The following is a 50,582-nucleotide window of genomic DNA, read 5'->3' on the forward strand; positions in this document are numbered from 1 at the left end:
CGATTGGGGTGGAGGAGTCGGCGGGGTGCTGTTCACGATCCGCTCCGGCCAGCGCTCCTACAATGCCTACAATTCCCGCGGCGATGTGGTTTCGACCTCCGGCGACAGCGGCACCGCCACGTGGCAGACGACCTACGAGGCATTCGGCACCCGCACGGCGGAGGACGGCAGCAATGCCGGGCGCCAGCGGGCCAACACCAAGGACGAGGATCCCACCGGCCTGCTCAACGAAGGCCACCGCTACCGCGACCTCGAGGCCGGGGTGTTCATCTCGCGCGATCCGGCGGGCTTCGTGGACGGCCCGAATGTTTACGCCTATGTGAGGCAGAACCCGTGGAGCGCGTTCGATCCAGAAGGCTTGTTCATGCAGTCCTTCGGTGATTGGGCCGCGGAAAAGTTCGGAGCCCCACCCGCGCCAGTAGCCTTCATGGCCAAGCACTCGGGCAAGGTGACCGGAACTGTCCACGCGATCAATGGAGCCGCAAGCTTCGTGCCAGTTCTCGGTAAGGTGGCGGACGGGCTCGACGCCGCGGTATTGGCTGCGGAAGGCGACTACACCGGGGCCGCGGTAACTGCGGGCGGCGGCAAGGCCGGTCAGCTTGCAGCCAAGGGCTTTAAGGCGGCAAGCACCGCGGTGAAGATAGCGTCCCACGCTGAGGATACCGCGAAGGCCCTCAAAGTTGCCGCAACCTCAGCGGATGCCGCCAAAACGGCCCGAAACGTCACCGAGGAATCCGCAAATCTGGCGGAGACACTGAGTTCCGGCGGTCAGGGGCTGGGGTTCAGCTACAAGCAGGCCGCAAATAATACAGTAAGGCAGTTTGGCGGACTAAAATTCAGAGCTGTCCGCGATCTTGGGCATGTGGATGATGCTACTCTAAAGGCGATGCAGAAGCACGGCTTTGCAGCGAAAACGAAAAATGGTGATCCAATCGTCTTACATCACCATCAGCAGAATCCGGCTGGTCCGATCATTGAGATGCCCGCGCCAAACCATTCCATCGGAAACACGAAGCAGCATCCTTTCGGAAATCAGAAGGGTATGGGCCTCACGCCTGAACAACGCGATGCCTTTAACAAGACTCGCGTCGAATATTGGAAGCAACGCGCTACAGATGAATTGAACCGTCGAGGAAACTAATGAACCAGACAACTTGGCAAAAACTAGATGAAATGTTCGCTGAAGCATCCTTTATGAGGGCTGAGCCTGTGGAGGAATCTGAGGTAGTCGAAGCCGCTCGGGTCTTCGGATTCCAACTTCCAGAGGACTATCAGCAGTTCGTCTGCCGCTATGGCGGCGCGACTGTCGGCCCTTTCAGTATCTATGGGCTGAGGGCTGCGGATACTATGGGGCCTAGCGAGGCTTCGGCGTTTGAGGTTACCAAGCGATTCCGCTCCGAAGGCTGGCAGGGTGTTGCGGATGCCTTGGTAATTTCCGCTGATCACTCTGGAAATCCTGTTTATCTGAAGCCGAACGGAGAGATTTGGATTACGGACCATGATTTCGGAGGCACCTCCAAGATCGCGGATCACTTCGAGGACTACCTGTTGAACAAGTGCTTGGGCTAACGCCGCGTATAGTGGAGCCAAGGCTACTCCCAATCCTAATACTGCTGCTGGAGTTGGTTTTGGGGGCTCGCGCCGGGGACTCTCATAGCAGACGGTACAATTCCCGGGGAGCGCGCCAGTCCAAAAGAGCCGGTGTGGCGGACCGCTTCAGCCGATATCCCAAACCTCGGAAGATCCGGAGGTGGAGCCGGCGGCAGAGCGGTCGCGGGATTCCTCGATGTGCTTCTCGATGCAACTGAGGATGGTGCCGAATTCGGAAGTCTTGCTGACGAAGGGCAGGCCGCCGGTCTGGGTTTCGCCATCCGGAGTGTCCGGATTCTCTTCGACCAGAGCGGTCAGCATGACGACGGCGAGGTCCTTGAGCTCGGGATCGGCGCGGAACTGGGCGACGACATCGCCCCCGTCGAGACCGGGCATGACCACGTCGATGACGCAGAGCTCCGGCTGGAATTCCTTCGCGGCCTTCAGGGCGCGGGAGGAATCGTTGACCTCCATCACTTCGAAATTACCCACCTCTTCGAGATTCGCTTTGAGGAGGGCGGTGAAGTCCGGTTCGTCGTCGATGATGAGAATCCGGGTGGTATCCATAATCTCACTTCTAACCTAGCAGCGAGAGAGAAGCAAGAAGCGTGAAGCTCGGGAGCGTGATTTACGCCTTGAGAGTGACGGACGCGCGGACGCCGCCTTCGGGCCGGTTCTCGAGTTCGAGGGTGCCGCTGTGGAGATCGACGATCTTGCGGCAGACGGCGAGGCCGAGACCCGTGCCGGTGCCCGTGGGCTTGGTGGTGAAGAAGGGATCGAAGAGTTTCGACATGTTTCCTTCCTCGATGCCGGTGCCCGTGTCGTCGATCTCGATGCGGACGACGCGATCGCCCTCGCGCAGGTGGCCGGCGGTGCGGACGCCTTCATCGCGGCGGACGCCGCTGAGGATGTTGCTGTAGGCACGCACCACCAGGGTCCCGCCCTCCGGCATGGCGTGCATGGCATTGATCATGAGATTGACCAGCACTTGTTCCATCTTGGTGGCATCCACCGCCACCGAGGGTAATTCGGAATCGAGTTCCTTGATCAGTTTCACATGAGCCTGGCGGAGCGGGTATTCAACCAGCGCAAGTGCATCCCCGATCACTTCGGTGATGTCCTTGGGCTCGACCGAGAGCTGGCGGGCGGAGGAGTAATCCACGAGGCCCTTCACGATCTTCTTCGCACGGTCGATGCCGCGCTTCATGCGCTCGATCGTTTCAGTGCCTTGCACGTCTTCCTCCGGGACACGGCGCGCGAGGAGTTCGATCCCCATGCCAATCATGGCGAGCGGGTTCTTCACTTCGTGAGCGACACCGGCCGCCAGACGGCCGACGGATTCCATCTTCTCCGCTTGGATGAGTTGCTCTTGGGCGCGGCGCAGATCGTCGTTCGCATGGATGAGGTCGTCGTTCAACCGGTGCATCGATTGCTCGGCAGCCTTGCGATCGGTGATGTCGGTGGAGATTGAACCGATCGCCTTCAACTCCCCGCGGAGATCGCGCAGGGGGAACTTCATCGAGACGTAAGTACGGGGCTCGTTGTCGACATAGAGTTCCTCATCCATTTGGAGCGCTTCGCCTCGCTCCGCAACGAGGATGTCGTGCTTGCGGAACTTGTCCGCGGCCGCCTTGTCCGCCATCAGCTGGTGATCGGTGAAGCCGAGGACATCCTTTCGCTCGAGGCCGAAGAGAGCCTCGAAGCCGCGGTTCACCATGAGATAGCGGCCCTTGAGATCCTTCATCGCGATGACTGCGGGACTATTGTCGATCATCTCCTGCATGCGCTGCTCGGCTTGGATCGCCTTCTCCTGCGCGCGACGTTGCTCGGTGACATCTCGGTCCATCCCGACGATGCCCCATGGCTTGCCGTCGGCATCATGCAGCAGCACCTTGGTGGTGACGAAGTAATGGAGGTCACCCTTGCGGAGTTCGAGATGCCATTCGCGGTTGAGCACGGGATCGCCGGTTTCGACCATGCGAAGGTCTTCTTCCTTGCCGGTGCGGACGACGACCTCCGGAAAGTAATCCGCAGGTGTCTTCCCGATCATGTCTTCCGGCGATTTGGCACCGACCCAGTCCGCCATGGCCTTGTTCACTACGAGATAGCGGCGCTGGAGATCGCGGGCGAAGATCTTGTCCGGGAAGCCATCGATGAGGGAGCGTAGCATGTTCCGTTCGCGCTCAAGGATGTGCTGGGTCTCGACCAGCTCGCTCACGTCGCTGGACATGCCGAAGGTGCCGATGATGTGACCGGCTCGATCACGGAAGGGCATCTTGTTGGTAAGCACCCAGCCGACCTTGCCATCCGGGAAGATCTCGCGTTCCACCAGTCCGGTGATGGAGGCTCCGGTCTTCACGATCTGCATCTCCACCGACCGGGCTTCATCCGCATGCTCGGGTCCGAAGAGGTCGTGGTCGGTCTTGCCCACGAGATCCTCCGGATGCCCGCGGCCGACCCAGGCGGCCATGCTCTGGTTCACTCGCAGGAAGCGAGACTTGGTATCCTTGAAATAGATGTTGGCCGGAACATTCGCCATGAGCATCTCGAAGTAGTGCTCCAGCTCGTCGCGGGACTGTCGGCCTTGCTCCAATTTCCCTTCGAGCTCGCGGTTGATCTCGGCCAAGCGGACGACGGCGGATTCATCTCCTCCCCCTGAGATGCCGCCCCGGCCCCGGCTGCCGGTGAGGTAACCTGCGGCAAGCAAGACCACGGCACCCGCACTGATCCTGCCCGCGGTGAGGGCCGGCCCCGTCATCAGCCAGACAGTGCCGCCGAAGATCGCGGCAGCGGCGACGAGACCACCTGCTGGAGGATGGATTTTCACCATCTCTATCAGAACACGGGAAAGGTCCGGTGTAAATGCGCGAATGAAATGCTGCCGGCGACCCCGCAGCTTCAGCAGAGGCGCACCATGTCCTTCACGAACTGACCCCACAGGAAGAGGAGGCCGCGGAAGGAATACTCGAAGTGACCATCCCCGGTTTCGCGGATGATTCCCGCCTTCAGGTTATGGCGGATCTGGGTCTTCATCTCCGCTTCGATCGACTCCTCGATCTCATCGGGGTCCGGCATGCGCAGGGCATCCGCCTCGATGTTCATGCGGCGGAGGAAGCGCTGGTGATCCTGGAGGATCTCATGGAAGCAGGCCCGCTCGCAGGGCACGTGATTCCAGCGCATATTCCCGGGGCACTTGAGGGTGGGGGAGAAGGGGAAGTTGGTGGTGCGGAGGATGCGCCCGGCGCTATCACGGGAGGTCACCGAGATGAAGGCGAAGGCGACATCGCCTTGCTCGCAGAGGCAGACCGCACTCACGGCCCGCTCCTCCGGATGCCAGAAAAGGCGGAAGTGCTGCTTCATGCCACCCCATTCCCAGCCGCAGTCATCCACGTGCTCGAAGCCCGCCTCCTCCATGGCGGAAGCCGCCTCCACCGCATTCGGGAAGAAGGAGGGATCCGGCACCTCGCGCTGGCGGAGCCGATTCTCCATCGGCAGGCGCATGCGGCGGATGCGGGTGAGCAGCTCGACCCAAGGAAGGAAGAACCAGACCGCAACACCCGCGATACCCCACCACATGCAGTCGGTGAGGAAGAAGACCGCCATGAAACTGGCGCCTAAGAAGACCACCGCCCCCACCTTCCGGACCATCGCCTTCCGCGCCGAGCGCAGGGCGAGCGCAAGGATGAAGAGGCCGATGACGATGAGGCAGGATTGCATGGAGCTGCGGGAGGGCGGAAACCAAGCGCCCCTTGACCCTTCGTCAAGGCAGACCTGGAGGAGAGCGTGTGATTGCCGTCGCAGCACTTCTCCGCGCGATTCCGGGCCCTGTCCAGTGAATCGTCACATTCGCGGAGCGCACGAACGGGGGGCGATTTCGGACGGGTGCGGGAAGGGTGGATTCGCGGGTGACAGGGCCGGATCGGTGGGACAGCTTCCGCCATGGCCATCGAGCGCTACGAATCCTACAGCCCCCAGATCGATCCCAGCGCCTTCATCGCCGCGAGCGGAGACGTGATCGGGCGCGTGAAGCTGGGGGCAGAAAGCAGCGTCTGGTACAACGCCACGGTCCGCGGCGACATCAACGAGATCGTGATCGGGCCCCGCTCGAACGTGCAAGACAGCGCGGTGATCCATGTCTCCGACGACCTGCCGACCATCATCGGCGAGCTGGTGACCGTCGGCCACTCCGCCATCCTCCATGCCTGCACGATCAAGGACGAGGTGCTGGTGGGCATGGGCGCCATCGTGCTGGACGGCGCGGTGATCGGCGAGCGTTCGATCATCGGGGCCGGAGCCCTGGTGACGGGCGGAACGGTGGTCCCGCCTGGATCGCTGGTGCTCGGTTCCCCGGCGAAGGTAGTGCGCACACTCTCCCCCGAGGAGCAGGAGAAGGTGAAGGTCTGGGCGGAAAAATACGTGACCCAATCGAAGAAGTATCTGGCAAGGGATTGAGCTCCAGCGAGGGCTGGAAGCATCGAATCTACGAACTATTTAATTATTAACAAAAGCGAACTGTTAGACGGAACGTTGACATTTGTTAGTATTTTAGGGTGAGAATGTAGGGTCGCCATGCACACCCACACCCTACATGAACACACCCCTGACTCGTCCCCTGCGGCTGAAGGCCCTCCTTCTGGCCGCCGGTTCTTGCCTCCCGCTGCATGCGGCGGAATTGGCATTCACCCTCCTCCCGGAGGCCGATAATCAGCAGCTCGGTTCGAACTTCGCCGCCGTCGGAGACATCAACGGCGACGGCACGGTCGATCTGGCAATCTCCGATCCCGGCTACCGCTCTAGTGGCCAGTTCGCATCGGGCGTCGTATTCATCGTAAGCGGGGCCGACGGCTCCCATCTGCGGACCTACCTGCCCCCGGCCGCGGTCTCCTCCCAGTACTTCGGTATCTCCTTGGCGGCACTGGATGCGGATGGAGATGGCGTGACGGACTTGGCGGTGGGAGCACCTGGCTATTCAGTCGGAGCGGGCATGATTCGCATTCACTCCGGCCTTGATGGTTCCCTGATCACCATGGCCACCGGAGCAGCGAGCTCACAACTCGGTGGCGCGATCTCCAACGCCGGTGACCAGAACGGTGACGGGAAGGACGACCTCTATGCCGGTGCTTCCGGGGCGTCTTTCGGCCGCGGTGCCGTATATGTGATCTCCGGATCGGATGGCTCGGTGATCCGCACCATCGATTCGGACATTGGCTTCAGCCTTTTCGCCACGGCCGTGGCGACCATCGGCGACATCGATGCCGACGGTAAGGCGGACGTCGCCGTGGGAGCTTACAACTACCGCACCAGTGCGGGCGCCGTGGGTCGCGTCACGACGTACCGGAGTTCGGACGGAGCTGTGGGTTCCCAGCTCATCGGTAGCGGCGCGGCCTTCCGGCTGGGCTACACGCTTGCTCCTACGGAAGATGCCAACGGGGACGGGATTGCCGACCTGATGGTGGGCAGCTTTTCCAGCGTCGCCTCCGTGGTTTCGGGCACGGACCTGAGCCTGATCAAGGATCTATCGGTGCCGGGTCTCACTCAGGCTCTGAACGTCGGCGGCAGCCTCGACTTCGACGGCGACGCGATCCCGGACTACCTGATCGGCTCGCCCGGTCTGAGTCCGACCACGCCCTCGGCTTCGGGCGGCGTGCGGATCATCTCGGGGGCCGATTCCAGCGTGCTCTTCGAGCAACTGGCGGCGGCACCCTTCACGGGCTTGGGTACCGGCATGAAGCCGCTCGCGGACTTCGGTTTCGCGCTCGGCGAGAACATGGTGACCGATGCGACCACCGGCGGGAAGGGTCTCGCGAACTTCTGGTACATCGAGCAGGAGATCCCCGTGCCGGATACCGACGGCGACGGCATTCTCGACGACGTGGATGCCGTGGTGAACTCGATCATGGACGCCACCGTCCTGATGCTGGGAGTCGACAGCCAGGTACCGAACCGCCTCAACGCGACCGGTACGACGCTGGCCGACCGCTATGCCACGCTGCCTGCTCTCGATACCAAGAAGCCCGGCCGCTACCTGGCCGCGGTAACCTTGCTCACGGCCGACTTGGCCAGGACCAAGGTCATCACCTCGAAGGAAGGAGGAAAGATCGTCGCCGCCTCCGCCGTGGGCGTGGTGCAGGCCATCCTGTGCCGCCGCTGATTTAGAAGGTCCGCAAGGCCCTAGTGGTTACTCGGCTTCCGGCTCTTCCACCGCTTCGGCCTTCGGCACCTCTTCTTCCTTCTTCTCCTCTGCCGGTGCAGCTTCATCCCCGGCATCTGCCTCCGTCAGCGCAGCGACTAACAGCTCCGCCGTCTTGGTCGCGGATGCCGGGTTCTGCCCGGTCACCAGGCGACCGTCCGCCACCGCGTTCGCTTGGAAATTCTCTGCCGCCACATGGGAGGCACCGGCCTCTTCCAGCTTGCTTTGCAGCAGGAAGGGCACGACTCCCGCGAGTCCCACGGCCTCTTCTTCCTCATTGGTGAATGCGGCCACCTTCTTGCCCTTCACCAGCGGGGTGCCGTCGCTGAGCTTCACATCCACCAGCGCCGCGGGGCCGTGGCACACCGCGCCCACCGCGCCGCCGTCCTCATAGATCGTCGCTGCCACCCGGTTCACATCCTTGTTTCCGCGGAAGTCCCACATCGTCCCGTGACCACCGGCGAAGAAGACCGCCGAGTAGTCCGCCGGATTCACCCCGCTCAGGGAGATCGTCTGCTTCACGCCCAGCGTGGCATTCTTCTCCGCGCCGGACCCGTATTCTTTCCAGAAAGCCGCGTTCGCCCCGTCCTTCTCGTCGAAGCTCTTCGGGTCCAGCGGCGCGAATCCGCCCAGCGGGCTCGCCAGCGTCACCTTGTAGCCCGCCTTCTTGAAGACCTCGTAGGGATGCGCCGCCTCGGAGAGGTAGAATCCCGTCCGCCCCTGCGTCTTCCCGAGCTTTGCCTCGTTGGTCAGTACCAGCAGGATCGGCTTCTTCACCTGCGCCACCGCGGATGACGCTGCAGCAGTGAAAACGAGGGCGGCGGTGGCGAGGAGGCGTGTAATCATGCCGCATCCCTAGCCCCGATTCCGCCCCCCGCAAGGGCCGGATTCTGCTTAATGCACGATCGAAACCGAGGTCCCGACGCTAACTGCATCGAAGAGGATCGGCGCCAGTTCCTTCGGCAGGCGGATGCAGCCGTGGGATGCGGTCTCGCCCGGCTGCGGGATCACCCCCGCATGCATGCCGATGCCGTAGCTCGTCAGCCGCATCCAGTAGGGCATCGGCGCGGGCACGTAGCGCTCGCCCGGCTCCTTCTTGCTGCCCGGCGTCGCGTCGCCGTTGGTGATTTCACCCCACTCGTTCTCGATCCAGCCATAGCGGTTCGAGTGCTTGTCCACGATCTTTTCCGTGATCCGGTAAGTCCCTGAGGGTGTGCCATGGCCTTCCTTGCCCGTAGCCACGTAGGACCAGCCGATATCCCGCCCGCCGCGCGTGTAGGTTGCCCGCTGCTCGGAAAGGTTGATCCGGATCTTCACCGTCCCGGGGCCTTGGTCGTCATGCCACTCGTACATCACGAACTCCGCCCGCTGGGCCGGCTTCGTCTTATCGATGATTCGTGGCGGCGCGGCGCAGGAGATCAGGGCCAGGCAGAGACCGGCAGAGAGGGCGCCAAGGGGACGGGACAGTAGGATCGGTGCCATGCGATGAGGAAACTCGGGGCCGATTTCTAGCACGGATCGGGCCGCGCGCAAAGCTCTTCGGTAAACCAAAATATCCGCAATCCATTCCGGCATAAGCTTTCCGGGCATTCCTGCCGCCCCTAACAGGGACAAAAAAGGGCGGCCGGAATCTCTTCCGGCCGCCCTCATGCGTTAGATTTACAGGTGCTGCCTAGGCGCTTCATGCACCCGGCTTGGCCTCCAGGTCGAGGCGGATCACGACCTCGTCGCGGATCAGGTTGTCGGCCTGTCCGGCGTAGACGATGCCGAAGTCCTTACGGTTGATGTCGAACTCGGCCTTGATCGAGACCGCATCGCCGTTCTGGCTCACGGTAGCGGGGAAGCTGATGTTCTTCTCCACGCCGTGCAGCTTGAAGTTTCCGGACACCGTGTAGGCGGTATCGGAGTTCTTCTTCAGCTCCGTCACGTCGAAGGTGGTCTCGGGGAACTTCTCCACGTCGAAGAAGTCGCCGCTCTTCAGGTGACCCGTCAGCTTCTCGTCGTCGGAGAAGGTCGAGTTCATGTCGATCGTGACCTTGTGGTCGTTGCCTACCGCCACGCCGTCTTTCACGGTGAAGTAGCCGGTGAAGGTCTTGAAACCGCCGTCGTGCTTGCCGGTCACCTTGGAGCCGGTGAACTCGATCTTGGAGGCGGGCGTGAAGACGTACTTCGTGCCGGCGGCGTTATCGGCGGTCTTCTCGACCGCGCCTTTCACGTCGGCGTTGGCAGTCTTTTCCGCCGGGTTCTCGCAGGAGGCGAGGCTCAGCACGGCGAATGCGGCAGGGAGGGCGAGGTATGCTTTCATGGTCTTGTTGTTTCTATCTAGGTTGATCGTTTCGGTTCGTGACTTGGGAATGGTGGGAAACTCCGCACTTTGGAGAGCTTTCAGCCGAGGTCAAACAGCAGGGCTTCCACCGCTTCTTCCCCGGCGGTGAGGGTGTATTCCCCCGCGCGTTCGCTGGAGACCGCATCCCCTGGGGATATTCCCGCGCCGTTGAAGTCGGCTCGCCCCCGGATCAGGTGCAGCCAGAGCCCGCGGCCCGGGGCCAGCGTGTGCGCGCTGCTTTCACCCGGCTGGAGCTTCAGCCGCCAGATCTCGGCATCTTGGGAAATGGTGGCGGAGTGGTCGCGCCCGTCGCGGGAGATCACCAGCACCTTGGAGGCGGCTTCCTGCTCCGGAGCGGGGGCCCACTCCGTGTAGCGCGGCTGCAGACCCCGGCGGTCCGGCGTGATCCAGATCTGCAGCAGGTGCGTCTTCTCCGTGGCGGAGGGGTTGAATTCCGAGTGCGTCACCCCGGATCCGGCGCTCATCACCTGGATCTGGCCGGGGGAGATCACCCGCGAGTTCCCCATGCTGTCCTGGTGGGCCAGCTGCCCTTCCAGCAGGTAGGAGAAGATCTCCATGTCCCGGTGCGGATGCATCGGGAAGCCACCGCCCGGGGCCACGATGTCGTCGTTGATCACCCGCAGCGAGCGGAAGCCCATGTGCGCGGGGTCGTAGTAGTCGGCGAAGGAAAAGGTGAAGCGGCTGTCGAGCCAGCCGTGATCCACGTGGCCCCGCTCCCCGGAGCGGCGGATGGTCAGGTCGGTGTTCGTTTTCACGTCCCCATCCTGCCATGAATCCCGCAGGCGGCTAATGCCGTCTGGACAGGCTCAGCATGCAGTAACGCGCCAGCCCCCGGGAGCGCGGAGCCTCCGGCCCGACTCACCTCCGACTCACCTCCGACGCCCCTCAAAAGCCCCAAAGGGGCGACAAGGAGATAGCCCAGGGTAAGGAGCATCGCGACGCAACCCTGGGTCACCCCGCAAGAACATCGGTGCCCTGTAGGGGCACGAGGAGCTCCCGGATCGAAACACCGCCTGGAACCTTCGCCTGCTCCAAAGCCCCAGGGCAATCGGAACTCAACCGGTGCATAAGCATAGCGCACCCTCAGGAGTATTACCTACGTAGCGAACCCAAAGTGTTACCCATGTTCTGACTCGACCCTGGACCGCTCCTTGCCTTTCCACTGCTCACTCGGCACTTCTTCCTTACTACAGCCTTTACTCCGCTTGATGATCCGCGAATAGCCGGATAGTCCTTCCCTCCTCGCCCATGGAATTACGGCAGCTCCAGCTCTTCCTCGCCGCAGCCGAAGAAGGCAGCATCACCGCGGCGGCCAAACGCATGCATCTCACCCAGCCCGCCCTCAGCCGCCAGATCAAGGCGCTCGAGGAAGAGCTCGGCGTCGAGCTCTTCACCCGCGGTGCCCATTCCGTCAATCTCACCCCCGCCGGCAAGACCCTGCTGGAGGAAGGCGGCAAGCTCCTCGACCGCGCGGAACGCGTCGTGAAACAAGTCCGCGCCACCGCAGAGGGCGGCGAACCCCTTCGCATCGGCTATGCCCCCTCGCTCGCCGGCTCCCTCCTCGGCCACGCGCTTGAGCGCTTCTCGCAGATCCACCCCCGCGTCCGGGTGCTGCTTTCGGACCTTTCCAGCGCGGAGATGCGGGACGGCTTGGCGCAGGGGAATCTGGATGTGGTCGTCACCGTCCCGTGGGAGGGCGATACCCAGTCCGTCGGCTGGACCACCATCCGCCGCCACCGCATGGGCCTGGCCGTCCCGGAGGCCCACCCGCTCGCGAAAAAGAAGAAAATCTCCCTCGCGGATCTGGATGGCCAGAAGCTCCTGCTCTACTCCCGCGCCGACTATCCCGAGTACTGGCAGGCCGTCACCCGCCTCTTCCGCGAGCACGGCCTGCAGGCAAAGGTGGCGGGGGAATTCGATGGCGTCACCAGCCTCGGCGCGGCCCTCGCCGCCGGCTTGGGAGTCGCCATTGTCACGGCGGAAAGCCGCTTCGACCGGGTGCTCACCCGCCCCATCGAGCCGGAGCCGGAACCGGTCTGCGTGGCCGCCGGAGTGCCCCTTGGGCGTGACATATCTCCGGTTGTTCAGGTTTTTGTTGAAGAGATGCGGGCTGTTGCGGCGGAAGAGGAGAAGGAGTCCGGCTGAGCCGGTCTTCCCGGGCTACCCCGCTTTGCGGCACATCCCTTGCTGCATAAGGCCCCGGGTTCAAAAGTCCGGGTCGATTTGTCACCACTTCGACCAATTTCCCGCTCGCGCAATCTGGAAACACCATGTAAATACGTTCCTGTGACTGGATCGCTCCAGCCTATGCGGTACCGTCGTGACTCCGCCCCCGGGTTCGCGCTGGTGGCCTGCATCATCATGCTGGTCCTGATCCTTACCCTGACCTTGGGTCTGATGGGGCTGACTTCCATCGAACTGAAGAAGTCTGTCAGCCAGGATTACAGTGCCGTCGCCAGGGCAAATGCCCGCATGGCACTGGTGGAAGCGATCGGCCAGCTTCAGAAGGCCGCGGGACCGGATCAACGTGTTACCGCCACCGCCGAATTGCTGGGCGAGGAGATCGCGAACCCGCACTGGACCGGAGTCTGGCGCAGCACTCGTCCGGATGGGACACCCTTTACCACCCGGGATGACCTCGGTGGCGGCCTGAAAGATAGCCGCTTCCTTGATCCCGCGACTCCTCGCCCAAGCGCTTTCGAGTGGCTGGTCAGCGGCCGAGACCTCGATCCCGCGAAGGACTACCTCAAGGACTCCGTCATCCTGATGCGCAGCCTCGATCCGGATGCTTCAAAAGATCCGGAGTTGGTGGTTCCCCGCGTCGAGGTGGCGGATGCTTCGGGCAACACCTCCGGCCACCTCGCATGGTGGACCGGCGATCTCGGTGTCCGCGCGAATGTCGGCACCCGTGATCCGCGCTCGCAGGTCCAAGCCTCCCGCACGAATCCCACGGATGGAGGCATCTTCCGCGTGATGAGCTCGCAGTCCGCCGACCTGGCGATGATGTCGGGCATGGCCGACCTGGAAGAAGAATCGGAAGCTCGCTTGGCTACCGCCGGCACCGCGCAACTTGCCGCAGGCACGGAGTGGGCCCGCGAGCATGCCTTCGATTTCACCGTGGATTCCATGGGTGTGCTGGCGGATGCCGCGGGCGGCGGTTTGAAGCGCGATCTCACCGCCTACTTCGCCAGCACCGGCAGCATCCCGGGCAAGTCCGGTCTCGGTGGTTTGAGTGATGACGATTCCTTGGTCGGCGTGGAGGCGGACCAGATGAAAAGCTCCACCTCCGCCCGCCACCAGCGCTCAGGACCACGCTTCGGCCTGCTGCGGGATTGGGCCCGTGCCACGGTCGCCTTCGGTGGAGGCAGTGTCGCTTCCGCGGTGCCGGAACTCGATTCCTCTCTGGCCTCGGAAAGCCGGAGCCGCGCCCTCTGCAATGAGTCCGCCGTGAAGCTGACCGGCAACCGCCGCTCGGTCCTCCAGCCGGTTTTGGTTGAAGCTTCAAACTACACCCAGATGAGCACCTACATCGTGTCGGCCTCGTCTACCGGTAATCGCTATCAGTTGCGGCAGCTCATGTACCCGCGGGTGGTACTATGGAACCCGTACAATGTCACCCTTTCCTCCCGCAGCATGCTGGTCATGATCCAGGGGAACGGCCGCCAGGAGATGTGGACGGAGAATGATATCGGAGGCCCGACTCAGTGGCTCAATTTCGAGGGCGGCCGCAGCACCTCTTTCAATACCGGGAACATCATGAACTCGGTCGGCTACAACGATCCCTACATGGGCTCCTACTATTTCAGCGTGCCCGCCACCCAGTTCGGCCCGGGCGAGTGCCTCGTCTTTTCGCCCGCCCGCTCCGCCGAGTACGATGGTCTCAGCCCCTATCGTCCCGGACCTTACGATCTTTCGCGGAACGAGCTGAGCTGCGAGGTGGCACCCGATCCCGGTCGCGCCTACTACGTCTCCGGCAGCGATATCAGCGGCAGCATGGGCTTCCGCCCGCTCAAGTTCTGGTACGCGCCCACGCCGGCATGGGGTGGGGGAGTGCTGAACCAGAGCGATGACACCCGCATCGTCGTGAAGGACTTGGGAGGTTCCAGCGGGATCTCCTTCGAGGCCTTCGATGCCCTGCCTCAGGTTTCCGTCCTCTCCGCCTCCCTCCAGTTCGGGGATGGCAAGGAACCGCGCATCGCCTGGAGCAACTACGAGCGCATGCCCATGCAGCTCCTCGCCCGCAACGACCCTCGCCCTTCGACCATCCCGAATGTCCGCACCCGGGAAGGCATCCGCCTCCGCTGGTTCCGCGAGCACCCATCGAATCTCGCGAACTCCGGACCTCTCCGTGGCACCCCGCACTTCGAGGATGCCGTGCTCGCGAACTGGAATCCCCGCGCCTCTTACATCATGCGCTCGCCTTGGGATAACATCGCCGGAACCCTCGCGGTTCAGGGCGTCGGTGGCGGGCCCTACTTCTTCGGTGCTTACACCCGCGATCTCTACGATCAGGCCGTGAGCTGGCAGCAGCAGGCGCCCGTGCCGCGGAATGGCAAGTATCATGGCAATCCCTTCGGCCCGCCGCAGGAAGGTGCGGACCGCTATGTCCTCTTCGACGTGCCGCGGAACGAAACTGGCATCGTCTCCCTCGCCCAGCTTCAGCACGCGAAGATCTCCGACCTCATCTGGCATCCCTCCAGCGCCATCGGCAATTCGCTTGCTGATCCCCGCTTGGGCAAGGGCGGTTACTCCGGCCTGGCCCACACCGCTGCCCTTGGCACCAGCAGCCAGTCCGCCGGTGTGGGGGGCTTCCACGAGAATGAGATCGGCTGGTCGCTCGATTCCCAGCGCGCCAAGGGCAAGGGCGAATGGGCCGCGAATGCCCGCGCCATGCTTGGCGGCACTCCCGCCAGCGATAACCTGGTCTACGATCTCTCCTTCGAGGCCAACCGCACTCTCTGGGATCGCTACTTCCTTTCCACCGGCACCGATACTGAAAAACGCTCCTTCGTCGCGGATCCGGAGGAGAACCCGCTTCCCAACGGGCGCATGCGCCTCGCCTCGGCGGATCCCGATGCCAGCGACGCCCTCGTCGATTTCCACAAGGCAGCCAGCCAGTTGATGGTGGATGGCTCCTTCAACGTGAATTCCACCCGCGTCGAGGCATGGAAGGCGCTGCTCGGCTCCACCCGTAAGGTCGGCTACGACGATTCCGGCGGTGCGCCTTTCCCGCGCGTGCTCAATCCGCCCGGCTCTGCATGGAAAACCGGCGATCGACCCGATGGCGATGCCGCATGGGCAGGCTACCGCGTCCTGACCGAGGGCGAGATCGATTCTCTCGCCCACGCCATTGTGGAGGAAGTGAAGATCCGCGGCCCCTTCCTTTCTCTCTCCGATTTCGTGAACCGCCGCCTCGCCGAATCGGCTGCCGGGCGGATGGGCCCGCTGCAGGCCGCCATCGATCGCGCCGAGATCAACAAGGGCTTCGTGAGCGCCTATCCGCTCAACAACAACACCTCGCTGCCGAACTACAGCCACCCGGATAACATTGGCGATCCCACCGGCCTCGAGCAGACCCTCAAGCCGAACAGCATGGCATGGGGTGCGACCTCCTTCCTGACCCAAGCCGACCTCCTCCAAGTCCTTGGTCCGGTGATCTCCGCTCGCTCGGACACCTTCGTCATCCGCACCTACGGCGATGCCGTCGATGGCGATGGCAATGTCCAGGCCCGTGCTTGGTGCGAGGCCATCGTCCAGCGCACCCCCGAGCCCATCCGCGTCGACGACAGCGGCCTGAACCCTCTCGATCCCGGCCAGCCCGGCGACTTCGGCCGCCGCTTCATCGTCACCCGCTTCCGCTGGCTCTCCCCCGCCGAGATCTGAAAGTAGTCCGCTCACTCCGTGAGCGGACGAACGGACCCCGGCAGCCTTCCCACCCTCGTCCTAGGAACCCCGCGTCCCGCCATCCCGCTCCGGCCTTTTTCCCTCCCCTCACACCCTCCCAGCCCGAACTCCTCCACCACCTTTCCTTCTAGTCACCAGCTTCCGCTGGCTCTCCCCCGCCGAGATCTGAAGGTAGTCCGCTCACTCCGTGAGCGGACGAAGGGACCCCGGCAGCCTTCCCACCCTCGTCCGGGGAACCCCGCATCCCGCCATCCCGCTCCGGCCTTTTTCCCTCCCCTCACACCCCTCTCAACCGAAACTCCTCCACCACTTTCCCCCCAAGCAAATGCTCGCTCACCACCCTTTCTAACACCTCTGGCGTACAAGAGTGATACCACACCCCGTCCGGATAAACCACCGCGATCGGCCCCCTCAAACACACTCGCAAACAATCCGCCTTCGTCCGCAAAATCACCGGCCCCTCTCGCCCCACCTCGGCCAGCCGCCGCTTCAAGAAATCCCAAGACCTCCGCCCGACTTCCGGGTCGCAGCACTTCGGCTTCTGCGGGTCCGCACACAAGAAGATGTGCTTCTCTCCCAGCCCCACCCCCGCAGCCCGGGCGGCAGCCTGCAATTCCTCGTCGCGCGTCACGCCCCCATCCATTCGGGAAAAATCGCCTCAGTCCAGTCCGTCTTCCCGGATGCCGGGGGCGCGGCTGCGGATCAGGAAGCACCTGATCCAACAGCACCTAGCCCTAACAGAGTCAGCCGTCTCCCTTCCACCCCAGCTCCAGCGACTTCCCGGTTTCCAGTAGCGACTTCAGGCTGCTCAGGATCGCCGGCCAGCCATTCATCACGCCTTCGCGAACCTTGCTCTCCGCCGGGAAGTCATCGTGGATCACCGTGAGCTGCACCGCTTGTCCTTGAGGCATCGTGCCCGTTCCCAGCGCTTCGATTCTGAAGGTCACGGTCGAGGGCGGCTCGGGATATTCGAGGTCGTCGAAGCTGAAGACCACCTCCGTCTCCGGCACGCTTTTCAGGATTTTCCCGTGCCACTCCAGTTCCCCCTCGGGTGAGCGGCTTTCGATCACCTCGCCTTCCTTCCAGCTCGAGGTATTCCGTCGGCCGAACCAGTACTGCTGGATGAAGTCCGGGTTTGTCAGCGCCTCCCACAGCCTGGCCGGGGTGGTACGGATCAGGGTCACATAAATCAATTTCGGATCGTTCATGGTTTCCGGGATTCAGGATTTCACTTCGCCCCGCAGCCCGCCTTCAGCTCGGCAGCACCGGTCTCCAACAGGTTCTTGACCCCCTCCACGATCGATGGCCAACCGTTCGATACCCGGTCCCGGATCGGGCTGACTTCTTGGAACTCATCGTGAGTGACGGTGAGCTGCACCTCGCCCGCCCCCAGCGGGTCGATCTTGAAAGTCACCCGCGAGGGCGGCTCTTCCACCAGATGGTCGAAGGTGAAGATCACTTCGCTCTCGGGCACGCTTTTGAGGATAGTGCCTTTCCAGGAAAGCGTTCCATCGGGATCACGGCTTTCGATCGGATCACCCTCCTTCCATGTTGAGGTATTCCGGCAACCGAACCAATATTGTTCGATGAAGTCGGCGTTGGTGAGCGCCTCCCACAGTTTCGCGGGAGTCGTGCGGATCTTGGTCACATAGACGAGTTTCGGAGTGCTCATGGCTGCTGGTCTTGTTCGAGGTTTCGTTTCAGTTCCGCGAGGGCGTCGAGTCGCTGCACTTCAAACTTACCGATCCAGCGCACTCCGATCTCATGGATCGGTACCGGATTGAGGTAGTGCAGTTTCTCCCTCCCGCGGCGCACGGTGGCGACGAGGTTTGCCGCCTCGAGAATCCCGAGGTGCTTCGTCACCGCCTGGCGGGTCATGTCGAGCCCGTCGCACAGTTCGCCGAGCGTCTGTCCGTTCCGGGCATGGAGCCGGTCCAGCAAGGCGCGCCGGCTTTCATCGGCCAGTGCTTTGAAGACTTCGTCCATCTGCGGGTGAAAATAGGCAACCAAATGGTTGCATGTCAACTTTCCATTTCAGACAGACATTTCCTGACCATCCGCAGCATCGATTGGTCCTCCGTGAGCGTCGCCACCTCGTTCACCGCCACCCAGCGCAGGTCGTGCGATTCCTCACTCACCACGTAGTCCGTGCTCCCCGTGGCCCGCAGCAGGTAGCGCACGTCGTAGTGATAGTGCTCCGGCACCCCCTTCCGCTCCGGGATCAGGTGGATATCCAGATCATAGATGCCCTCACCCAAGACCTCGAAGTCCTCCAGTCCCGACTCCTCACGCGCCTCCTTCAGTGCCACCGCCTGCACGTCGGCCTCACCATCCGCATGCCCGCCCAGCTGCAGCCAGGCATCGAGCTTGCGGTGATGCGTCAGCAGCACCCGCCCGCCGTCCGAATCCATGATCCACGCGGACCCGGTGATGTGACCTTCCAGCAGCGAGCGCTCGAAGCAATCCGGGCAGCGCTGCACGAAGGCGATGAAGCGCGCGATCGTCTCCGCCTCCGCGGGGTGCTTGAGCTGATAAGCGGCGAGTTGGTCGAGAAGGGGCTGTCGATGCACGGCGGCAGGCTCGCCGATTACCCGGCGATGGCAAGTGCCGTGCCTTACTCTTCCTCCCCGGATTTCAGCGCTTCGATTCCTTCCTTCGCCGCGTCCTTGAGCTCCTCGTCCGCTTCCAGCGCCAATACCTTCTTGTAGGAGGCGATCGCTTCCTTCGACAGCTTTGCGCCTCGCTGGGCTTCCGCCAAGTTGAGCAAGACGAGCGCATCCTCCGGGGCCTTCTCATGGGCCAGCTTCAGGAGCCGGAGCATTTCCTTCTGGTCGCCCTTGGTATCCGCGATTGCAGCCAGGATGTTGTAGCAGAAAGGGTGCTCCGGATAGGCCGCGATCGTGGCCTCGGCGAGCTCCTTGCAAAGTTGGGTCGACTCCTCCGTCCCTTCCTCGAAGAGCGGCACCGTGTAGCCGTGGATGGACTCCGGCACCATTTCCGCGGCCGGTGCGGGAAGCTTCTCGCCATTGCCCCACTTGAGGTCTCCCGGCTTTTCCTTGCTTACCTTCAGGATGCTTCCAAGCGTCGCCACCGCTTCCTTCTTCTTGCCCATCTTGAACTGCACCTGCGCGAGTCCGAATCCGATATCGAGCCGCTCCGGAAACTTCTCGAAGCCGCGCGTCGTTAGATCCAGCGCCCTCTGCCGCAGGCCGGGATCCAGATCGCCGTTCGTGCTGATGCTGCCCACTTCCTTATCCGTCTTCGGATCGCGGATCGATGGCTCGCCCGCCTTCGCCGACTTGGTCGAGAGATTCGGCTGATCCGCGAAGCTCCACCAGTAGTTCGCCGCGAGCGCATAGTAGTTCGCGTTATCGGCCTGCTTGGTTTCGCCCTCCTCCAGCAGCTTCACCATCGACCCGTGGTCCTTCGACTCGCGGATGCGTTTGAACTCATCGCTGAACTCATCGGCCCGCGCGAAGACCGCGAGGGCGAGCAGGGTAAGGATGGGAAGCTTCATGGCCGGGAGCGCTACATAACCCCGATCCGGGGCGGAAGCAAAGCCCATGAACCTGCCGTCAGGCCCTTTCGCTTGATCGCCCCGGGGATCTACCGGAGGCTGTTCGCGCATGCCGCCCGCGGAGACCGGAGAGCCAGCACCACGCTTTTTCGAGCGCGAGATGCTACAGCCGGACTTGAACCGCGCCGTCCGCTCTACGGTGGCCTTCATGCTGCCGCTGCTCATCGCGCCGCTCTTTCCCGGCCGCTTCGATCCCGTTTTCGCCTGCCTCGCTTCCCATGCCATCGCCTTGGTCGATGTTCGCGGTGCCTACTCCCTCCGCCTCGGGCTTCTTCTCGCCATGAGCCTGATCCTGGCGGCATCCACCCAGCTAGGCGTGATAGGCTCGGCCCACCTCGGCCTGGCCCTTGCCGGAACCTTGGCGGTGATCGTTTCCGGCGGATTGTGGCGTCACCTCAGTTCGGACTACGGTCCGGGTCTCGCCGTGTCGTCCGGCTTGGTCTGCTTCGTCGCACTGGCACCGCATACGCATGGTCCGCCTGCGAGCCATCCCGCGCTCTCCGCCCTCGGTGGCGGATTGCTCTCGGTGGCCTTGCAGGTAATCCTCTGGCCCTTCCATCCCCAGCACCCGCTTCGTCGGGCGGTGGGGGAGACGTGGATCGCCCTTGCCGACCTCATTGCCGCGTACGATTCGGATCCGAAGGAGCGCGCCGGAACTGTCGCCCGCAAGCAGGCAGAGTTCCGGGACGTGCTCAACCGTTCCCAAGCGACTCTTGCCGCCTCCAAGCACCTCTCCGGCAAATTGCTCCGCCAGCTCGAGCTGCTGAATCTCGCAGCCGCGCGTCTCGCTATGCGTCTGATCGCGCTCGATACCGCGCTGGAGGTCGCCAGCCGGCACGATGATTTCCGCCGCCTTCAGCCCGCCTTCCTGCCGGCATTGGCCTCGCTCGGGAATGCTGCGCGCTCCGTGGCGCTCGCAAGCGTCTCCCGGCAAGCCTCCCATCTCGCGGCCTTCGACGTGCGTCTCACCCGTTTGGAGAACCTTCTCACCGTGCTCCAGTCACAGATCCGGGCTCAAGCGGGCGATCCCGTCATCGCGGCGCAGTTGGAAGATCTTCTCGGCCAAGTATCCGGCCAGCTTCCGATAGTGCGGGAAGCCCTTGCCGCAACCATCGAGCGTGCGGACGAGCGCTCCGCGTTCACCCCCGAACTCTTCGATCTCCGCACGCTGACCCTGCGCCCGCTCGCCGCATCGCTTAACCTGAGCACCTCGATGGAGCCTGCCTTGATCCGCCACACGGTCCGCCTCGCGGTGCTGGTGCTCGGCGGTGTCCTTCTCTTCAAACTCAGCAGCATTCCCCATGGCTACTGGCTGCCCTTCACCATGCTGGTGGTGCTACAGCCTGACTTCGGTTCCACCCGTAAGCGCGCCGGTGAGCGCGTCTTGGGCACTGTCGCAGGCGGGCTTCTTGCAAGCAGTCTGCTTTGGCTGCATCCGCCGCTGCCGGTGATCCACGCTGCTATCGCGGTGATGATCGCGCTCTTCTCCTACTTCGTGAAACGCAGCTACGGCGTGGCGGTTTTCTTCATCACGCTCGTCGTGGTGCTTCTGGTGGAAGCCCACCAGCCGGTGACTCTCGCTTTCACGGTCGAGCGCATGGCCTGTACCCTGGCTGGTGGTCTACTCGCCCTTGCCGCCGCCTTCATCTTCTGGCCGGTTTGGGAGCGCTCGCGATTCCCTGCCATCGCGGCAAAGGCTCTCGCCGCCAATCGCATCTATTTCGATGCGGTGCTCGATCATCTCCGAGATGGCCTGCCCAATGACGAGCCCTTGATGGACCTCAAGAAGGCGGCTGAGTCCGCAAACGCGGAAGTCTTCTCCTCGCTACGCCGCATGTCATCGGATCCCAAGCTCCATCGAGAAGGCTTGGAGCAAGCCGCCGCTCTCGCAAATGGCAACCAGCGGGTAGCCAACGCGCTCAATGTCATCGCGGTTCACCTCAATGACATCAGATCGCGTCACCCCGAACTCATCGCGGAGCTTCGCGATATGGGTGCGGTATCCTTTCAAGCTCTCTTCAGTAGGGAAAAGGCGGAGCTTGAGTCAGCACTCGTGTTGCTCGAAGCCTTCCGCACCCCGGGTATTGACCCCGATCACCGCGATCCATCGAGATTCCGCGAGCCTTGGGTCTATCCGCAGCTCTCGCGGATCGTCACCGAGCTTGGTGCCATGATCCTTGCCGCGCGTTCCGTCACGAAGCTTCCCTGAATCTTCACCGCGGATTCGGACATACGCCGCGAAGTCTTCATGCGGCCTGCGAATGCTGGCCGTGCAATGAATCTCAACTACTGGATCGAACACTTCCGCCGCAATGCCCTCGATCGTCCCGAACCCGACTGGGACGCCCCTCTGGTCATGTCGGGCCCTCCATTGGAGAAGCTGGTCAAGTCGCTCCAACAGTTCCAGCTCGGCGATGGCGGTGGCCCGGCCTACCTGATCGCTTGGAATCATCGCCGCCTGCTCGCCTCGGATGTGGGCTTCAAGACGCTGGTCGACCTGTGGTTCAAGGAAGAGGAAGGGCATTCGCGCCTTCTTGGCGAAGCACTCAAGCGCTTCAAGACACCGGAGATCCAATCGCACTGGAGCTTCGAGTTCTTCTGTGGCGTGCGCCGTATCGCCGGAGTGAGCTTCGAGCTCTACGCGCTCCTGCTCACGGAGATCACGAGCCACGTTTACTACAAGATGACGGCCAAGCATTGCCCGGATCCCGCGGTGAAGGGCATGTGCGCCCTGATCAATCGCGATGAAGCAGGTCACATCGCCTTTCATCGGGCCCGCCTCTGCAGCGAGGGAGCGCGTTTCGGCAGAGGCTATGGCAAGTGCTGGGAGTTCTTCTTCCGGCTGCGCGGTCTCGCTGCCGGCACCGTGCTCTGGGTCAATCATCGCGGCGCCCTGCGCGGCATGGGGGCTACGGACAGGGAGTTCTACAGCGGCATCTGGCGCGGCATGTCGGGCTTCATCCGCGGCTTGCGCGAGGACATGTTGCGGCAAGGTGCCGGCCGCCCCGCGAAGCCCTGCGCCGAGGTGGTCGCGGAATGTTGTTAAGGAATCGTCGCTTGCCTCCGCTTGTTGCGGCTGCGCTAGCTTGATCCATGGCCTTCCGTTCCCGCGTCCTCGGGCTGCTCCTTCTGCTCTCTGCGTCGGCATTCTCCGCCTCGCCGCCGAACATCGTCTTCATCCTCGCGGATGACATGGGCTACGGCGATCCACAGCATGCCGGAGGAAAGGCTCCTACCCCGAATCTCGACCGCATGGCGGCCGAGGGCATGCGCTTCACCGATGCCCATTCTTCCTCCTCCGTCTGCACTCCCACCCGCTACGGGATCCTAACAGGCCGATACAACTGGCGTTCTTCGCTCAAGAGCGGAGTGCTGCAGGGCAACAGTCAGCCTCTGATCCCGCCTTCCCGTCGGACCGTGGCTTCCTTTCTGCGAGATTCGGGTTACCGCACCGCGGTGGTCGGCAAGTGGCATCTGGGCCTCGCTTGGAAACGCCTGCCGGAAGCTCGCAAGGCGGAGAGCGGCCCGACCGAAGGTCCCGGCTGGGCGCTCGACTACGGCTCGAAGCTTGAAGGCGGTCCGCTCGCACTCGGGTTCGATGAAAGCTTTATCATCCCGGCTTCGCTCGACATGGGGCCTTATCTTTATCTGAGGAATGACAAGCCGATCGCGTTCCCCACGGTGACGAAGACTTACCTCCGCCCCGGCGCCGCCACGGCTGACTTCGATGCAGTAAAGTGCCTACCCGATTTTGCGAGGGAATCCCGGGACTTCATCCGCCGCAGCGCTACGGCGAAGGATAAGCCTTTCTTCCTCTACCTCCCGCTCACCAGTCCGCACACGCCGATCGTCCCGGGCCCGCATTGGCAGGGAAAGTCGGGCATCGGCGAGTATGGGGACTTCCTCATGGAAACCGATTGGGTCGTGGGCGAAGTCATGACCGAACTCGAAGCCGCCGGTATCGCGAAGGACACGCTCCTCATCTTCACCTCTGACAATGGCTTCGCGCCGTGGGCCAAGATCGAACCCCTGCTCGCCAAAGACCACAAGCCCTTGGGAGATCTGCGCGGCACCAAGGCCGATATCTTCGAGGGCGGTCATCGCGTCCCCTTCCTCGTCCGTTGGCCCGGTATCGTGAAGCCTGGCTCTACTTCTCCCGCTACGATCTGCCTCAACGACCTCTTTGCCACTGCTGCCGATGTCGCGGGCAAGCTTACTGCCATTCCGGCGGATGCCGCGGAGGATAGCTTCTCCCTCCTGCCGCTTCTGAAAGGAGAGGGGACCTACACCCGCAGCTTCACCATTCATCATTCCTCCCAAGGCGCCTTCGCCGTCCGCCAAGGCGATTGGAAACTCTGCCTCTGCCCTGATTCCGGCGGTTGGTCGGATCCCAAGCCCGGCACCGCTGAGGCAGCAGCGGCCTATCCGGTTCAGCTCTACAACCTGAAGGAAGATCCCGCCGAATCGAAGAATCTTGCGGAAGCCGAGGCGGAGCGCGTGAAGGAACTTGCCGCCGCCTTGGCCAAGGCGATCAAGGATGGTCGCACGACTGCTGGTCCTAAGCGTGACAACGATGGCAAGGCGATCGAGTTCCCGGAGCGTGTGACCGCGCTTCTTCCCATTCTCGGGAACTAAATATCTCACTACCACTCCGCCACTAGGCCCTTGCGTCCGATCCGTCGGTGCGTGATCCCTTCGGCGCCCCGGAGCCGCTGCGGGCCATCGCTTACGGAAGAGCCCCAGATCGTGTAGCGCCCGCTTGAAGTTGCCGCGAGGTAGTATCCGCTAGCCGCTTGGATCGAGGCGATCGCGGAGAGACCGTCAGGGACGGTGCCACCCGGAGATTGCAGGTGGCCGCGATCATCAAGCACTAGCAACTGATCTCCCGTAGCCATCTGCGCGACGGGAGGGATATCGCTCTCCGGAATCCAAGTATCCTCCTTGAGCCGATGGAGTTGGCGGGCCTCATCCGTCGCCCAAATCATTCCATCCGCGGTGATGGCCAAGGATGAAAAGGCCATCGCGGGCAAGCTCTCGGTTGTTCCCGCGGAGATGTTGATGAGGATGGCATTCCCGTCCTTCTTGACCGCTACGGCGCGCCCAGCTTGGGCGGAAGAGAAGATTCCGCGGATCTCACTGGTGAGATGCTTGATGCTTCCATCGGGAGACAAGCGGTGCAGCTCACCATTGGCGGTGAGTGCGAGGGCGGTATCTCCCGCCCCGGAGACTGCGGACACCTCCAGCGATGGCTTCATGATCTTGCCTGGAGCATTTTCACTCCAGCAGGAGAGCGTGGAATCCGGATGCAGCACCACACCACCGGTCGCGAGCAGAACGGCATCTTTCCATGGACGGAGCAGCAGCTCTGCTGGTGGCTGGGCCGAAGGTGGCAGGGGCTCGATCGACCAGACTTTCACGAGGGGCTCGCCGGTGGGAGCAGGGGCATCCGGAGTGCGTGTGGGCGGGGCGGGTTTCGCGACTTCGGGTGGCGGTGATTCTTTCCGAATCAGGTTCTCCTGCTTTGGTTCGGAGGGCGCGGGAGCAACGGGCAGCGTTGCGCTTTCCTTCGCTTGAGGAGCCTTCCGCATGAGTTGCCATGCCCCGCCAGCGGCGAGGAGAATGACCAAGAGTGCAGCCAGCCACGGTAGAGGAGACTTGCTCTTTCGGATTGGTGATGCTGGGGGAGTGATGTCCTGCTTCAGCTCGGCCGCTGCCTGATATCGGTCCTCGGGCCGTTCCTGAAGCGCCCTGCGCACCACATCGTCCAGATGGGTATCGCTACCCGACTTCCGCGAGGGTGCCTGAAACACTCCGCGTGGCAGCTCGCCGGTCAGCATCTCGTAGAGCAAGACGCCCAGCGCGTAGATATCGGCACGGTGATCGGCTTTCGAGGCATCCCGCACTTGCTCCGGTGCGGCGTAGGCCGCAGTGCCCATGAAGGTCCCGGTGCGGGAAAGGTCCAAGGCTCCGGCTGCTGCCACCTGGTCCACCCGGGCGAGCCCGAAGTCGGCGACCTTCGCCCGCCCGCTTGAGTCGAGCAGGATGTTGGAAGGCTTGATGTCACGGTGCACCACACCCAAACCGTGCGCGTAGGCCAGAGCCTCGCAGACTTGAGTGGTGACGGCGATGGCAATGGCCGCGTCCACCTTCCCCGCGGCGATGAGTTCTCCGAGAGTCGAGCCATCGACATACTCCATCACGAAATAGAAGTGCCCGGCAGGGCTGAGTCCGGACTCATGGAGAGCGACGATCCCGGGATGCCGAAGCTTGGCCAAGGTCCGCGCCTCGCGCCGGAAGCGCTCCACCTGATGTTCGTCACGGCAGGCTTCGATCGGGAGCAACTTCACCGCCACGTCCCGCTCGAGATCCGGCTGGTGCATCTGGTAAACCGCCCCCATGCCGCCGCGACCCAGAAGGCGTAGCACCTGCCACCTCGGGAACAGCGCGGCAGCCTCTTCCAAGGACGGCGGCTCCCACTCAAGTTCGTCGCCATCGCCCGCTGTTGCCGCCATGTCGAACAGGGCGGCGGGGTCGAGCCCCGAGATGATGGGTGGAGGTTTCACAGCGGAATGGGCAGTGAGGGAAACTCAGCGGGCGACCAGCTCCACGCGGCGATTCAGCGCGCGGCCGGCATCGGTGGCATTCGTGCTCACGGGTGCCATGAAGGAAGCGCCGAGCGGTGTCATGCGGGCGGCATCAATGCCGTGTTTGCTGACGAGCGCCTCGACCACGGCTTTGGCACGGCACTTCGAGAGATCCTCATTGAATTCGAAGGCTCCAACGTTGTCGGTATGGCCGACAACGAGCACCTTGAGCGAGGGCTCGGCCTTCAGTAGCGAGGCCATTTCCTGCAGCGTGGGTGCAGACTCCGGCTTGATCACGGCCTCGTTGAAATCGAAAAGGATGCCGTAGATCGCCACCTTGCCGCTGGCAGAGATCGACTTCTGCATCTCCGCAGCGGAGATGTGGATCATCTTGTCTTCCATCGGTTTGGTATTCACCACGTCGACTTGGATCACGATCGAGTCTTGGGGCAGGGTCAGCTCCTTCTTCCACGGGCTGATGTCCTCCTTCACCGGAATCTCCCACAAGCGGGTGGCGACATAGACGGCGATGTAGAGGCCGCCTTTCTCCAGGCATTGGTAGCGTCGCTCTTTCACACCGGTGGTGAAGACCTGATGGCCCAGTTCCGGAACGGCGTAGTAGCGGCGTGGCGGGCCGTTGCGGATATCGCGATCCTCACCCGACCAGATCGGAGTGAAGCCTGCGTCCTTCAGAGCTGCGGTGTAGTTCTCCGCGACCTCTTGGCTGGTCCGTTTGCCCGCAGCCACGTTCGGCAGGAGATAAGTGCTGCGGTGGAGCGCACCCTCGACCTTCCGGACCTCCTTCGGGTCTGCGGAGTCGGGCGCACTCAGGCCGCCGATCTGGAGGCCCAGTTCACCGAACTTCTTCGAGGACTGGAGGATTAGCGCGGAGCCTTCGTAGCGAGGAAGGCCGGGGTAGTCTTTGAATCCGGGAGCATCCTGGGTGGGCACAAGCTTCTCCGCGGCGGAGGCGGCGAGAAGCGAGGAAAGGAAAAGGGTGACGATCAGACGGAGTTTCATGGAGGCAGGTTCGGTTAGGAGTGGGGGTGCCAGATCCGGCACCGCTGTCCCATGTCTGGCGGGCGATGGATAAACGTTACGGACTTTTTTGGAGTCTCGTGTTCCGGCGGGTAAGAGGTGACTCCGTGAGGTGTCCGGATCGATGAAGGTCAAGGATATCGAACCAGTTGCCCCAGCCGGTGACAAGGTCCAAGTCCCCCTGTGGCCGGGAGAGGATGATTGCCCGCCCCGCGATCTTTGTTAGGCTCTTGTGATGGATCTTCGCAGCGACGCACCCTTTCCTGTCACGCGGTGGAGCCTCGTCGCCGGTGCCCGCGCGGCAACTGATCCCGGTCGGAAGCGCAGCGCTCTGGAGGACCTCTGCACACTTTATTGGCGACCGATCTACGGTTTCCTGCGCCGCCGCGGCATGCCGGTGGAAGAAGCGCGGGATGCTACCCAAGGATTCTTCATCTCCCTGCTGGAGGAAGATCTCTTCGCCAAGGCCCAGTCGGATAGCGGGCGCATGCGCAGCTATCTCCTCGGAGCGCTCCAGCGCTGGCAGCGCGGAGAGTGGCGGAAAGGCCAGGCGGAGAAGCGCGGTGGTGGTCGCGAGATCTTCTCGCTCGATGCCATGGCCGATGACGACGACTTCGAAGCGGCCGGCAGCGAGCATGATACCCCCGAGCACCACTTCGAGAAGAGCTGCGCCTTCGCACTTCTGGAGTCCGCACTGAAGCGGTGGCGGAGGAGCAGAGGACAGCGGGGAAAGAGAGGGCTTTCGTCATCCTGAAGCCGCTGCTTGCACCGCTGGCGGGCGAGTCCGTGCCCTCTCACGAGGAGGCTGCGGCGCAGTTGCACTGCACTCCGGAAGCTTTGCGGGTGACGCTACATCGCCTGCGCAAGCGCTTCGGCGAGGTCTTGCGGGTCGTGGTGGCGGATACGCTGGTGGACCCGACGCCGGAAGCCATTCAAGAGGAGTTGGACGCCCTGCGCATGGCGCTCTCCCGCTGAGCGGATTTTTTTCGAGGAGGATGTAACGGGCGGGAGGGCACCGCCAGACAGGGGATGCAGCGGTTCGATCACGGGCCGCAGAAACCACGAACCAAACGCATCCCATGAAGACGAATATCGCCATCTGCCTCGCCCTCCTCACCGCATCCTCCCCTTTGATGGCGGAGCAAAAGGGGAGGGGATCGAACACGAACCGGGCCCAGATCCAGCAAATCGCGGCCCGCGTCGCACCACGTCAGGCACCTGCTCCCATCAAACGCGTCATGCCTGTGCCTCAGGCCCGCGTCCCTGCCGCCCGGGTGAATGTGGCGCCCACGAAAAAGCCTGCAATCGCCCGTCAGGCTCCCCGTATCTCAGCCACCCTTCCGGGAAAGGCCGTAATCCCCTCGGGCTCGATCCGCAGGAATATCCCGCAGGATAACCGGATTCCCGGCAAGGCTGCCGGTATTCACGCCGGGCGCGGAGTCGCCAGTGGCCTGCGCGAGATGGAATCGCTGCGCAACGGCGCGCTCGAAGGACTCCGCGAGCACGGCCTCACCGGTGGTGCCCAGCCGCGCGGTCCGCAAGGCCCGGCTGATCCCTTCCAAGACAACGGCTACACCCCGCGGCAACCCCAGGCTCCCGCCGGCATCAAGCAACGTGAAGACAACGGCGGCCTCACCGACGTTCGCGGTGCCAAGCGGAATTCCACTCGCGGCCACGTCAGCCACGGCGATGTGTTCGCTGACGGTTATCGCACCCGCTTCGGAGCAGGCAGCGGGTTCAATGGCACGATGGGCAACTTCGGCGAGCGCAGCGCCGCCACGCCATCGGGCGAGGACAATGGCGATGCTTATCAGGTCGATTACACCAATCGCGACGGGAGCACAGGTACTTACAGCGTGACGGAGACCCATGACCAGAATGGCCGTTATGTCACGGTCGAGCACGACGGCACCACCAAGCACGATGGCACCGTCGTCAGCCACGATACCCGCCGTGATGCCGATGGCCGGATCATTTCCACCACCGAGACCGTCATCGCTCCCGATGGCAGCCAGAGCAGCATGACGACCTACCCGGACGGCCATGCCGACGTTGATGTTCGTCCTGCGACGGAGAGCGGCGCCGATCGCACTCCGGATGGCATTGGCAACGGAGTCCGCAGCGGGCCCTCCGCTGCGACCGTGGCCGGCTTGGTCCCGCTCGATCTCCTGCGCCAGCATGCCGATGGTCAGCAAAGCAGCGGGGGTCCGGGCCAATACAGCCTGCAAGGCGGCAGGGGTGTGGATCAGGTCCGCCCCGTGGGTGAAGGACAGCAGAGCGGTGTCGGAGGAGTCCGTCGCGTGCCGCTCGACCCGAAGGGCACGGTCGTGAACCCCGGTCCGATCGATAGCACCCCGGGCAGCGGCGACGACCGCCCTTGATCGTCCGCCCGCTTCCGCTCCCGACGAAAAAAGCCGCTCCGGTTTCCCGGAGCGGCTTCGATATTTAGCGGAAGCTAGCCTTGCGGCTTACTTCTTCTTCGCGGCCTTCTTGGCTGCTTTCTTAGCAGCCTTCTTTGCCGGGGCCTTCTTGGCAGCCTTTGCCGGAGCGGCACCCTTGCCTTCCTCGATCGCGGCCTGGGCTGCGGCGAGACGGGCGACGGGCACGCGATAAGGCGAGCAGGACACGTAGTTCAGGCCCAGCTTGTGGCAGAACTTCACGGAGTCCGGATCACCACCGTGCTCACCGCAGATGCCGAGCTTGATGTTCGGACGGGTGCTGCGGCCCTTGGTCACGGCGGTTTCCATCAGCTGGCCCACGCCGGTCGCGTCGAGGGTCGCGAAGGGGTTCTTCGCGAACACTTCGCTCTCGATGTAGGGCATCAGGAACGCGCCCATGTCGTCACGGCTGATGCCGAGCGCGGTCTGGGTGAGGTCGTTGGTGCCGAAGCTGAAGAACTCGGCGCCCTTGGCGATCTCGTCGGCGGTGAGGGCACCGCGCGGAACTTCGATCATGGTGCCGACCTGGTATTCGAAGCTGACCTTCTTCTCGGCCATGACTTCCTTCGCCACGGTGTGGACGATCTCGGCCTGGAGTTCGAACTCCTTGCCGAAGCCGACGAGCGGGATCATCACCTCGGGCTTCACCGGGATCTTCTTCTTCGCCACGTCAGCCGCGGCTTCGAAGATCGCACGCGCCTGCATGGCGGTGATTTCCGGGTAAGCGATGCCGAGACGGCAACCGCGATGACCGAGCATCGGGTTGAACTCGTGCAGGTCGTGCACGCGCTGGATGATCTTGTCCACCGGCACGCCGATCTTCTTGGAGAGATCGAGTTGCTGCTCCTTCGTGTGCGGAAGGAATTCGTGGAGCGGCGGGTCCAGAAGGCGGATGGTGGCCGGCATGCCCTTGAGGGTCTTGAAGATGCCGGTGAAGTCCTCGCGCTGGTAGGGAAGCAGCTTGGCCAAGGCGGCCTTGCGGGCGTCCAGCGTGGTGGCGAGGATCATCTCGCGCATCGCGTCGATGCGGTCACCTTCGAAGAACATGTGCTCTGTGCGGGTCAGACCGATGCCCACGGCGCCGAAGGCCACCGCGATGCGGGTCTGCTCCGGGGTGTCGGCATTGGTGCGGACGGACATCTTGGTCGCCTGCTCGCACCATTCCATGAGCTTCAGGAAGCTCTTGAACTTCTCGGTCTTCTTCGCGGCCTTGTCGCCATCGACGATGCCGGTGATGATTTCCGAAGGAGCGGTCTTCAGCTCGCCACCGTAAACGGTGCCGCTGGTGCCGTCGATCGAGAGGTAGTCGCCTTCCTTGAAGGTTTCACCCGCGACCTTCACCGTCTTCTTGTCGTAGTCGATCTCGATCGCGGAAGCACCGCAGATACAGACCTTGCCCATCTGGCGGGCGACGAGAGCGGCGTGCGAGGAAACACCGCCCTTGGCGGTCAGGATGCCCTCGGCGGCGATCATGCCGCGAAGGTCTTCCGGAGAGGTTTCGTTGCGGACCAGGAGAACCTTCTCACCCTTTTCAGCGGCGGCCGCGGCGCGGTCGGCGTTGAGGTAGATCTTGCCGGAGGCGGCACCCGGGCCGGCCGGGAGACCCTTGGCGAGTTCCTTGGCCTTCTTGACCTCGGCGAGGTCGAAGATCGGGGCGAGGAGTTGGTCGAGCTGGTCGGCCGGGTTGCGGAGCACGGCGGTCTTCCAGTCGATGAGACCTTCCTTCACCATGTCCATGGAGAACTTCAGCGCGGCGGCGGCGGTGCGCTTGCCGTTGCGGGTCTGCAGCATGAACAGCTTGCCTTCCTGCACGGTGAACTCGACGTCCTGCACGTCCTTGAAGTGCTTTTCAAGGATGGTGCGGACCTTCATCAGTTCCGCGAAGGGCTTCGGCATCGCCTTCTTCATCAGGGCGACGGGATCCGGGGTGCGGACACCGGCCACCACGTCTTCGCCCTGCGCGTTCACGAGGAACTCGCCGTAGAATTCGTTCACGCCGTTGGCAGGGTTACGGGTGAAGGCCACGCCGGAACCGGAAGTGTCACCGGTGTTGCCGTAGACCATCGCCTGCACGTTCACCGCCGTGCCCCACTCGGCCGGGATGTTGTACTTGCGGCGGTAAACGATCGCGCGGTCGTTCATCCAGGAGCTGAACACGGCACCGGCGGCACCGCGGAGCTGCTCCCAAGGATCGGCAGGGAAGCCCTTGCCGGTGCGCTCTTTCACGAGCGCCTTGAAGCGCTTCACGAGTTCCTTTTGGTCATCGGCCGTCAGGTCGGAGTCGATGATGTCCTTGTGATACTTCTCGTGCTTGAATTCTTCGATGACGACTTCGAAAGGCTCGTGGTCTTCGCCTTCGGTCTTTTGCACGCCGAGCACCACGTCGCCATACATCTGGACGAAGCGGCGGTAGCAATCCCAAGCGAAGCGCTCGTTCTTGGTGACGGCGGCGAGGGACTTCACGGTCTCATCGTTGAGGCCGAGGTTGAGGATGGTGTCCATCATGCCCGGCATCGAGTCGCGGGCACCGGAGCGCACGGCCACGAGGAGCGGCAGGCCCTTCGCATCGCCGAACTTGCAGCCCATGATCTTCTCCATGTTCTTCACGCCGGCTTCCATTTGAGCCTGGAGCGAGGTCGGATAGGTCTTCTTGTGACCGTAGAAGTAGGTGCAGACCTCCGTGGTGATGGTGAATCCCGGAGGCACTGGCAGACCGATGCGGGTCATTTCCGCGAGGTTGGCGCCTTTGCCGCCGAGGAGCGCCTTCATCGACCCGTTGCCATCGGCTTTGCCGGCGCCCCAGGTGTAAACGTACTTGGTGCCCTTGGCGGAGGGCGCTTTCTTGGCCGCCTTCTTGGCGGACTTCTTCACGGTAGCCATCTCTTGTTTGCTTGGAGTGGGTTGACTTGCGAAAGGCGCGTGGGGACGGCGAAAGGACACCATACCCCCGGGCGCGGACGCGCGAGGCTAGCGACCGGAAAAGCCGTGTCAATGAACCAGTTCCGCCTGTGGAACCCGTCACATGCGATCGATCCCTTGCGAATCTCCGGGGCACGTCCTACCGTGGAGGGTTACCATGAAGACACCACTACACCTCATCTGCCGTATCTCCCTGCTGGCTCTTTCCAGTGTGATTCTGAGCCAGTGCGCTCACGAACCGGTTACCCAAGCGAATGCCTCGAACGCCAGCGGCGCTAAGATCGCCGCCGATTCCCGCGCCGCCTTGCAGGACCTTTACGCCAAGAACGCCGCCGCCCGCCGTCTCGGCAAGCAGGCTTCGGGAGTCCTTGTTTTCCCGCATATCCTGAAGGGCGGCTTCGTCGTCGGAGCGGAGGGCGGGAACGGCGCCCTGCTCGGTGCGGACGGTTCCGTGCGCGGCTATTACCAGACCGCAGCCGCCTCTTACGGGCTGCAGGCCGGAGTCGAGAAATTCGGCTACGCGCTCTTCCTGATGGATTCGAAGGAAGTCGCGAATCTCAACCAAGCCGCCGGTTGGTCGGTCGGCACCAGCCCCAGCCTCGTCGTCGTGGATCGCGGTCTCTCGGCCGAACTCACCACCAAGACGGTCGATCGTGGCACCTATGCCTTCATCTTCGACCAGCGCGGTTTGATGGGTGGCGTCAGCCTGAAGGGCTCCAAGATTACCCGCATCAAACCGGGTTCCTAAAGCTTACCCGGTGGCGTAGATAGCAGGCGCGGGCCCCGTTTCCGGAGCCCGCGCACGTCGTACTCAAATAGCTCGAAATTCTAGGCCGTCGCGGCTCAGCGCTTCTTCAGCTTTGTCACGCGGCCGGAGGCGTTCCAGTCCTGCACGTAGAGGTTTCCCTCTTTGTCGAAGGACAGGCCGTGCGGCGCGGTGAAAATTCCGGTCTTCATCTGATCCAGAGGCACGCCGAAGTTTGCCCATTGGCTTTTGTCCGGGTTGTCTCCGAGGAAGGCGGCGGGCTTGCCATTCTTGTCGAGGATCGTCACGCGAGCCTCCAATTCGGCCACTGCACAGGCATCACCGAGGATCGAGATCGTGCAGGGGCGACGCAGATCCGTGGCGTGAACCCCGATCCAGTTTCCCTCCAGATCGAAATGAACAAGGCGGCGGTTCTCGCGGTCGCAGACCAGCAGCCGCGGCTCGCCGAAGCGCGTGTCGAGCGCCATGCCGTGGCTACAGCTCGTTTGGCCGTCGCCATTGCCCTTCCCGCCGAAGCTCTTGATGTGCTTACCCTCGGCATCGAACTTGTGGATGAACTGCTCGCCGTAGCCCATTGAGCAAAAGATCTCGCCCTTCGGCCCCACGGTCACCGCTGTCAGGCCTTTCCAGCCGCCCTGCACCTCACCCGCCGTCGCTTGGGAAATCTCCAGCAGCACCTTGCCATTGGTGTCGATCTTGCAAACGCGGAGCGGCTTCGGGCCACCAAGCTGGGCACCGTAGAGTACGGTTTTGCCCTTTTCCTCTCGCACCGCCATGGCGTGGAAGCCTTGGCACTCCGGCGCGATCGTCTCCTTCAGCTTGCCGTCCGGCTTGTAGACCAAGATCCCGTGAGGGGCGTCGGTGGAGACGTAAATGAGCCCCGTCTTCTCATCGATCACCACGCCGCCGTGGGTCGGGCCCAGGTTCTTGCCGTCCGGCAGTTCGCCCCAGTGCGGCACGGCTTCATATTGCCACGCACCGTTGCCGGTCAGCACGGCGGTTTCCACTTCCGCGCCCGGCTTCGTGCCGTGATCGGGGTGGGCGAGGGCGAGGGAGGGGAGCAAGAGGAGCAAGGCCGTGGATTTCATCGGCCCCACTCAAGCGAAGTCGCCCGATTTGGCAATGCCCCGATGATTCCCGGATCGCGCCAAAATGGGTGACTCCGCGCCCGGTCTTTACCGGGATCCCCGCTCCGGGTTATACGCGCCGCCCGGAAGATCTCGTGAACCAGCTCCCTGACACACTGCCTCCCTTCGACCTCAGCCCGAAATGGCAGAGGGCGGTCCATTGGATGGTGGATGGCTTCATTTCCGGCCTGCTCGTCCACTTCTTCTGCCTGCAGCTACTGAGTCTGCCCATGCCTGCACTCCTTGATCCTGTCGTGGAGTGGCTCGAGTCGGCCAAGCAGAGTCGGGTCAGACTGCTCCTCATATTTCTCTACTATCTCGTCCTCGAAGTAGGCTGCGGCACCACGCCCGGGAAACTTCTTACGGGCTCCAAGGTGATCGATATCCACGGCGGGCACCCGACGCGGATGCAGTTCCTCCTGCGCACCCTCTGCCGATTCATTCCCTTCGAGCCCTTCTCCTTCTTGGATCGGGATGGCAAGGGCTGGCACGATTCATTTACGAAGACCTACGTCGTGCGGGCTTCCTCGGTTCGCGGGTCTTCCGCGAATGCCGCATGATGCGGGCTTAGCCCGTCTTCCTCCGGAACATCGCCGAGGCACAACCGATCGTCACCGCGCTGATCCCCGCCAAGGGGATCACGAGGGAAATGACCCGGTCCGCCGAGGCGTCTTTCATGAAGATCTCCTTCACGATTTCCACGAAGTGCCGCACCGGATTCGGCCAATTCAGGATCTGGAGCCAGCCCGGCTGGTTCTCCACCGGGGAGGCGAAGCCGGAGAGCATCATCGCCGGCATCATGAAGGAGAAGGCCCCGAGGAATGCCTGCTGCTGCGTGTTGCAGATGGAGGAGATCAGCAGCCCCACTCCCACCAGTGAGAGCGCGTAGAAGAACATCCCCAGATACAGCAGCCCCAGGTTTCCGCGGAAGGGCACATCGTAGATGAAGATTGCCGCCAGCAGGATCAGCGTGGCTTGGAAGAAGGCGATCAGGATCGCGGGCACGCCTTTCCCGATCATCACCATCTCCGGTGTAAGCGGGGAGACCATGAGTTGGTCGAAGGTGCCCTGTTCACGTTCCCGGGCCACGGATAGGGCCGTCAGGATCAGCGCCCCGATGGTCGTGATGATCGCCACGAGGTTCGGTAGCAGGAAGTTTTTGAAGTCCAGGTTCGGGTTATACCAATAGCGGACAATCGTCTCCGAGGGCATCGCCCGGCCCGCATCCGCGGCCCGTTCCTTCATGTAGTTCTCGGCGATCCCTTGCAGATAGCTGAAGGCGATCTGCGCTCCGTTTGAGCGCCGGCCATCCAGTAGCACCTGCACCGGCCCGGTTTCACCCGCCGCGATCTTCCGCGAGAAATCCTCGGGAATGCTCACCGCCAGCATCGCCTTCCGGGACTCGATTGAATCCGCCAGCGCCTCCTGCGAGTGGATCGGGATCACCTCGGTGAAAGCCTCGCTCTGCGCGAAGCGCTGCACGAGTTCGTTCGAGGCCTCGCCGGTGTCGCGGTTGTAGATCGCGATCGATGCGTTCTTCACCTCCAGCGTCGCCGCATTCGGGAAGAGCAGGGTCTGCAGGATCACCGGCATGATCAGCAGCGCCCGGCTCGAAGGGTTTCCCACGATCGACTGCAGCTCCTTGATCACGAGCGCCCGGATGCGATGGAAGAAGTTCATGGTCTCAGGTCATTCCATACGGCGTTTCGTCAGACGCGCCGTCAGCCCCAGGAAAAATGCCGCGGAGGCCATCAGGAACAGGATGTCCGGCAGCAGCACCTTCCACGGTGTGCCCACTTGGAAAATCGTCTGGATAGCCGAGACGAAGTAGCGCGCCGGGATCAGGTGGGTCACCCCGCGCAGGAATGCCGGCATGCTCGAAATCTCATAGATGAAGCCCGAGAGCATCATCGCCGGCAGGAAGGCCGCATTCAGGGCCGCCTGCGCCGCGTTGAACTGGTTCTTCGTCCCGGTGGAAATCGCCAGGCCGATGCCGAGCACACTCAGCAGGAAAAAGCTGCCGGTGATGAACAGGGCCACCGGGCCGCCGCGGAAAGGCACATGCAGCAGGAAGCGCGTGGCCAGCACGCACATCGCCAGCGAGACCATCCCGAGCACGTAGTAGGGGATGATCTTGCTCAGCAGCAGCTCCGCCCGGGTGATGGGGGAGGCGAGCAGCGCCTCCATCGTGCCGCGCTCCCATTCCCGCGCCACTACCAGCGAGGTCAGCAGTGCGCCAATCACCGTCATGATCACCGTGATCGATCCCGGGATCAGGAAATTCCGGCTCTCCGCCGAAGGGTTGTACCAGTAACGCGGCTCCAGCGAGATCTCCCGCTTCATCTCCTCACCGCGGTCCTCCGCCCGCTGCATCATCCAGATCTGCCACACGCCGTTGATGTGCGCGCTCACGAACTGCGCCGTGTTCGGCTCCGAGCCATCCGCCACTACTTGCAAGGGCGCCGTGTCGGAGGACTGTTTCATCCGCCGCGAGAAATCCTCCGGGATAATCACGAAGCCACGGATCTTCGAGTTCGTGATGTCCACTTCCATCGTCTTCCGGTCCTCGTAGCGCCGGATGTCCATCGAGGGCGTGCCCTGCAACGCCTTCGCAAATCCGTCGGACTCCGTCCCGGTCGCCTCGTTTAGAAGCCCGATCCTCAGCCGCGGTGTGTCCAAGTTGATCCCGTAGCCGAAGACGAAGATCAGCACCAGCGGCAGCACGAAGGCGATCAGGTTGCTGCTGGGATCCCGGAAGATCTGCAGCGTCTCCTTCCAGCACAGCGCCTTCAGACGTCGCAGCGAGAGATGCTTCACCTCGGCTCCTCCTTCCCCGTCACCAGTTCGATAAAGGCATCCTCCATCGTCGGATCTGGATCCTCCTTTGTCGCCACGCTCTCCTTCAGTTCGTCCGGTGTCCCGTTCGCAATCAGCTTGCCACGGTAGACCAGACCGATCCGGTCGCAGTACTCCGCTTCGTCCATGAAATGTGTTGTGACCATCACGGTCACGCCGCGACCCACCAGCCCGTTGATGTGCGTCCAGAACTCGCGCCGGGTCACCGGGTCCACGCCCGAGGTCGGCTCATCCAGGAAAAGGATATCCGGCTCGTGCATCACCGAGCAGGCCAGCGCCAGGCGCTGCTTGTAGCCCAGCGAGAGCGAATCCGTCTTTGCATTCAGAAAGGGTTTCAGGTGGAAGATCTCCGCCATCTCCCCGGTCTTTTCCTTCTGCTTCCGACCCTGCAGCCCGTAGATCCCTGAGAAGAACTCCAAGTTTTGTGCCACGGTCAGGTTCCCGTAGAGTGAGAACTTTTGCGCCATGTAGCCCAGCCGCTGCCGCGCCTCGCTCGCGCTGTGGCGCAGGTCCAGATCCACCACCTTCGCCGTGCCCTGCGTCGGCGTCAGCAGTCCGCACATCATCTTGAAGGTTGTCGATTTTCCCGCGCCGTTCGGGCCCAGCAGCCCGTAGATCTCGCCGCGTGTCACCTGGAAACTCACGTCGTCGGTCGCCTTGAAATCGCCGAACTGCTTCGTCAGGTGTGACGCCTCGATCACCACCTTCCCGTCTTGGGCGATCTCGTGTGTGTGCTGCGCCAGCACGGAATCGCCCGGAGGTCCGCCACCCAGAAGGTCGATGAAAGCGTCCTCGAAGCGTGGCTTCACCTCCACCCACTCGGCGCTCTCCTCCGCGCCGATCTCCTTCGGATCGAAGCGTCCTGCATCCTTCCTCAAGGTCAGCCGCAAGCTGTGTCCTTGGATCGTCCCGTCGCTCACCTCCGGGCGCGAGAGCGCCTTCGTCAACAGGCTGCGCTTCTTCTCGCCGGGTTCGCGCAGTTGGTATACCCGCCCTTCCAGTGGCTTCGCGATCTCCGCCGGCGTGCCGCTGAAGAGCAGCTTGCCCTCATTCAGCACCACCGTTGTCCCGCACAGCTCGGCCTCATCGAGGTAGGCCGTGCTCCATACCACCGCGATTCCTTGGTTCACCAGATCCTCCACCATTCCCCACAGCTCGCGCCGTGAGATCGGGTCGACCCCCACGCCCGGTTCATCCAAGAGAAGCAGCCTGGGCTTTCCCAGTAGCGCACAGGCTAAGCCAAGCTTCTGCTTCATGCCGCCTGAAAGTTTCCCGGCGAAGCGCCCGGTGAAGCGCTTCAAATCGGTGAAGCTCAGGAGCCGCTCGAAGGACTCCTCTCGCTCCTGCCCTGTCACATGCCGCAGATCCGCCTGCAGCGTCAGGTTCTCCAGCACCGTCAGATCCTCATACAGGCCGAACTTCTGCGGCATGTAGCCCACATCGCCCCGGATCGCCGCGGCATCGACGATCGGGTCTTTCCCCAGCGTCCGGATCGTCCCCCGGTTCGGTTCCATCAGCCCTGCGATCAAGCGCAGCAGCGTCGTCTTCCCCGCGCCATCCGGCCCGACCAATCCCGTGATCAGGCCCTTCCGCACCTCGCCCGAAACCTCATCCAGCGCCGGCGACTCCATCCCCTTGAAGGTCTTCGTCACCCCCTCGAAGCGGATTACCACCTCGTCTGTCGGATTCTCCTGCATCGCACGGATCACTGATCACTCGGCACTTCTCTGCACCCGCACCGGCATCCCCTGCCTCAGCGAGCCGTCCGAGTCATCCACCACCACCCGCATGCGATAGACTAGCGAGGTCCGCAGCTCCTGGGTCTCCACCGTCTTCGGCGTGAACTCGGCGCGTGGAGAAACGAAGCCGACCGTACCGTGGAAGGGCTGGTCCGGGCGTCCGTCCGTGAGCACCTCCACCTTCGTCCCCGGCGGGAACTTGCCTAGCTCGGGTTCGTGAACGTAAGCCCTTACCCATACCGGATCCTCCAGCGAGAGCGAGAGCACCGTGGGCCCGGCTTGCACGATAGCGCCGGGTTCTTGCGCCCGGGTGATGACGATGCCGTCCGAAGGACTCTTCAGTTCGGTGTCCTGTAGCTTGATTTCTGCCGTTTTCACGGCTGCTTCCGCCCTCACCACCGCGGCCTCCGCTGCACCTGCTGCCGCCTGCGCGGCTCCCACACCTGCTTCGGCTGCCGCCACCTCTTCCACCCGGAATCCCGATTCGAGCTGCTTCAAGCTGGCCTCGGCCACCTTCATCCGTTGCTCCGCTTCATGATAGGCCGCCTCCGCGTTCTCGAAGTTCTGGCGCGAGACACCGTTCGTCTTTACCAGCGTGGATTGCCGTTGGTAGGCGCGTTCGGAGTTCTCCATCGTCACCTTTGCTTGGGCCAGACTGGCGCGCGCCTGCTCCACTTCTTCGGTGCGATATCCCGCGCGCTTGAGATCGGCATCGGCCTTTGCTTGGACCAAACTGGCCTTCGCTTGTTCGAGCGAGGCCACCGCCTGCAGGTGTGTGGCCTTCGCTTGGTCGAGCTCGCGCTGGTAGGGTTCGGCATCGATCCGCGCCAGCAGCTCGCCCGCCTTCACCGCATCGCCCTCGTCCTTCAGCACCTCCGCGATCCGGCCGGAGACTCGGAATCCCAGGTCGACCCCGCGGATGTCCACGTTCCCGTGCAGCACCAGTGCGTCTTCTTCGTTACGGTACTTCCCGTAGAAGTACCACCCGCCCGCAGCTAGCACGCCGAGCAACAGGATCACCGGTATGGCTTTTTTCATCGTTCGCTTCCTTTCCATGCGAGTCCGCCGCAGATCAGATCCACGTGCTCGTCCAGGAGCTCCGCGATCATGACCTTGTGGGCCGCTTGTAGTTTCTTCACTCCCAGCCGCCGCAGGATCGTCGCCCGCGCCAGAGTGAATGCCAGGACCTGCCCGAACATCGCGTGGGTCCGCAGGATCAGCTTGGTCGAGGTGGGATCTTCACCGGTGGTGATTCCCACCGTCCGCGTGAAAAGCTCGTGCATCGGCTTGAGGGTCTTCTGGTAGAGCAGCTCGAAGTTCTCGCTCGGCGCCGCCTGCTCGCGCAGCATCACCAGCCGGATCTTCTCGAATTCGCTCCCCTCGAGTTGCTCGCCCAGCAGGGTCCGCAGCATCCGCTTGATGATGCTCTGTGCGGTCGCCACGTCCGGCTCGCCACTTGCCAGTAATTCCCGCGACTCCGCCGCGACCTCGGAAAACACGCCGCGCAAATGCTCGCCGATTCCCTCCAGCACCGCCGCATAAAGCCGCTCCTTGCTGCCGAAGTAGTAGCCGATCGCTGCCACGTTCTGCTCCGCCTCGTCCGCGATCTCCCGCACCGAGGCATTCTCGTAGCCTTTCTCCCCGAACTTCTTCAGCGCGGCCAGCAATAGCCTGCGCCGGGCTTGCTCGCCCTTGTTCGGACTCGTCGGAAACAGTTCCCGCTGCACGCCAGAAAATTGGACGATCGTATGAAAATGTCAAACGAATGTATAATTGCTTGCTGCCGTCACGCCGAAACGACCGCCCCGCGAGAGGCGATCGCTGGATTCGTTGGATGTTAGGCCAGAGCCTCACCGGAAGCCCGGATACGGCTCATCAAGACGTCGATCTCTTTGTCTTCAAGAGGCTCCACCCTTCCGGACCAATCGGCGATTGCGGTGATCCGGGGTGACACCCACCGATACATTTCGGGATTTCCGTATCCGGATTCCCGGTAAAGCTGCAGGGCAGCCAGTATGGTAGCGATTTCGGGCAGACTTAGCTTCATTCGTTAGGGCATATGCTGGATTTGGGTTTGTCCTTTTTGTCTTCGGTGTCGGGCTTAAGGCCCGGCTCTCTTTATCGGAGAATGTGCCAAAGCCGCAAAAACAGCCATTATCAGTGACTTGTGGTGTCTACCTATTCTTGCTCTGTGATTGTCAAGTTGCAGAATCTGCACATTTTTACGGGTCATGTTGCATTGTGCGCCTTGACCTGCGCCCCAAGGCTTACGGCGAGAAAGGAATCAAGAATGACGTCCGCACTTGGTGATCAGGATTGGGTCGGCTCACATCTCCCGCATCCTACGTTTGGTCGCATGAAGAAACGCTCCTCCACTCCATGGGCTTGCCTATTGGGGGGCCTCCTCTTCGTCGTCCTTCTCTCGATGTGGACCTTCGGATCTTGTTGTGGCATGTCGATGTCCAGATCCAAGAGGCTCATGACTGCCAACGATGCGCGGTCTCTCGAGCAAGAAAGGCACCGCGGATGACGTCCTCACTTGGGAAGGTGGCTTCGCTTCGGATCGGAGAACGCTTAAGTGGTCGCTGCTAGTCGGAGCACTGCTCGCTCTGGGTTTGACAGGATGGTGGCTGTCCTCGTGCTTCCGGCGGTGGAAGACTCCACCGGTTCCCCGCAATGGAGTGGCAAGTTGAAGTCGAATCCGGGCTTGGTGTTGGCTGACGATCCCTCCAGCCTATGGACGATGTTGGATCATCTTCCTGAGCTTCGGAAATTTTTGTTATTGGTCCTCGGTGTTACTTTCGTGATTTGGCTGGCGGGCGGCTACCATCCCCCGCGCCGGCCTGAAAGGCTACAAGCCTCCAACGACGCAAGGGCCTTGAAACAGGCGATCCAAGCCTTCGAGATGGAATACAAGAGCTTTCCCGATCTCGGTGTCCGGGGCGAGGAGATCCGTTCCGAAGGCGAAGCTGGTGCCAAGCTCCTGACCATTCTCCTCGCTAAAGAGGAAGCCGGCGATTCGGTGCAAAACCGGAGAAGAATCTCCTTCGCCAATTTCAGGGTCAGCAAGCGCCGGAAGAATGGCGGTCTTGTCTATCGAGATGGCGACAAGCGGAGTGAGGTGGAGGGGCTTTTCGATTCATGGGGAAATGCCTTCTATGTGAAATTCGATGCCGATCAGGATGGCCGGATCGAAGATCCCCTCGAACCCGGCAAGTTCATAAGCGAATCGGTGCTCGTTTATAGCTTCGGCAAGGATGGCCAACTGGGTGGAAAGGACGATATTCAAACTTGGTAGCTATCTGTGAAAGGGCTCCATCACGGCCCGATCAACAAGGGGCCCTGCTCCAGATGGCTCCGGTAGGCCGCGAGTTGGGTTGCATCCAGCACACCGCTCAAGCGCTCCACCTGCTTGTCGATCCGCGCCTGCTCCTGCTCGCGCACCTTGCCCATGATTTGTTCGTGATCCATGCCATCCACCGGGCCATCCACATTCATCTGCACCACTGTTGCCTCTGCTCCCGCAGGAGCTGCAAACTCCGCATTCATGAACGCACCCATTTGCATCCCTCCTTCCGCCGATTGATCCACCTGAGCCCGGGCTTCGTTCTGCAAGATCTCGTACACCGCATCCCTCTGGTCCTCCCGCAGCGATACCGCCTGCGAAAGCGATGCCATGTCACGGAGCGTCCGAGCCTCGATCCGCTGGTTGCGCTCCGCTTCCTTGTTCCCCTCGTAGGCCTCGTGCTGGTCTGCCGTCAGCATCTCCTTCATCAGCTTGTCCAGGCTCTCCGCCTGTTCCTTCGGGGACATCGTCTGTTTGGCATTCAACCGGATACTTCCCTCATCCCCGTCGATTGCCACCTCCGGCTTCTGTCCCTCAAGATGCGCCTTCAAGCGTGCCTCCTGCTGCGGATTCAACCCCAGCTTTGCCACCAGGTCTGAGATCCTCGCCGCAATCTTCTTCGAGCGCTGCTCGTCCAGCGAACTCTGTATCCGTGCCACCATCTCTTTCGCATCCGGCGAGATCCGTCCCTTCCGCTCCCGGGGCGGTCTCGGTCCGGATTTCGCTCTCTCCTTCGTCTCCTCTCCGGTCGAATCCTCGCCTGCCGCCGCAAAGCCCTCCGGCACTCTTCCCGTCACCCCGCCTCTTCCCTCGGTACTCTTCTCAGATACCGGAGCGGAAGTTTTCATCAACCACCCCACCCCGATCCCGATCACCAAAGCCGCCAGCACTAGAGGAAGTATTTTTTTCATACACCCCCACAGCGCCGACCCGCCGCGGATTTATCATCCCGGTCTTTTTACCGATCACTGATTACTCGGCACTGATCACTTCTTCTTCCCCTTCTTCTTGTCCCGGTTCTTCCCCTTCGGCGGCCATGTCTTCTCGAACTTCCGCTTCTTCTCCTTCTCCGGCTTCTCGGCGGAAGGCTTCCACGCCACCTTCTCCAGTTTCGTTCCCTCCACCGGCACCCCTTCTCCCGAGATCCGGAAGTCGATGAACTTCGCTTGGAAGTCGATCCGCTGCACCTGCATCTTGATCTTCTGCCCGAGCTGGAATTGCAGCCCGCCGCGTGACACGAAGCGCATCTGCGCCTGCTCGAAGCGCCACTCGCCCCGCGGCAGATCCTCCCGCTTGATCACCCCGCGCGCGCCGATTTCCGTCGCCTCCACCATCAGGCCCATCATCCGCACGTCGGTGATCACTCCATCGAATGTCGGCGGCTCCGGCATCTTCGCGCACATCGACAGATACTCGAGCATCTTGATCTGCTTCGTCTCGTTCTCCGCCTCCGCGGATGCCCGCTCCGTATCGGAAATGTGCCGAGCGAATTCCGCCAATGCCGTTTGCCCCGGCACCGCGTCCGCCTTCTTCGGCGCATTCGTTAGGAAGGGCTGCAGCGAGCGATGCACCACCAGGTCCGCATAGCGGCGGATCGGGCTCGTGAAGTGACAGTAGTCCGCCTTCGCCAATCCATAGTGCCCCAACGGATCCGCCGCATAGGCCGCCCGCTTCAGGCTCTTCAGCAGGCCCAGCTTGATCAGGTGCTCGTCCGGACGCCCCTTCGAAGCGTCTAACAACTTCTGGATATGCGCCCGGTTCGTCAGGTCGCCTGGCTGGTAACCGTGTGCCCGTGCCGTCTCGGTGTATTCGTGCAGCTTCCCGAAGTCCGGGTCCTCGTGCACCCGGTAGATCGTCGGCTTGTTCTTGATCTTCAGAATCCGCGCCACCGCCTCGTTCGCCAGCAGCATGCATTCTTCGATCAGTTGGTGACTCGCCGTGTGCTCCACCTGGTGCACCGAGATCGCCCGCCCCCTGTCATCCAGCTTCACCCGGATCTCCGGCATCTCCAGATCCAGCGCGCCATCGGCGAAGCGCTTCTTGCGCAGCACCGATGCCATCGCCCAAGCCTCCTTGACCATCGGCTCAAGCCCCTCCACCGATCCCTCCGGGGCCGGCTTGCCATCCAGGATCGCCTGCGCCTGCTCATAGGAAAGCTTCGCCTGGCTGTTGATCACCGCATCGCAAAAAGTCGTCTTGCTCACCTTTCCGGTGGGCGAGATCTCGATCACCGCGCACTTCGTCAGGCGGTTCACGTCCGGCTTCAGCGAGCAAATCCCGTTGCTCAGCTCGGGCGGCAGCATCGGCAGCACCCGGTCCACCAGGTAGGTCGAGTTCCCGCGCTCCGAAGCCTCCTTATCCAGTGCCGTCTTCGGCTTCACGTAGTGCGATACATCCGCGATGTGCACCGCCAGGGTCCAGCCCTTGCCGTGCTTCTCCACCCAGATCGCATCGTCGTGGTCCTTCGCATCCGCCGGGTCGATGGTGATGACCAGCCGGTCCCGCCAATCCTCGCGCCGCGCGATTTCCGCCGGGTCCACCTCGTCGCCGATCTTGTGCGTCTCCTTCAGCACCTCTTCCGGGAATGAGGTCCGCAGGCCCTGCCGGTGGATTACCGCCAGGATATCCACTCCCGCATCACCGGGCCATCCTAGCACCTCGATCACCCGTCCACGCGGATTCTGCTGCTTGTCCCAGCGGTCGAGATCCACCACGACCAACTGCCCGGGCTCCGCCGTCGTATCGCCGTTCAGGTCGATCTGTCCGTCCACCGCCGGATCCTCCGTTTCCACCCAGCCGAACTTGCCCTTCCTCCGGTAGACTCCCACCAGCCGTCCGCTGCGCCGCTCGACGACCTTCTCCACCTTGCCGCGCGCATCCGGTTCCTCCTCCGCCTCGTGCCGACGCCCTTGGCGCCATTGGGCAGGGCGGGGGATGTGGAAGGACACGATCACCCGGTCCCCCTCCAATGCAGTCCCAGTATCCCGGCGCGGCACGTGCAGGCGGGAGTACTTCTTTAGGTCGATCCCCGTCTCCAGGTTTTCCGCATCTCCGGCATCGGGGTAAAACCACGCATGACCGCGCGGCAGGAAGCGGATCACCCCCCGCAGGTGGTTCGATCCGCCGACCTTCGCCAGCTCGTAGCGTCCCTTCTTGCCTTCGGCGATCTTGCCCTCCCGGGTCATCGCCGCCAGTTCCGACCGCAGCAAAGGGCGGTCGTGGGTGGAAAGGTCCAGTTCCCTGGAAAGCTCCGACTTGTTCATCGGGCGATAACCCTTCCCCCCCATCACGCGGAGCAACGTGCCCCGCAATTCTTCTCGTTCCATACTTTCCTAACCATGGACTGCAAACCTCCTTGTGGCAATGCCCGACCCTGAAAAGCTCTTGGCAGAATGCTTGGCGGCATTACCTTCACCGGCAAGATAGCTCGTGAAATGCGGGATTGCCACCGGCCCCTCGTCCCGCTTTCTTTCACGAAATTCCTAATTAACGCAGACCCTATTCACATGAAAACCCGTCCCGTAGCCCGCCGCGCAGCCAGCGGCTTCACCCTCGTCGAGCTTCTCGTCGTCATCTCCATCATCGTGGTGCTTGCCGCGATGAGCTTCGGCGCCGCGAACATGGCCATGACCAAGGCCAAGAAGCTCCAGACCTCCAATGATGCCCGCGCGCTCAAGCAGGCCATCCAGGCTTTCAACAGCGAGTACAGCCGTCTTCCGGACTTCGGCGCTCAAGGCGATGAAGCCCAGACCGATGGCGAAGCCGGTGCCGAACTCCTCACCATCCTTCTTGGTAAGGAAGAGGTCAGTGACTCGATGCAGAACAAGAAGCAGATCGCTTTCGGCAATTTCAAGATCAACAAGACCAAGGCCAAGGGTGGCCTGGTTTACAGCAACGGTGGCTCCGGCGCCCGCCCGGACGGGCTCTACGACGCTTGGGGCAAGCCTTTCTACCTGAAGCTCGATACCGAGTATGATGGCGAGCTGGAAGACCCCTTCAAGCAGGGCAATATCGTCCGCGACACCATCATCGTCTATAGCTACGGCGCTGACGGTAAGGTCGGCGGTGGCGACGACATCCAGACCTGGTAATCGTCCGTTACTCCGCGCTTCACGAATTTCACCCGCCCCGGCTCACCGCCGCGGCGGGTTTTCTTTTGTGTTCCCGTAGTGGTAGTGCCCTTCCGCTCCGAATCCAGCATCTCCCTGCCGTGCTTCAGCGCGCACTCCGCTTGATGATTGGAAGATTGGTGATTGATGATTTCCTCCCCAACGGTCGCGGGGCGGCCTCCCTCCAATACTGGGATGCCGCCCCGCTTTCCGTCTCCCGGTCAACGCCCTGTGGGGGGAGGGCCTTGTCGTTGACCGGCTCTGCCGCCACGGTCTGGACCGCGCGGAGCCTCCTCTTGCTCCTCGTGGTCCTCGCGTGGCGGCCTCGGCGGATGCAGTTCGCGTGGGGTCAGCTCGCCGTCTTTGTTGCGGTCCAGCTTCACCAGCGACTCCGGGGCCTGAGATATTTCTTCCGTGGAAAGCTTGCCGTCCCGGTTCGTGTCCATCGTAGCCATCAGCGGCGGCATCGGATGCCTCGGGCGCTGCGGCTTCGCGCCACCTTCCTGTTCCCCGCCGTTTGGCGCATCTGGTCGTGGCGTCGCCTCATAGCTCGGATCGCGCGGCGCTTCGGGAGATCCTTCTCCTTCCGGCGGCTTCGGGCGCAGTTCCTCCGGGCTTACGGTGCCATCACCGTTGCGATCCATGTTCTTCAGCGCCGTGGCCGCCGCCTCGATCTCTGCCGCGGAGATGTTCCCGTCGCCGTCGCCATCCAGCGCCTTCAGCAGCGGCATGGGGGGATGCGGTGGGCGGTGGGGTGGGGGACCCTGCGGGCCCTCCTGTGCCGGGCAAGCCAGACTCGCCAGCACGGCCGCTGCCATTGATGTGACTGTCGTTTTCATGATCCTCGTCCTTTCTTGGTTTCGCAGCGGACAACCGTCATCCGCCGACAAGGGAACAGCCCGATTGTTAAGCTCGTGTGTGGACCCCGAACTTTTCGTGTAAAACCTGCCTTTTGGTAGCGGAAGGACTCTCGTCCTTCCGGCTGCTGGCCTCTCCGTTTGACGACCCCTTGTTGCTCCACCTCGCCATCCGCCATCCGCCATCCGCCATCTCCCTTTTGTTAAGCCCGCGTAAATCCCATCGCCTCTCGCCCGCCTCTCCATCATCTTCGGATCCGCATGAACCCTGCGCCCTCCCGGCCTCTCCTCGTCGTCGATGACGACCGCAAGCTCTGCGGCCTCATTCGCGATTACCTCGCGCCCCACGGCTGGCAGGTCGATATGCGCCACACCGGCCCCGAAGGCCTCGAGGCCGCCCGCACCGGCAAGCACGAGGCCGTCCTTCTCGATGTCATGATGCCCGGCATGGATGGCTTCGAGGTCCTCCGCGAGCTCCGCAAGTCCTCTTCCATCCCCGTCCTCATGCTCACCGCCATGGGCGAGGAGGCGGACCGCATCGTCGGCCTCGAACTCGGAGCGGATGACTATCTCCCGAAGACCTTCTCCAGCCGGGAGCTCCTTGCCCGTCTCCGCGCCGTCACCCGCCGCAGTGCCATCACCGAAAGCGAGGCCCCCGCGAAGGATCTCACCTGCGGCGATCTCGTCCTCAATCAGGATACCCACGTCGCCAGTGTCCGCGGCGAGGCCCTCGAACTCACCGCCCTCGAGTTCGCCATCCTCGCCTGCCTCCTGAAAGCGAAGGGCCGGGTCAAAACCCGCGAGGCTTTGTTAGAAGAAGTTTCCGAGCGCCGCTTCGATGTCTTCGATCGCTCGATCGACGTCCACGTTTCCCAACTCCGCCGCAAGCTAGGGGATGATCCGAAGCAGCCCCGCTTCATCCGCACCATCCGCGGAGTCGGGTACAAACTGGAGGACGGCTCCGTGCCCGAGTGATGAAACAAGGCCGCGCCCGCTTCCCCCTGATGGCGAAGATGCTGCTCTGGCTTCTCGTCCACCTCGGCGTCCTCGCGGCCGCATTTTACCTTTTCGTCGCCTGGCAGCTGCGCCTCGGGCTCGATTCCTTTCTCAGCGGCACCGCCGGGGAGCGCCTTCGCGATGCCGGCGAGGAAATCGCCACCGAGCTCCGTAACTCGTCCCGCCCCGAGTGGCGCGGGATCTTGGAACGCCATCAGGAAAAGCTCGGCGTGCAGCTCTACCTCCAACTTGCTCCCGGCGATTGGATCGGCACTCCACCAGAGAAAATCCCCGCGAATGTCGATCGCCGCATCAATGAGTTTCGGCGCCCTGCCCCCCGCCCGCCGCGCGGGCCCGGTGCCGATCGCCCGGATGGTCCTCCCGATGACGAGGATTTCCTCGCCGAATTCGATGGTTCCCCGGACAATCGCCCGCCTCGGGGTCCCCGGGGTGACCGACCGCCCCCACCGCGCGGACCCCGCGGCCGCCCACCCATGGATGGACCGGACCGGCCCCAGATCGCCAGCGACCTCCGTCCACGCGCCCGCCCGGACTTCCTCATGCGCGGCGAGCGGGGAAATGGCTACTGGGCCGGGATTGATATTCCGCTCTTCGAGCCCCGCGTCCAGCAGCCCCTCCACGGGCTCCTGCTCCTCCGCGCTCCCGATATTTCCGGGAATGGCCTCTTCTTCAATCTGAAGCCCTGGATTACCGGCGCCCTTGCGGTCCTTGGTCTCAGCTTTCTCCTCTGGGCACCCTTCTTCTTCGGCATCACCCGCTACCTGTCGCGGCTCTCGAAAGCCACCGAGGCCATCGCGGACGGGAAGTTCGACGTCCGGGTCGGGGCCTCGCGCTCGGATGAGTTGGGTGTCCTCGGTGAATCCATCGAGAGCATGGCCTCCCGGCTCGACCGCCTCGTCCGCGGCCAAAAGCGCTTCCTTGGCGATGTGGCCCATGAGCTCTGCTCGCCGCTCGCCCGCATCCGTACCGGTCTCGGTGTTTTCGAGTTCGGGCTCACCCCCGAGCAACAGGTCCGCCTCGACTCGATCGAGGAGGATGTCGGGGAGCTTTCCCGCCTCGTCTCGGAAGTCCTCGCCTTCACCAAGGCCAGTACTGCTCCAGGCTCCGTGCGCCTGGAAGAAGTCCAGCTCGCCCCGATCGTGGACTTCGCGCTTTCCCGCGAGTGCCCCGGCCAGCAGGCCGCGATCGAAATTCCCGAGGGCCTCACCGTCCACGCCGATCGCAGTCTCCTCGCCCGCGCCATCGCGAATGTCCTCCGGAATGCCCGCAACCACGGTGGCGATACCTGCACCCTCCGGATTTCCGCCTTCCGCGATGGCGATCACGTCGAACTCCGGATTGCCGACAGTGGACCCGGCGTCGACCCCGCCGACCTCCCGCGCCTTTTCGAGCCCTTCTATCGTCCCGACGCCGCCCGTACCCGCGAAGCCGGCGGCTCCGGCCTCGGCCTCGCCATCGTTCGTTCCGGCATCGAAGCCTGCCACGGCACCGTCCGCGCCGAAGCCAACACCCCTCAAGGCCTCGCCCTCGTCTTCCGCCTCCCCGCCAAGTAGCAGGGGGAGATACGTGACTGGCTGCGCCGACTTCAGTCAGCAAGGCCCCACCCCACCGCCCGCCCCCAAGGGTAAGTAGTCCCGCCTTCAGGCGGACGAAGCCACCCCCGGCAGCTGCACTCAGCCTCATGTAGCGGAAGGACTCTCGTCCTTCCGGCAGCGCGCGTCCGCCCCAAGGAGCGCCGCTCTCCTTCGCTCAAACGCCCTCCCGGGACCGGCGAAGCAAGGCCCCGCCCTCGCCGTCCCATCCCCACTACCTACTACATACATAGTAATAAGCCCCAACCCCTCCCCGCCGCTCCTCAAGCAGGGCAGGGGACTCGTCCCCGCCCGACCATCCTCCAACTACTACACCCCTAGTATCAATCCTCCCTCCGCCCCCTTTCCGTGTCTTCCGTGTATTCCGTGGTTCCTCCTTCACCCCCATCCCGCCCTCAAACCATCCGCGAGATCCGCGCCATCCGCGGTAAAACCCCTCCAGCTCCCGATCCACCCCCCCGAAAACCCGATCCACAGACATTTCCAGACCTTTCCCGCCTCGAAACCACCCCCTCAACCCTCCGTTTCACCCCGTGTGACGGCAATTTCACCCCTTCCGACGCCCCGGAACCGTCCGGATCTGCAT

The 50,582-nt window shown here is 62.9% G+C and carries 43 protein-coding genes; 18 read left to right on the top strand and 25 right to left on the bottom strand.

Annotation, left to right across the window (positions count from 1 at the left end; translation table 11 throughout):
* Both OJ996_RS25185 and OJ996_RS25190 read left to right on the top strand, forming a co-directional pair.
* On the top strand, positions 1 to 1,141 hold a 1,141-nt coding region (locus OJ996_RS25185), incomplete at its 5' end, for an RHS repeat-associated core domain-containing protein (protein ID WP_264516527.1).
* Complete coding sequence (locus OJ996_RS25190) at positions 1,141 to 1,569, top strand: SMI1/KNR4 family protein (RefSeq protein ID WP_264516528.1); 429 nt, start codon at positions 1,141 to 1,143, stop codon at positions 1,567 to 1,569. The genes OJ996_RS25185 and OJ996_RS25190, both read left to right, overlap by 1 nt.
* A gap of 147 nt (positions 1,570 to 1,716) precedes the next feature.
* Here OJ996_RS25190 and OJ996_RS25195 read toward each other — a convergent pair whose 3' ends face one another.
* The 3 genes from OJ996_RS25195 to OJ996_RS25205 form a co-directional block, all read right to left on the bottom strand.
* Positions 1,717 to 2,157 (bottom strand): response regulator, encoded by a 441-nt coding sequence (locus tag OJ996_RS25195; protein WP_264516529.1) that lies wholly within the window; start codon positions 2,155 to 2,157, stop codon positions 1,717 to 1,719.
* A gap of 61 nt (positions 2,158 to 2,218) precedes the next feature.
* On the bottom strand, positions 2,219 to 4,417 hold the full coding sequence (locus OJ996_RS25200; RefSeq protein WP_264516530.1) for a PAS domain-containing protein: 2,199 nt from the start codon (positions 4,415 to 4,417) through the stop codon (positions 2,219 to 2,221).
* A 71-nt stretch (positions 4,418 to 4,488) separates the two neighbouring features.
* The gene (locus OJ996_RS25205; RefSeq protein ID WP_264516531.1) at positions 4,489 to 5,307 is read right to left on the bottom strand and encodes a hypothetical protein; all 819 of its coding nucleotides are present in this window, start codon (positions 5,305 to 5,307) and stop codon (positions 4,489 to 4,491) included.
* Between the two features lie 222 nt (positions 5,308 to 5,529).
* On the opposite strand from OJ996_RS25205, the gene OJ996_RS25210 reads away from it, so the two are divergent.
* Positions 5,530 to 6,042 (top strand): gamma carbonic anhydrase family protein, encoded by a 513-nt coding sequence (locus OJ996_RS25210; RefSeq protein WP_264516532.1) that lies wholly within the window; start codon positions 5,530 to 5,532, stop codon positions 6,040 to 6,042.
* A 136-nt stretch (positions 6,043 to 6,178) separates the two neighbouring features.
* Positions 6,179 to 7,741 (top strand): integrin alpha, encoded by a 1,563-nt coding sequence (locus OJ996_RS25215; RefSeq protein ID WP_264516533.1) that lies wholly within the window; start codon positions 6,179 to 6,181, stop codon positions 7,739 to 7,741.
* A gap of 27 nt (positions 7,742 to 7,768) precedes the next feature.
* Here the strand turns inward: OJ996_RS25215 and OJ996_RS25220 are convergent, their stop codons facing one another.
* From OJ996_RS25220 to OJ996_RS25235, 4 genes are all read right to left on the bottom strand, one after another.
* Positions 7,769 to 8,626 carry a type 1 glutamine amidotransferase domain-containing protein gene (locus OJ996_RS25220; RefSeq protein WP_264516534.1) on the bottom strand — a complete coding sequence of 286 codons (858 nt, stop codon included), beginning with the start codon at positions 8,624 to 8,626 and terminating at the stop codon, positions 7,769 to 7,771.
* Between the two features lie 48 nt (positions 8,627 to 8,674).
* Entirely contained in the window at positions 8,675 to 9,262 is a 588-nt protein-coding gene (locus OJ996_RS25225; protein ID WP_264516535.1) for a L,D-transpeptidase family protein, read from the bottom strand.
* Between the two features lie 199 nt (positions 9,263 to 9,461).
* On the bottom strand, positions 9,462 to 10,085 hold the full coding sequence (locus OJ996_RS25230; RefSeq protein WP_264516536.1) for a YceI family protein: 624 nt from the start codon (positions 10,083 to 10,085) through the stop codon (positions 9,462 to 9,464).
* 80 nt (positions 10,086 to 10,165) lie between these two features.
* Entirely contained in the window at positions 10,166 to 10,882 is a 717-nt protein-coding gene (locus tag OJ996_RS25235) for a pirin family protein (RefSeq protein ID WP_264516537.1), read from the bottom strand.
* 493 nt (positions 10,883 to 11,375) lie between these two features.
* On the opposite strand from OJ996_RS25235, the gene OJ996_RS25240 reads away from it, so the two are divergent.
* Both OJ996_RS25240 and OJ996_RS25245 read left to right on the top strand, forming a co-directional pair.
* Positions 11,376 to 12,272, top strand: a complete 897-nt coding sequence (locus OJ996_RS25240; RefSeq protein ID WP_264516538.1) for a LysR family transcriptional regulator — start codon at positions 11,376 to 11,378, stop codon at positions 12,270 to 12,272.
* Between the two features lie 162 nt (positions 12,273 to 12,434).
* Positions 12,435 to 16,010 carry a hypothetical protein gene (locus OJ996_RS25245; protein WP_264516539.1) on the top strand — a complete coding sequence of 1,192 codons (3,576 nt, stop codon included), beginning with the start codon at positions 12,435 to 12,437 and terminating at the stop codon, positions 16,008 to 16,010.
* A gap of 298 nt (positions 16,011 to 16,308) precedes the next feature.
* Here OJ996_RS25245 and OJ996_RS26495 read toward each other — a convergent pair whose 3' ends face one another.
* From OJ996_RS26495 to OJ996_RS25270, 6 genes are all read right to left on the bottom strand, one after another.
* Positions 16,309 to 16,674: a (2Fe-2S) ferredoxin domain-containing protein gene (locus OJ996_RS26495; protein WP_345783811.1), complete on the bottom strand. Its 366-nt coding sequence runs from the start codon at positions 16,672 to 16,674 to the stop codon at positions 16,309 to 16,311.
* Between the two features lie 100 nt (positions 16,675 to 16,774).
* Entirely contained in the window at positions 16,775 to 17,239 is a 465-nt protein-coding gene (locus tag OJ996_RS25250) for an SRPBCC family protein (protein WP_264516540.1), read from the bottom strand.
* A 20-nt stretch (positions 17,240 to 17,259) separates the two neighbouring features.
* The gene (locus OJ996_RS25255) at positions 17,260 to 17,703 is read right to left on the bottom strand and encodes an SRPBCC family protein (protein WP_264516541.1); all 444 of its coding nucleotides are present in this window, start codon (positions 17,701 to 17,703) and stop codon (positions 17,260 to 17,262) included.
* The gene (locus tag OJ996_RS25260; protein WP_264516542.1) at positions 17,700 to 18,017 is read right to left on the bottom strand and encodes an ArsR/SmtB family transcription factor; all 318 of its coding nucleotides are present in this window, start codon (positions 18,015 to 18,017) and stop codon (positions 17,700 to 17,702) included. Before OJ996_RS25260 ends, OJ996_RS25255 begins: the two co-directional genes overlap by 4 nt.
* 35 nt (positions 18,018 to 18,052) lie before the next feature.
* Complete coding sequence (locus tag OJ996_RS25265; RefSeq protein WP_264516543.1) at positions 18,053 to 18,601, bottom strand: NUDIX hydrolase; 549 nt, start codon at positions 18,599 to 18,601, stop codon at positions 18,053 to 18,055.
* A gap of 44 nt (positions 18,602 to 18,645) precedes the next feature.
* Positions 18,646 to 19,548, bottom strand: a complete 903-nt coding sequence (locus OJ996_RS25270) for a tetratricopeptide repeat protein (RefSeq protein ID WP_264516544.1) — start codon at positions 19,546 to 19,548, stop codon at positions 18,646 to 18,648.
* Positions 19,549 to 19,657: 109 nt separating this feature from the next.
* On the opposite strand from OJ996_RS25270, the gene OJ996_RS25275 reads away from it, so the two are divergent.
* The 3 genes from OJ996_RS25275 (at position 19,658) to OJ996_RS25285 (ending at position 24,243) form a co-directional block, all read left to right on the top strand.
* On the top strand, positions 19,658 to 21,817 hold the full coding sequence (locus OJ996_RS25275; protein WP_264516545.1) for an FUSC family protein: 2,160 nt from the start codon (positions 19,658 to 19,660) through the stop codon (positions 21,815 to 21,817).
* A 66-nt stretch (positions 21,818 to 21,883) separates the two neighbouring features.
* Complete coding sequence (locus OJ996_RS25280; RefSeq protein WP_264516546.1) at positions 21,884 to 22,654, top strand: hypothetical protein; 771 nt, start codon at positions 21,884 to 21,886, stop codon at positions 22,652 to 22,654.
* Positions 22,655 to 22,701: 47 nt separating this feature from the next.
* Positions 22,702 to 24,243, top strand: coding sequence for a sulfatase family protein (locus OJ996_RS25285; protein WP_264516547.1), 1,542 nt, complete (start codon positions 22,702 to 22,704; stop codon positions 24,241 to 24,243).
* A gap of 8 nt (positions 24,244 to 24,251) precedes the next feature.
* Here the strand turns inward: OJ996_RS25285 and OJ996_RS25290 are convergent, their stop codons facing one another.
* Together OJ996_RS25290 and OJ996_RS25295 are read right to left on the bottom strand one after the other, a co-directional pair.
* Complete coding sequence (locus tag OJ996_RS25290; RefSeq protein ID WP_264516548.1) at positions 24,252 to 26,171, bottom strand: serine/threonine-protein kinase; 1,920 nt, start codon at positions 26,169 to 26,171, stop codon at positions 24,252 to 24,254.
* A 24-nt stretch (positions 26,172 to 26,195) separates the two neighbouring features.
* On the bottom strand, positions 26,196 to 27,212 hold the full coding sequence (locus tag OJ996_RS25295) for an OmpA family protein (RefSeq protein ID WP_264516549.1): 1,017 nt from the start codon (positions 27,210 to 27,212) through the stop codon (positions 26,196 to 26,198).
* Positions 27,213 to 27,465: 253 nt separating this feature from the next.
* On the opposite strand from OJ996_RS25295, the gene OJ996_RS25300 reads away from it, so the two are divergent.
* The 3 genes from OJ996_RS25300 to OJ996_RS25310 all read left to right on the top strand — a co-directional run bounded on the left by OJ996_RS25300 (position 27,466) and on the right by OJ996_RS25310 (position 29,611).
* On the top strand, positions 27,466 to 27,984 hold the full coding sequence (locus OJ996_RS25300; RefSeq protein ID WP_264516550.1) for an RNA polymerase sigma factor: 519 nt from the start codon (positions 27,466 to 27,468) through the stop codon (positions 27,982 to 27,984).
* 32 nt (positions 27,985 to 28,016) lie between these two features.
* Positions 28,017 to 28,205, top strand: a complete 189-nt coding sequence (locus OJ996_RS25305; RefSeq protein WP_264516551.1) for a hypothetical protein — start codon at positions 28,017 to 28,019, stop codon at positions 28,203 to 28,205.
* 104 nt (positions 28,206 to 28,309) lie between these two features.
* The gene (locus OJ996_RS25310; RefSeq protein WP_264516552.1) at positions 28,310 to 29,611 is read left to right on the top strand and encodes a hypothetical protein; all 1,302 of its coding nucleotides are present in this window, start codon (positions 28,310 to 28,312) and stop codon (positions 29,609 to 29,611) included.
* A gap of 87 nt (positions 29,612 to 29,698) precedes the next feature.
* Here OJ996_RS25310 and ppdK read toward each other — a convergent pair whose 3' ends face one another.
* Entirely contained in the window at positions 29,699 to 32,548 is a 2,850-nt protein-coding gene (ppdK, locus tag OJ996_RS25315; protein ID WP_264516553.1) for a pyruvate, phosphate dikinase, read from the bottom strand.
* Positions 32,549 to 32,744: 196 nt separating this feature from the next.
* Here ppdK and OJ996_RS25320 point away from each other — a divergent pair, with 196 nt between their 5' ends.
* Positions 32,745 to 33,335, top strand: a complete 591-nt coding sequence (locus OJ996_RS25320) for a lipid-binding SYLF domain-containing protein (protein WP_264516554.1) — start codon at positions 32,745 to 32,747, stop codon at positions 33,333 to 33,335.
* A gap of 95 nt (positions 33,336 to 33,430) precedes the next feature.
* On the opposite strand, the gene OJ996_RS25325 is transcribed toward OJ996_RS25320, so the two are convergent.
* Positions 33,431 to 34,441: an NHL repeat-containing protein gene (locus OJ996_RS25325; RefSeq protein WP_264516555.1), complete on the bottom strand. Its 1,011-nt coding sequence runs from the start codon at positions 34,439 to 34,441 to the stop codon at positions 33,431 to 33,433.
* 134 nt (positions 34,442 to 34,575) lie between these two features.
* On the opposite strand from OJ996_RS25325, the gene OJ996_RS25330 reads away from it, so the two are divergent.
* Positions 34,576 to 35,040, top strand: a complete 465-nt coding sequence (locus tag OJ996_RS25330) for an RDD family protein (protein ID WP_264516556.1) — start codon at positions 34,576 to 34,578, stop codon at positions 35,038 to 35,040.
* A 7-nt stretch (positions 35,041 to 35,047) separates the two neighbouring features.
* On the opposite strand, the gene OJ996_RS25335 is transcribed toward OJ996_RS25330, so the two are convergent.
* The 5 genes from OJ996_RS25335 to OJ996_RS25355 are packed head-to-tail and all read right to left on the bottom strand — an operon-like array spanning position 35,048 to position 40,802.
* Positions 35,048 to 36,160, bottom strand: coding sequence for an ABC transporter permease (locus OJ996_RS25335; RefSeq protein WP_264516557.1), 1,113 nt, complete (start codon positions 36,158 to 36,160; stop codon positions 35,048 to 35,050).
* A gap of 9 nt (positions 36,161 to 36,169) precedes the next feature.
* Positions 36,170 to 37,297, bottom strand: coding sequence for an ABC transporter permease (locus tag OJ996_RS25340; protein ID WP_264516558.1), 1,128 nt, complete (start codon positions 37,295 to 37,297; stop codon positions 36,170 to 36,172).
* A complete protein-coding gene (locus OJ996_RS25345; RefSeq protein WP_264516559.1) occupies positions 37,294 to 39,033 on the bottom strand; it encodes an ATP-binding cassette domain-containing protein in 1,740 nt (579 codons plus the stop codon). The genes OJ996_RS25340 and OJ996_RS25345 overlap by 4 nt, the downstream gene beginning before the upstream one ends.
* A 15-nt stretch (positions 39,034 to 39,048) precedes the next feature.
* A complete protein-coding gene (locus tag OJ996_RS25350) occupies positions 39,049 to 40,113 on the bottom strand; it encodes an HlyD family secretion protein (RefSeq protein ID WP_264516560.1) in 1,065 nt (354 codons plus the stop codon).
* Positions 40,110 to 40,802 (bottom strand): CerR family C-terminal domain-containing protein, encoded by a 693-nt coding sequence (locus tag OJ996_RS25355; RefSeq protein ID WP_264516561.1) that lies wholly within the window; start codon positions 40,800 to 40,802, stop codon positions 40,110 to 40,112. Before OJ996_RS25355 ends, OJ996_RS25350 begins: the two co-directional genes overlap by 4 nt.
* Before the next feature lie 986 nt (positions 40,803 to 41,788).
* On the opposite strand from OJ996_RS25355, the gene OJ996_RS25360 reads away from it, so the two are divergent.
* A complete protein-coding gene (locus OJ996_RS25360; protein WP_264516562.1) occupies positions 41,789 to 42,373 on the top strand; it encodes a hypothetical protein in 585 nt (194 codons plus the stop codon).
* 20 nt (positions 42,374 to 42,393) lie between these two features.
* Here OJ996_RS25360 and OJ996_RS25365 read toward each other — a convergent pair whose 3' ends face one another.
* The gene (locus OJ996_RS25365; RefSeq protein ID WP_264516563.1) at positions 42,394 to 43,269 is read right to left on the bottom strand and encodes a YdgA family protein; all 876 of its coding nucleotides are present in this window, start codon (positions 43,267 to 43,269) and stop codon (positions 42,394 to 42,396) included.
* A 138-nt stretch (positions 43,270 to 43,407) separates the two neighbouring features.
* The gene (rnr, locus tag OJ996_RS25370) at positions 43,408 to 45,747 is read right to left on the bottom strand and encodes a ribonuclease R (RefSeq protein ID WP_264516564.1); all 2,340 of its coding nucleotides are present in this window, start codon (positions 45,745 to 45,747) and stop codon (positions 43,408 to 43,410) included.
* A 180-nt stretch (positions 45,748 to 45,927) separates the two neighbouring features.
* On the opposite strand from rnr, the gene OJ996_RS25375 reads away from it, so the two are divergent.
* Positions 45,928 to 46,512, top strand: coding sequence for a prepilin-type N-terminal cleavage/methylation domain-containing protein (locus OJ996_RS25375; protein WP_264516565.1), 585 nt, complete (start codon positions 45,928 to 45,930; stop codon positions 46,510 to 46,512).
* A gap of 239 nt (positions 46,513 to 46,751) precedes the next feature.
* On the opposite strand, the gene OJ996_RS25380 is transcribed toward OJ996_RS25375, so the two are convergent.
* Positions 46,752 to 47,261 carry an EF-hand domain-containing protein gene (locus tag OJ996_RS25380; RefSeq protein WP_264516566.1) on the bottom strand — a complete coding sequence of 170 codons (510 nt, stop codon included), beginning with the start codon at positions 47,259 to 47,261 and terminating at the stop codon, positions 46,752 to 46,754.
* Between the two features lie 387 nt (positions 47,262 to 47,648).
* Between OJ996_RS25380 and OJ996_RS25385 the strand changes: the two genes are divergently transcribed.
* On the top strand, positions 47,649 to 48,362 hold the full coding sequence (locus tag OJ996_RS25385; protein WP_264516567.1) for a response regulator transcription factor: 714 nt from the start codon (positions 47,649 to 47,651) through the stop codon (positions 48,360 to 48,362).
* Positions 48,362 to 49,957: a sensor histidine kinase gene (locus tag OJ996_RS25390; RefSeq protein ID WP_264516568.1), complete on the top strand. Its 1,596-nt coding sequence runs from the start codon at positions 48,362 to 48,364 to the stop codon at positions 49,955 to 49,957. The genes OJ996_RS25385 and OJ996_RS25390 overlap by 1 nt, the downstream gene beginning before the upstream one ends.
* Positions 49,958 to 50,582 lie beyond the last annotated feature (625 nt).

The sequence above is a fragment of the Luteolibacter rhizosphaerae genome (genome assembly GCF_025950095.1).
In the GTDB taxonomy this organism is placed as follows: domain Bacteria; phylum Verrucomicrobiota; class Verrucomicrobiia; order Verrucomicrobiales; family Akkermansiaceae; genus Haloferula; species Haloferula rhizosphaerae.

Coding starts and splice junctions, on each gene's coding strand:
- OJ996_RS25190 (WP_264516528.1), top strand. CDS start 1,141: ATGAACCAGACAACTTGGCAAAAACTAGATGAAATGTTCGCTGAAGCA.
- OJ996_RS25195 (WP_264516529.1), bottom strand. CDS start 2,157: ATGGATACCACCCGGATTCTCATCATCGACGACGAACCGGACTTCACC.
- OJ996_RS25205 (WP_264516531.1), bottom strand. CDS start 5,307: ATGCAATCCTGCCTCATCGTCATCGGCCTCTTCATCCTTGCGCTCGCC.
- OJ996_RS25210 (WP_264516532.1), top strand. CDS start 5,530: ATGGCCATCGAGCGCTACGAATCCTACAGCCCCCAGATCGATCCCAGC.
- OJ996_RS25215 (WP_264516533.1), top strand. CDS start 6,179: ATGAACACACCCCTGACTCGTCCCCTGCGGCTGAAGGCCCTCCTTCTG.
- OJ996_RS25220 (WP_264516534.1), bottom strand. CDS start 8,626: ATGATTACACGCCTCCTCGCCACCGCCGCCCTCGTTTTCACTGCTGCA.
- OJ996_RS25225 (WP_264516535.1), bottom strand. CDS start 9,262: ATGGCACCGATCCTACTGTCCCGTCCCCTTGGCGCCCTCTCTGCCGGT.
- OJ996_RS25230 (WP_264516536.1), bottom strand. CDS start 10,085: ATGAAAGCATACCTCGCCCTCCCTGCCGCATTCGCCGTGCTGAGCCTC.
- OJ996_RS25240 (WP_264516538.1), top strand. CDS start 11,376: ATGGAATTACGGCAGCTCCAGCTCTTCCTCGCCGCAGCCGAAGAAGGC.
- OJ996_RS25245 (WP_264516539.1), top strand. CDS start 12,435: ATGCGGTACCGTCGTGACTCCGCCCCCGGGTTCGCGCTGGTGGCCTGC.
- OJ996_RS26495 (WP_345783811.1), bottom strand. CDS start 16,674: ATGGATGGGGGCGTGACGCGCGACGAGGAATTGCAGGCTGCCGCCCGG.
- OJ996_RS25250 (WP_264516540.1), bottom strand. CDS start 17,239: ATGAACGATCCGAAATTGATTTATGTGACCCTGATCCGTACCACCCCG.
- OJ996_RS25255 (WP_264516541.1), bottom strand. CDS start 17,703: ATGAGCACTCCGAAACTCGTCTATGTGACCAAGATCCGCACGACTCCC.
- OJ996_RS25260 (WP_264516542.1), bottom strand. CDS start 18,017: ATGGACGAAGTCTTCAAAGCACTGGCCGATGAAAGCCGGCGCGCCTTG.
- OJ996_RS25270 (WP_264516544.1), bottom strand. CDS start 19,548: ATGAAGCTTCCCATCCTTACCCTGCTCGCCCTCGCGGTCTTCGCGCGG.
- OJ996_RS25275 (WP_264516545.1), top strand. CDS start 19,658: ATGCCGCCCGCGGAGACCGGAGAGCCAGCACCACGCTTTTTCGAGCGC.
- OJ996_RS25280 (WP_264516546.1), top strand. CDS start 21,884: ATGAATCTCAACTACTGGATCGAACACTTCCGCCGCAATGCCCTCGAT.
- OJ996_RS25285 (WP_264516547.1), top strand. CDS start 22,702: ATGGCCTTCCGTTCCCGCGTCCTCGGGCTGCTCCTTCTGCTCTCTGCG.
- OJ996_RS25295 (WP_264516549.1), bottom strand. CDS start 27,212: ATGAAACTCCGTCTGATCGTCACCCTTTTCCTTTCCTCGCTTCTCGCC.
- OJ996_RS25300 (WP_264516550.1), top strand. CDS start 27,466: ATGGATCTTCGCAGCGACGCACCCTTTCCTGTCACGCGGTGGAGCCTC.
- OJ996_RS25310 (WP_264516552.1), top strand. CDS start 28,310: ATGAAGACGAATATCGCCATCTGCCTCGCCCTCCTCACCGCATCCTCC.
- ppdK (WP_264516553.1), bottom strand. CDS start 32,548: ATGGCTACCGTGAAGAAGTCCGCCAAGAAGGCGGCCAAGAAAGCGCCC.
- OJ996_RS25320 (WP_264516554.1), top strand. CDS start 32,745: ATGAAGACACCACTACACCTCATCTGCCGTATCTCCCTGCTGGCTCTT.
- OJ996_RS25325 (WP_264516555.1), bottom strand. CDS start 34,441: ATGAAATCCACGGCCTTGCTCCTCTTGCTCCCCTCCCTCGCCCTCGCC.
- OJ996_RS25335 (WP_264516557.1), bottom strand. CDS start 36,160: ATGAACTTCTTCCATCGCATCCGGGCGCTCGTGATCAAGGAGCTGCAG.
- OJ996_RS25345 (WP_264516559.1), bottom strand. CDS start 39,033: ATGCAGGAGAATCCGACAGACGAGGTGGTAATCCGCTTCGAGGGGGTG.
- OJ996_RS25350 (WP_264516560.1), bottom strand. CDS start 40,113: ATGAAAAAAGCCATACCGGTGATCCTGTTGCTCGGCGTGCTAGCTGCG.
- OJ996_RS25365 (WP_264516563.1), bottom strand. CDS start 43,269: ATGAAAACTTCCGCTCCGGTATCTGAGAAGAGTACCGAGGGAAGAGGC.
- rnr (WP_264516564.1), bottom strand. CDS start 45,747: ATGGAACGAGAAGAATTGCGGGGCACGTTGCTCCGCGTGATGGGGGGG.
- OJ996_RS25375 (WP_264516565.1), top strand. CDS start 45,928: ATGAAAACCCGTCCCGTAGCCCGCCGCGCAGCCAGCGGCTTCACCCTC.
- OJ996_RS25380 (WP_264516566.1), bottom strand. CDS start 47,261: ATGCCGCTGCTGAAGGCGCTGGATGGCGACGGCGACGGGAACATCTCC.
- OJ996_RS25385 (WP_264516567.1), top strand. CDS start 47,649: ATGAACCCTGCGCCCTCCCGGCCTCTCCTCGTCGTCGATGACGACCGC.
- OJ996_RS25390 (WP_264516568.1), top strand. CDS start 48,362: ATGAAACAAGGCCGCGCCCGCTTCCCCCTGATGGCGAAGATGCTGCTC.